This window comes from Nitrospira sp. M1 (assembly GCF_965152605.1).
The window spans coordinates 3,938,148-3,995,818 of the sequence record NZ_OZ224217.1 but is presented as its reverse complement, the minus strand read 5'-3'; the positions used below and the strand labels follow the sequence as shown (position 1 = coordinate 3,995,818).

Sequence of the window (57,671 nt, the reverse complement as noted above, 5' to 3'; positions counted from 1 at the left end):
AACGTAGTTCAGGAAACATCGAAATGAATCCTCTTTTTCGCTTCACGTTTCACGCTTCACGTTTCGCGCTTCACGACCTTCGCTTCACCCTTCACCCTTCACATTTCACGCCTTTTGTTTCCCGTCCTCTGTCTCTCGTCGTACGAATGATTCTCGTTCTCGTAATTCTCAGCCTCACTGGCTGCCTTGTGGGCCCGGAGTACCAGCAGCCGGTTGTTGATGTTCCAAAGGATTGGCAATCCCTCGCGTTTGAAGATGATGGAGTTGAGGAAATTTCGATAGCAACATCTTCTAGCATTCCCGAAGCCAATTGGTGGGAGGCGTTTCAAAGCGACGAACTGTCCAGGCTGATCGATCTTGCATTGACAAGTAATCATAATATTCAAGAGGCGAGCTTTCGTGTCATGGAAGGTCGTGCATTGACGACTGCCGCTGGAGCTGGACTCTATCCGCAAGTGAATGTCAATGGCGCCTACAGTCGAAACCGTCGTTCTGAAACGATTTTAGTGAATCCCACCAGTGGGGCGCCCGAAGGTTTTGCGCCGCCTGGTGCCAACTTTGATGTGTGGAATGCCCTGCTCGATCTGCGTTGGGAATTAGATTTATGGGGGAGGATTCGCCGAGGTCTCGAGGCCGTCGAAGCCGATGCCGAAGCCTTGGAGATGGAACGCCGAGGGATTGTGCTTTCGCTCATTAGTGATGTGGGTGAATCGTATTTTCGACTGTGCGAGTTGGATGAACAAATTGACATTGCGCAAAAAAATCTTCTCCTTCGCCAAGATTCCTTGAATTTACTGAGAACTCGAGCCGATGCGGGATTGATTTCGGATCTTGATGTGAAGCGGGCGGAAATTCTTGTAGCTGAGAGTGCCGCGCAAATTCCTGAACTTCATCGACTGCGAGCCGTTCAAGCCCATCACCTTGAAGTTCTCACTGGTTCTCAGCCGAATTCACTTGATCTTGAAAACAATCCACTTCGGAATGTCTTGACGCAACCTCGGATTCCGGTGGGACTGCCTTCTGATCTCTTAAAACGTCGTCCCGATATTGTCCAAGTTGAACAGTCACTCATTGCGGCAAATGCAAGAATTGGTGAAGCCCGGGCGTATTTTTTCCCTTCCTTGAGTATCACGGGTAATGGGGGTTTTCAAACTAGCGAGTTTGATCAATGGTTTAACTGGGCTAGTCGATCGATGAGCATTGGGCCTTCTGTCACGCTTCCTATTTTTTTAGGAAAAACCAACGTGGCGCGTTTAGAAATCGCGGAAGTTCGCTACGAGCGAATGTTACAGCAGTATCATCAAACGATTCTTAATGCCTTTCGCGAAGTAGCCGATCTTCTTGTCGCTCTGCAAACCCGTGGCGAACAATTGAAGTATCAAGGCATCCAAGTTGCTGCGGCCAATGAAGCGCGTGAGCTTGCTGAGATTCGGTATCGAAAAGGGCTGGTGACGTTTCTGGATGTCTTGGATGCACAACGAAGTGTGTTGAGTGCCGAACAGTCATTAGTCGCAACGGAACGCGCTCGTCTCACCGAGATGGTTGCTCTTTACAAGGCCGTCGGGGGAGGATGGGAGAGTGTGGATACATTGAACGTGACGAGTGCAAAGCGATGAGTTCTACATGATTCGATACACAACCACGCTCTTCCGTGCAATCACGATGTTGCTGATCTTTTCTTTCGTGTCGTTGCATCTCTTCCTGACAACGTCTGAGGCCTCAGCAGCGCAAGGGAGCCAAGGCCTCTCTTTGCAACATGTGACTCCCCCCAATATGGTGTTGATTCCGGCGGGGGTGTTTGAGATGGGATCTCCAAATGCACAAGGGAGTGCCGATGAATATCCTCAGCATAGGGTATCTTTGGATGCGTTTTTTTTAGATACCTATGAAGTGACGAATCGGCAGTTTCGAAAATTTGCGAAATTGCATAGGTATAAGACCACCGCAGAGAAGCAAGGAAAGGCTTGGGCCTATGTCGAAGGGCATCGATGGACGGAAGTGCCTGAAGCCTGGTGGCGAAAGCCGGAAGGCCAGGACAGCGTCTTTGCATCTCGACGGGGAAGTCATCCTGTTGTGACTGTCTCCTGGTTAGATGCCAAGCAGTATTGTGAGAGCGTTGGTAAACGCTTACCCACCGAGGCGGAATGGGAGTATGCCGCTCGTGCTGGTTCGAACAAGAACGTCTGGTGGGGGACACCGCAATCTGCATTGCATGGTGTTGGAAATGTGGCTGATACCACGCACAAACGTGAATTTCCAGAGCGACCATGGCCGATTCTTGAGTCGTACGATGATCAGTATGTCCGAACAGCACCTGTGGGGAAATTTAGCCCGAATGCCTGGGGTCTGTATGACATGATTGGGAATGCCTGGGAGTGGGTAAGCGACTGGTATGCTGAAGGATATTATGCTCAGAGTCCAGAGAAGAACCCTCAAGGACCCTCAAGCGGACATTTTAAAGTTCTTCGCGGTGGTTCATGGTCCACGTCTCCTGAATTTCTTGGTACGGGAGTACGAATTTTCAATCACTCAACATCACGAAATGCCGCACATGGCATTCGCTGTGCGAAAGATGTAGAGCAACATGATAAAGAAGGAGGAAGTCGTGGTGGAGTTTCATGATTTTAGTTTTATCGCTTTGCGCTCCACACTTTTAGTCCTTCAAGAACAGCGATTTCGACAAGTTGCTGATCAAAGGCCACGAGCTCAAGGGTGTCGTGTAAGTGTTTCTGTAGATACAGGGTAGAAGCAAGTTGAATGGCATCTGGCCCGCGTAAGCGATATTGTGTGAGTAACTCGATAGCCTGGGCCGTCACGTCAGAACTCATTTCGACAACATAGAATGCTGCTATATCTTGTTGTAATGCACCGAGTGCGCGATCTCGTTCTCGAATGGTTAATGTGCCTTCTCGTGTGCGTCGAGCTAAGGCTGAAGCCACTTCGACTTCTGTACAACGGCTAGTGGCACAGTGACTTTCTGATAGCAAGCGACCCATCTGTTGACTTCTTGTTTCATGGACATATCGTTTTGCCAATGCGCTGGCATCAAAATACCGAGTCACAGTCGATCCTGTCGATCTTCGAGAATCGTCTTAGATAGAGGGCCTCCTTTTATCCGAATGGGTTTAAATGTTTGTAATGAGTTGAAAGATGCTCGAGAAATCTTTCCTGTCGCAACCAATTCGCTCAATCGCACTTCTTCTTTTGTACCTTTCAACGTCAATGGACGCAATCCGGCCACTGGTTGTCCTCGTTTGGAGGTGCAAAAGGGATTGTGAAATATATTGCTGATGATTTTGATGCTCCACTTCCTCTGAACTGGAAGGTCGATACGCCAATCAACTGGGTGTAAATTCAGCCCTTTCCACTCACCTCCCTGCTTTAATCCTTGGTTTTTTGAAATTCATCATTCAGCACTCCGTACTCATCACTTACTCTTTTCAATAGTCCTCTGTACCGGTACGTCTCATTCTGCGTTTTTTGCTTCCGTATCGCCGATAGTTCTACCGAATCGATAGAATGCCACGTTGCCATATTTTAGAATCCACTACGTGAGATGTCTCAGTTGGTGCTGGCCTTTAGTACGATCATATGCAAGCGTGGGGTCAACTAGAAAACCCTCTGGATTCATTTGTGAATACGCGGTAGACTGCGTTTATGCTGGCACATTGAAGCGAACACCTACCGTTCTTGTAAGAATTTTGAGGAAGTTGTATTGGTGGATGCTATGGGTACCGTAATTCGTTCTCGTCAATATTTGAAAAAAGGTGTTCTTGTGGTAAGCGCAATGAGGAGTGGGGCCGCGTGTCATGCACGCAACATCAGCAACTATCGGTTCTTAGGAATAGGGCTGCTGAGCAGTATTCTTATTTTCTTTGGATTCAGCACCCTGTTTGCTCAGGTCGAGTTGCAATATCAAAACCGTGGGAGCTGGTATGAAGGGATTAAACCCAAGCCGGTTTCCGGGTATGACATCGAATTGATTTCCGTGCTTGTTGACTATCAGGAGATGAGCGATACGTTTCCTGCAAAAGTGAAACTCCGATTTTATACCCCGCAAGCAGCAGATGTCTTTCTCACCGTGCGAGAGTTGGATTACCGATATTACTACTGGCTGGATCGTGTGAACCTTGAAATGGCTTCTTGGAAAGCTGGAACATACAATAGTTTTGAATGGGAGACTGGGACCGTGTTGCGGCAACTCAGCGACTCATTCAGATTGTATGACCTTGGTGTTGTGGCTCGTCTTAACAGAGAGACGCCCTCAGCAACGGAACGGATCCTTCCTGCCATACTTTTCCATTCTCAACTTCCTAACATTATCAATGGCTACCGTTTCACGTTGAAAACCGGAGGGGATGCGAGACTCTTTTGCAAGATCTTCAAGGAGGGTGATGACGAACCCATCGATACGCAAGTGTTTCGCCGAAAACGTGGAGGGCGTCCGTTTACCATTACGTGGGATGCGACGCAGGCAGCGCCAGGGGACTATCGGTTAGTCATTACGGGATTTTTCCTGAACACAAACGAAGGTATTAAGGCTCAGACCATTCGATTTTATCATCAGCCCACGCCGCCTGTTCGATAACGTTACGCCTATGTTCATTGATGAGTGACATTTTCCTCAGTTACTCAAGTCAGGATCGCTCACGAGTCGAAACTCTTGCCCACGCGCTTGAGGCGCAAGGGTTTTCTGTCTGGTGGGATCACCATATTCCTCCAGGGACGACGTGGGATAAAGTCATTGAGGGCGCATTGAACGATGCAAAATGTGTCATCGTCGTGTGGACGAAAACGTCGGCGGATTCCGATTGGGTGCGGAACGAGGCTGCTGAAGGTCGAAAACGGCAAAACTTGATTCCGGTCCTATTCGAATCCGTTGAAATCCCATTGGCCTTTCGTCGTGTCCAGACGGTATCGCTCATTGATTGGGATGTGACGGAACCTCATGATGGCTTTGCGCGTTTGGTGCAGGGGATTGCGAGGATGTTGGGCCAGCCGGAGAAAGCGCATGCGGCGGCGGCTCTTGCACCTCCCAAGAAATGGAGTGTGGGAGTCTTCTGGCTGCTGTTTCCGACTATTGTCGTTGTTGCGGTTGCTGCGGCAAGCATGAGTTGGCGTATTCCAACGTCTGTCCATGTCGACCTTACGACCAATCGCCTGATGTTCACGACCAGTGATATGAAGGGCGCTCAGTACCTTACTGATGATCTTAAGCCCAAGTGGATGACGCTGCAGCAGTTTTCTTCTATTCGTTTTGGTCCAACAATGTTCACAGTTGCTGATCCGTCTGAATATGATTTTGAAACAGATCGATTTCTGGAAAGCGCTTGGCGCGATCTGACGGGACTTGAGAGCATGGTTGCGTTAGTAAACAGTCAGTCGTCTGATAGTGACGTGACATTCGAAGATATTGCGCGGACATCCACGACTATTGGCACGATTGATGCTGTGCGTGTTCCTTCTGATTCCATGCTGGAAATGGCTGTTGGTACTGGGCAGGATGCGTCATTGGCTATCCGTATCACAAGTCCCACAACCCAATTGACGTTCACTCCTGACGGTACGACGCAGCTTATCTTAGATCATGTAGCGATTGGAGGGGCACAACTTCCTGCGTTTGCCGAGACAGAAGATTCCCTGACGGCACGAGTGACATTACGAGCGAATGCGCCATCATTTGAAATTCAGGGTATTGAGACCGGCGTCCTGCTTATTTTGGGATTTCCAGCAGACCGTGACGTGAAACTCTTTTCCACCGGAACCTTGTTGATTCGTGGAATGGATTTTCTGGAACAAGGGAAAAACGGAAATCCAGTGAGCCCTGAAAGTCTACGTGGGACGATCAACTATGATAGGCAAGGCGATGAATTTGAGCCGATTGAGTTTGCTGCTCCAGATTACTTGTCGTTTGATGACGAAGATGTATTTGAAATAAAATCGCTGACGTTTGATGGAGCCTCGCAGACCATGCATGTACGTTTTGATGGATTGGCGCATAAACTGAAAACCGGGACGGCAACACGGAATGTTGATCATCGAATCACGGCATTCGACTATATCACCGGGCAGCCGTACGTCTTGGCATTACTCGGTGTCGTTGTCTGGATGGTGCCGACGACATTCGCTGGGTGGCGGTTGTTGAAAGGTGGTACGTTATGAAACGTGCAAGTTCGTGGAGAAAGTGCGGGGCGTGGTATCTCGTTGGTGTGATGGGGTTGTTGTTCGTTGTTCCTGGAATGGGGGAGGTATTGGCTGATGACTTAAATGGATTGAAAGATGGCGTCGTGAAAATAACGTCGACACTGGAGGGCCGGAGTCGCGTAGGATCGGGAATTATTGTGAAGACGGACGGAAAGGTTGCGTATATCGTTACGGTATCGCATGTGATTGAGGGAGATCCGGCTCCGCAGATATCGTTTCATGGCAAACCGAATCGAAAATTTCCTGGTGAAATTATTGGGTTGGATTCCCGGAATCCAAAGGGGTTAGCCGTGTTAATGGTTCAGGCCCCGGCTTTGCCGACTGGAGTGCAACCGTTGTTATTTGATCAGGCAATTGGGTCTCACGCCGGAGAAGATGTGACCTTAATCGGTTTTCCTCGTCTTCCTCCTGTGCCCTGGGCCGTGACGCGTGGAGTGGTGACCGGGCAAGTGGGGCAGGACTTAATACTTTCAGGAAAGGCTAGTGAAGGCAATTCCGGAGGGCCGGTGATTCAAGATGATCGTGTAATCGGTGTCGTGACCGAAGTGACGGATGGGTATGTGTATGCGGTGCCTGTCGTCATTGCAAAAGTGGCATTGCGTGGTTGGGGAATTTCACTAGAAGAAGGGTCGGGGATGCCCCTTGCAAAACTTCCGAAAGAGGAACCGTCGTCGGATATTGCAACAGAATCGTCCACTCGTAGAATAGAACCAGAAAAGGATGTGATTCTCAATCTTCCGCCTGGCGAATCGGTCACGGATGTTCCAGGCACGATTGACGGAAAGGATGGGGGCTCAATGGTGTTAATCCCAGAGGGGACATTTTTTATGGGCACACGTCCCGATGACGTATGCGAATGGGATTCCATCGTGAAAGTTGAGTTTTGTGTTCAGGCGAGGAATGCCGACTATGCGCCTCAGCATACTGTTACCCTCGACACATTTTATTTAGACATCTATGAAGTCACGGTTGAACGGTTTAAAAAGTTTATCAAGGATACGGGATATAGTAGTACGGTCGAAACCAAAGGACGGCAAACAGCTGTTATCGAAGCCGCAACATTTTTTTTCGGAAAGTCGTGGGAAGCAGAGACGGTAGAGGAAGCAGACTGGCAGCGACCGTTAGGGAAATCCCAGGACGGGACAGACGTCTTGCCTCATCATCCGGTCGTGCAAGTTTCGTGGTTTGATGCCAATGCATATTGCGAATGGGCTGGCAAACGGCTACCAAGTGAAGCTGAATGGGAGTATGCCGCACGGGCTGGAACCGTGACGAAACACTGGTGGGGCGATCAAGTCCCTCGTGAACAGGTTGGGAATCTTCCTGATACAGTCTATCAAGCAACTTTTGAGAAAGAGACTGAATTTGAATCGTTTGATGATGGGGTTGCCCGGTTGGCGTTGGTTGGCGCCGGCAAGGCAAATCCTTGGGGACTCTTCGATATGGCTGGCAATGCCTGGGAGTGGACGAATGATTGGTATGCCCCCAGCTATTATCAGGAAAGCCCTCAACGCAATCCTCCTGGTCCTGCCACGGGAGCTGAAAGGGTGAAGCGCGGCGGGTCTTGGTATGCGTATCAGGAATTAAAAGTTCGAGCGCATCAAGCTCCCGAAGATTCCGATGATCAAACCGGATTTCGTTGTGCTCAGGGTGTAGAGAAGCCATGAGGAGTGGAGAGGTCATCTTAGGGCAGAGCCTGTGGTGTTTCGTGCAGTTCGTGAGGTGAGTGATGTGGATGCGATTCCATCATGCGCTATTGTGTCTGATCGTTGGACTTCCTGCGACAGTGGGTGCCGTCGCCTTTGAACCGCTGAAGGCGGGTGTGGTGAATATTACGTCGGAGTTCGAAAATGGAAAGCGAAAAATTGGTACGGGTTTTATTATCCGCCATGCCGACAGCGAAGCCTATATCATTACGGCCTCGCATGTGATTGAGGATGCGGAGGCCCCTCGTCCCAAGATGAATGTGCTCTTCTATCCTGATAAATTACGGACCTTTTCCGCTGAAATTACGGCTATGCAGTCAATCGTTGAGAATCCACGTGGCTTAGCGGTGTTGCGGGTGACTGGACGTCTGCCGGAAGGCATTGCGACATTGAAGTGGGGGACAAGTGATGCGCTCAATGGGGGAGAATCTGTTGACTTTATCGGATTTCCTCGATTTGTCGAGACTCCGTGGGCCGTCACAAGCGGGCGGGTTTCTGGATGGAAGGGTGAGTATCTGACGTTATCGGGAACGATTGATGAAGGTAATTCTGGAGGTCCCATTTTTTTAGATGGACATGTGGTTGGTGTGGTCATGGAGAATCAAGGGGCTTTTAGTTATGGCGTTCCTGCGTCCCGCGTTGGCCGGTTGGCCAAAAATTGGGGCATTCTCTCGCGTTGGCCGCCCGTGAGTCAGGATGTTGATGGACCGGTGACGCCGCCATCATCTTCAACGCACGCCAAGAACGCGTCACTCACAATCCATAGCGTTCCTGATAATGCTGATGTTCTGATTGATGATGTCATCGTAGGAACAACGACACAAGGCTCGTTGACGCTGAAGGATCTGGATCCCGATGAGTATGAGATTGTTGTGCGAAAAGATGGATTTACGCCATGGGCCAAGAATATCGAAGTTTATCCTGGGGAGTCTCGTTCGCTCCACGCTACGCTGAAACAGGGGCGTATGTTGAATATTTCAGGTACGTGGCGTACACCGGAGGAGCCAACCCTCTCGTATGTGTTTGAGCAAACCGGTGAACATGTGGTGATGAAAGAAATGACAACGAGCCTGTATGGATCATCGGTGACGGCGCAAGGTGAAGGGCAGCTTACTGGCAACGTCCTGAATCTTTTTTACTCCACGATTTTAGGGACGACTGGAAGATCTCAGGGTGTTGTGTCTGACGATGGAAGTTCCATTCAAGGCGCCTATCAGGATTTTTCAACTGGCCAGACAGTCCCTTTAACATTACATAAATGTCCCCTTGACGAAGGTTGTCCCTAGCCAGGATTAACGCATTAGGCTGTTCCAGCAGTTCGTTCTTCTGCTTCTCCTAAGACTTTCGAAAATCGAGTTCCCACAATCGTCGTCACCTTTCCCATGATTTCCGTGAGCTCTTTCCACTCTTCGGGTTTGAGCTCATCTTTCAAGTTGGGGTGGAGACCCCATTTCGTACTGACTTTTTGTCCGTCTCGTTGCACGACCACATTTAATATTTCCGTTTCCGCTGCTGGATCATTGGATTGAGGTGTAGATTGCCCAGGACTTGTTCCGCTCGTCGCCATAATCAGTTCCCTTCTTCATACAGTAAATCAATACCATGTGCGTGTCTTGCGTGTGCATTGTATCGCATCACTTCCCTTCCTGTAACCTCTGAAGAGTGATGCTTGAAAAGAGCCTGTCATGTGGCTTGTATCGGTTTGATGCGTTCGTTAGAGTCTACGAAGGTGAGGTGTATTCCCCTGGTCAGTGGAGGGATTCATCATCGGTTTTACGAATAATTGCAGATTTATCATCTATGTGTGGAGGGTGAAGACTCATGAAATGGGATAGACCAGCATTTTGGAAAAATATCACGATGAACGATTTAGCGAGAAACTTTTTTGAAGGTCTTCTCATTCTCGTTCCCTTAGTGGTCACGACGTCAGTCGTCTACTTTGTTTTCGAGACCATTGATGGGTGGTTGAATATCCCTGTTCCAGGAGTCGGATTCTTAGTCACGATTGGCTTGATAGCCTTAACCGGTCGATTTGCCTCGAATGTGTTTGTGCAAAAGATTTTTGATTTTGTGGAACAAATGCTCACCAAAGCTCCATTTGTGAAACTTCTCTATACGTCTATTAAAGATCTTATTGCCGCGTTCATGGGGGAGAAGCGCCGGTTCGATCAGCCGGTGATCGTGACCCTCACGCCGGATGGCCATGCGGAGGCCGTGGGTTTCGTCACGCGGAGCAATATGGAGTTTCTGGGTCTCTTTGATCATGTGGCCGTGTATTTTCCGCAGTCCTATAACTTTGCGGGAAACCTGTTGGTGTTTCCCAAAGATCAAGTTCGGCCTTTAGAAGCCGACAGTTCCGATGTCATGGCGTTTATTGTTTCCGGCGGCGTTTCCGGAGGTCCCCAAATGGAAGGTTCCCCATCCGTGTAAATTCTTGTTGCGAGGCCTCAGTAAGGTGAGTTGAAGCGGCCACATGCCAATTCTTGGCTTTGCGAGGTCGTCGTGTTTGGTTTCCCTCCCCAGGTATAGAGTCATCCTCATTCGTCTGAATGCAGATTGTCCCATTATCTCCACAAGTTTCTGATACATGAATAGCCTCATGCCCTACCATATATAGTGGGTCTTTAGTTTATCCTCAAGTTAGGTCGTTGTGTTCACCGATCAGATTCATGTGAATACCTATTCTATATTGTAGAATAGGCACTCATATAATAGAATTATGATTCTGGTATATTGTTATGGATCAACGTTCACAACGAAAACAACGTGAAGTTGAGGCACGAAGGGGAGAAATCCTGTGTGCCGCGGAACATCTGTTTTCTAAGCATGGCTTTTTTAAAACGAGTATGGCAGAAATTGCCAGTGCGGCTCAGTTTGCGATGGGGACGGTGTATCGAATTTTTAAGAGCAAAGAAGAAATTTATATCTCACTTATGGAAGCCAAGAGTGAGGAGTTGCTTCGGTTGCTAGAAACGCAGATGGTTCAAGCAGACACGGCTCTTGAGAAAATTCGTGCTGTGATTCAGGTGAAATTGGCCTTTGCCGACCGGAATAGAGACTTTTTCCGTATTTATGTGTCTGAATGGAGCGGGTTTGAGTGGACGGTGAAAAGCGCGTTTGGCAATCGTATTTGGAAGTGCTATCTCGCGCAAATTACGTTGGTTGCTGATCTCGTGCGCCAAGGAATACGCCAAGGAGAGTTGCAGCAAGTTGATCCTGAAGCTGTTTCATTAGCCTTTCATGGCATGCTGAATTCAACCATGTATGTATGGGTTTTACAATCGAATCCAAAGGAGTCACTTGAGAGTAAAGGGAAACTCCTTGGGAATTTATTTCTCAATGGTATTGAGAAGCCTTCTAAAAAAAAGTGAGCTGACTATCTTGAGCATACGCATACGACCACTCATATTTTCCGTGTTCGCATTGGCCATGCTGACGGGCTGTAGCGAACAGCAAGCCGCCCAACCGCCTCAGGGGCGTCCACCATCTCCGGTTCGCGTGGCGACAGTCGTGATGCAAGAAGTCCAGCGTTCCGTGTCGCTGGTGGGGTCTGCGAAGCCGTGGCGTCGTAGTTTGGTGGCAAGTGAAGTTGCCGGGTTGGTGCATGCGTTCCCTGTTGAAGAAGGTATGGTGGTGAAGCGAGGTCAGGTGTTGGCTCGGCTTCGTACTGATACGTTGACGATTCGACTTCATTCTGCCGAAGCGTCTCATCATGAAGCTCGCACACGCTATCAACAGGCGAAAAAAGATCTTCGACGTGTGAATGTATTATTTGAAAAAGAACTGGTGACCCAGAAAGAATACGATGATGCGATTACTGAGGAAAGTGCACTGGGACAACGGGTTATCCAGTTGAAGTCGGAGATTCAGCAAGTTCGTGATCAATTACAGAAGTCGCGTATTGTTGCCCCTTTTGACGGATGGATCACTCAAGAGTTCACGGAAGTGGGGCAGTGGGTGTCTGCAGGAGGACAAGTCGTCGAGATCGTCGATATGTCTCGTGTGCAACTCGAAGTGCCACTCCCTGAGCGATATATCAAAGATGTGAAGGTCAATGACCCTGTTTCGGCGGTGTTTGATGGCCTGCCAGATCTTCAAGCCAAAGGACGAGTCTTTTCGGTCGTTGCGCAAGCCGACCAAGCATCACGAACCTTTCCGATTAACGTGGAGCTACCCAACGCAGACTTGTCTGTCAAAAGTGGAATGGTTGCTCGTGTAACCTTACAGGTGGGGGCGGCCTATGATGCGCTCGTCATCCCGAAAGATGCGTTAGTATTACGAGGTGGCCGAGAGTTTATTTATCTCGTCAACGATGGACAAGTCTCACAGATTCCTGTGAATCCCATACTTCATTTGGATGAGGTTGTCCAAGTGGCTGGCGATCTTGAACCTGGAATGACGGTGGTCGTGGAAGGGAATGAACGTCTGCTTCCCGGGCAAGCCGTTCGTATATTGGAAGCCGAAGGGTAATCCATGCCGTTAGTGCAATTTGCTATCCGTAATCCTGTGACCACGACTGTGGGTGTGCTGCTCATTGTCCTGTTTGGCGTGGTGGCTCTCTATCAGTTGCCGGTGCAATTGACTCCCGATGTCAGTAAGACGGAAATCACGATCGATACCACCTGGCAAGGTGCAAGTCCCAATGAAGTCGAACGCGAAATTATTGATGAGCAAGAGGAACAGCTGAAGGGAGTTGAAGGATTAGAGAAAATGTTTTCGGAGAGTTCTAACGGAAGCGGCAAGGTGATCTTGCGGTTTCCAGCAGGAACCAACATTGATAGCTCGCTTCTACGTGCCTCGAATCGATTGAACCAGGTCAAAGAATATCCGTTTGAAGTTGATGAGCCTGTGATTAGCAGTGCCGATACGGCTGGGGCTGCGATTGGGTGGTTTATCTTTCAGACGCGAGAGGGAAACCCGGTCAATATTGATACGATGCGGGATTTTGCAGAAGATATCATTAAGGCTCGCTTAGAACGAATTCCAGGGGTGGCTTCTTCAAATGTCTTTGGAGGACGAGAACGCGAAGTTCAAGTACGTGTTGACCCGCATAAGCTGGCGGCCCGCTCCTTAACCATGATGGATTTGTCCGAAGCGTTAGATGCCGAAAATCGTGATTTTAGTGCAGGTGACTTTGATGAAGGCAAACGGAGATACGTGGTTCGAACCGTGGGTGAATATCAGAGTCCGGAAGATATTGAAGATGTTCTTATCACCAGAAGAAACGGGAAGCCGGTCTATGTGCGAGATGTTGCGACCGCTCGAGTCGATTATAAGAATGCGACTCATGTTGTTCGTCAGTCAGGAAAGCCGTGTATTGCGGTCAATGTTATAGCCGAAACCGGAGCGAATGTTCTTGACACCATGGTTGGGCTTCGTCAAGCCGTCAAGGACCTGAATGAAGGCTTATTAAAGCCGCGCGGCCTGAAGCTTTATCAGGTCTATGATGAAACGGACTATATCTACAGTTCACTTGATCTCGTTAAGCAAAACTTGGTGGTTGGCAGTCTCCTGGCCATTACCATTTTATTCTTGTTCCTCCGCACCGGCAGTACCACGTTAGTGATTGGGCTGGCCATTCCCATCAGCATTATGGGGACTTTTATCACGCTGTGGTTGCTAGACCGGAATCTGAATGTGATTAGCTTAGCGGGGATGACGTTTGCGGCAGGCATGTTGGTTGATAATTCTATTGTGGTACTTGAGAATATCTATCGTCATCGAGAAAAGGGAAAGGCGCTAATTCGTGCAGCCTATGACGGGACGGTTGAAGTATGGGGGGCGGTCCTGGCGAGTACGTTGACGACCATTGCCGTGTTTATTCCTATCGTGTTTGTCCAAGAGCAAGCCGGTGAACTGTTTCAGGATATTGCGATTGCCATTAGTGCAGGGGTCGGGTTGAGTTTGTTGGTTTCCATCAGTGTTATCCCCAGTCTTTCGGCACGAATTCTGACAACAACGAGAGAGAGGGACTCAAGCGTCTCGGGATCACGATCATCTGTTCGACGGGGAGTGGACGGGGTATTAGAGAAAAGCGATCAATTTGTCGAACGACTGGGGTTCAGTTCTGAACGGGTGGCCAACTTTGTCTATTGGCTGTGCAGTGATCGCCGCCGGCGGTTGGTGACGGTTGTGGGGTTGATGATGTTCGCAATAGGGATAACGATGGTGTTTCTTCCGAAAGCAGAGTACCTCCCGAATGGAAATCGAAATTTGATCCTTGGAATTCTCTTGCCGCCGCCGGGGTACAACACGGAAGAGTTTTTAAACATGGGTGAGACCATTGAAGCCGTGTTGCGTCCGTATTGGGATGTGACCCCTGGTACACCGGCCGATGCCGCACTTGATGGTCCCAGCATTCGAAATTTTTTCTATGTGGCGACAGGTCGGTCCGTGTTTATGGGAGGGCGAACGAATCAAGATGAACGGGTGACCGAGCTCATTCCGCTTTTTCGTCGAGCAACCGCTGACTTGCCGGGAGTTATCAGCATTGTCACGCAACGAAATCTTTTTCAGCGGGGATTAGGGGAAGGGCGGAATATCGATATTGAAATTACCGGACCGGAAATGGAAACCCTGCTGGCCCTAGGGGGACAGGTTTTCGGTCAGGCGAAACAATTGCTTCCGAGTGCGCAAATTCGTCCTATCCCGAGTCTGGATTTAGGTAGCCCTGAAGTCCATGTTCGAGTAAAGCGTGAGCGTGCAGCAGATGTTCAAATGACGAATCGAGAGTTAGGGTTTACCGTCAATGCCTTGGTTGATGGAGCGAAGTCAAGTGATTATCAATTTGAAGGTGATGAGATTGATCTGACAGTGCGTGGAGAAGATCAATATGCGAATCGTACACAAAACCTTGAATCGATTCCCATCTATACGCGAGGGGGAAAGCTCACGACGTTGGGGGCGATTGCACATATCGATTTTGTAGCCGGCCCTGAACAGATTAATCACATTGAGCGAGAACGGTCGATCGTCATTCAAGTCATTCCACCCTCAGAAATGCCTCTGGAAACGGCCATGTCTCTGATTCGTAATAAAATACTTCTGCCATTGAATGACAGCGGGCAATTGGGGCGGCTCTATAACATTCATTTGTCGGGAACGGCCGATGATTTGACCAAAACCTATAATGCCTTGAAGTGGAACTTTTTGTTAGCTCTTTTGATTACCTATCTGCTCATGGCAGCATTGTTTGAAAGTTTTCTGTATCCCTTTGTGATAATTTTCAGTGTCCCGTTGGCGGCAGCCGGCGGGTTTGTTGGGTTGTTTCTGGTGAACCTGTTTGTGGCGCATCAACCGCTTGATGTGCTGACGATGCTTGGCTTTATTATTTTGATTGGCGTGGTGGTCAATAATGCTATTCTCGTTGTTCACCAAACGTTGAATTTCATGAATCCCCGTGATGCGGAAGACCATGAACAGTTTGAGTCTGAAACGATCTCTGCGTTGCCGCTGCATGAAGCCATTCGGGAATCCGTTCGATCCCGTGTTCGTCCCATCATGATGAGCATGTTAACAACGACGTTTGGGTTACTTCCTCTGGTATTATCTTCAGGTGCTGGCTCAGAACTGTATAGAGGTATTGGGAGTGTGGTCTTAGGCGGTCTGGTCATGTCTACGATGTTTACGCTGTTGGTTGTGCCGGCGTTATTTAGTATCGTGATGGAATGGAAGCAGAAGCGGGAGCAGCAAGTCGCGACGACACTTGTTCCAGAAGCGAGCAAGATGTAAGCATGTTGCGTATATTCAATCGATTGCAAATAACAAGAGAATTTTCTATGAATTGGAATGGGTGCGGTCGACGTCAGCGAAAATGTGGTACGTGGGGATGTTGGAGCATAGTCTTTGCGTTGGGACTTCTAGGGGGAGGTATGCATGGCGCATTCGCGGCTTCGGAGAAGCCCTCTAAAGATCTTTCCAATAATAGTGGCCCGACGCTTCGGTTGAGCTTACGGGAAGCGATGAACGCCGCCGTCGATAAAAATCCAACGGTTCAATTAATTAAAGAACAAATCACGCAAGCCGAGCATGTGGCTGATACACGATTGGGCGCGTTGCTTCCCAATATTTCCGGTCGTCTCAGTGGCGCGCGGCGACGATTTTTCTTTGGATCGTTCGGTGGAAGCCCGTCAGTTTCCAAACCGACGGATTTCTACGAAGCTCGGGCTGCGCTGACGCAGAACATTTTTAGTCTAAGCTTAATTCAACGTTGGCGTGCCGCTCGTACGGGGATTGAAGTCGCGAATTTAGATTCTGAGGTGAGTGAACGTGATACAATGGCGACGGCAGGCCTCGTGTATCTTGAGGCCCTTCGCGCACAGAAAGCTGTGCAGGCGAGGCAGGCCGATGTCAAATTAAATATCGAGCTTCTCCGTCTAGCGACAGAGCGAAAATCTGCAGGGATGGCCACAAGTTTAGACGTCACCCGAGCGCGTGTCCAATTGGAAAACGAACGTCAACGGCTTCTTGTCGCGCGCAATGACTATAATCGAGCACGACTCAATCTCATTCGTGCGATTGGGCTCTCGTTCGATGTGCAACTTGTGCTGACGGATGAATTGGAATTAGTGCCAGTGCCAAAACAAAATGCCCAAGATGCGTTACGTGTTGCACATGAAAACCGAATTGAACTTGTGGCGCAAAAACGTCGAGAGCGGTTGGCGTCACTGACGTTGAGTTCAGTGGTGAGCGAGAGGATTCCGAGCTTAGAGGCTTCTGGCGATGTGGGCTTAATTGGCAATCAAGTTCCGAATGCGCTGACTACGGATAATGTTCAGGTCTTAATGACCGTGCCGATTTTTGACGGTGGCCAGCGAGAAGGACGTATCTCTGAAAATCGAAGCCTCGTTCGTCAGGAGTCAATCCGAACGCAAGATCTAAACTACCAAGTTACATTGGAGGTTCGTGATGCCTTGCTCACAATAGAGTCTGCAGAAAAACAAGTCGAAGTAGCGCAGCTTGGCTTGAAGTTGTCGTTGAAAGAACTTGAACTTGCCAGCGAACGTTTTGCTGTAGGCGTGGCGACGAATATTGAAGTGACCAATGCTCAGACGTCTGTGGCGCAAGCTCGAGACAATCTCATTGAAGGGTTGTTTACGTTCAATGCGGCTCGTGTCAATTTGGCTCGAGCACAAGGCCGTTTACACGCCTTGTAGTCCAGGGCACCTCTAGAAACGATCCTTTTTCGCGATTGCGGCGTCAGCTGCGTGCTCAAATCCTCATGTCTTGGCTACCTACGATCAAAATATCAAGAGCTCGCTTCCCTCACGTAATGGAGGGTTCATAAGTGTCGTGAGGGGTGTTCCACTATCGTAGCCAATACTCAGGGCCGTGGCCTTGGGCACGGTGGGCCAGAGGGCAGACGGTACGGCCATCTTTCCGTTGTTGGGATGGATTTTCCTTGCCGCGAGAACGATCGCAGGTGCCCAAGTGCCGAGCGCGGCTTCCTTGCACTCACGAAAAAAAACTGGTTTTTAGAGGTACCCACTATTCTATCTATCGATTTCCATAAGGTATTCAACATGTCGACTCCTCAAATGAAACAAGAAATTCGTGTGGCCGCGAGCAAACGACGAACCTTTGCCATTATTAGCCACCCTGATGCCGGAAAGACGACGCTTACCGAAAAGCTCTTGCTCTATTCCGGAATGCTTCGAACCGCCGGCATGGTCGGTGCGAGGAAAAACGGTAAGTTAGCAGCTTCGGATTGGATGGAAATGGAGCAAGAACGTGGTATTTCCATCACCGCGTCAGCCATGCAGTTCCCGTATAAAAATACGATCATTAATGTGCTTGATACGCCTGGTCATCAGGATTTTTGCGAAGACACCTATCGCACACTCACGGCTGCCGACAGTGCCATTATGGTGATTGATGCGGCCAAAGGTGTGGAAACCCAAACACGAAAGTTATTTGAAGTCTGTCGACTGCGCAAAATTCCGGTATTGACATTTATTAATAAAATGGACTTGCCCGGTCGCCCTCCCTTGGATCTCTTGTCTGAAGTTGAAGAGGTGTTAGGCATTCACGCCAGTGCCATGAATTGGCCGGTCGGATCGGGAAGCGAATTCTTGGGAGTCGTGGAACGTGAAAAACGACGAATGTTGCGATATACCAAAATGGCGTCGGCAGGTGCGGCGAAGCCAATGGTCACGGAAATCGGATTAGATGACTCTGGGTATGTTGAGCAGATTCCCCAACATCTTCGTGAAGAGCTTGAACATGATCTTGAGCTGTTGGATGTTGCAGGAAATCCATTTTCTCGTGAAGAGTTTCAAGCAGGGAATGTGACTCCCGCGTTTTTTGGGTCAGCATTAACCAACTTTGGCGTCGAAGTGTTTTTTGATGCGTTTATCGACTTTGCTCCTTCAGCTGAAGCCCGTTCGGCAGATGCCAATGATGGGACCGAAATCAGCATCGATCCGGTTGAGATGCCGTTCAGTGCCTATGTGTTTAAATTGCAAGCCAATATGAATCCCCGCCATCGTGATAGTACAGCATTTCTTCGAGTCTGCTCGGGACGATTTGAGCGTGATATGGTGGTGAAACATCATCGTGTCAAAAGTGAAGTGAGACTCTCTCGTCCACACAGTATGGTTGCGAAAGACCGGAATACCTTAGACGTTGCGTATCCGGGTGATGTGATTGGTATTATTAATCCAGGCGTCTTTCAAATTGGTGACACGATTTCATTAACGGATGGGTTTAACTATAAACCGCTTCCGCAATTTCAATCGGAAGTCTTTGCCCGTGTTCGACCGACGGATACTACAAAACGAAAAGCCTTTGATAAAGGCATCGAGCAATTGGCGTTGGAAGGCGCGATTCAGATTTTTAAAAGTTTAGATGGACTCGAGTTTTTTGTGGGTGCTGTTGGAAAACTACAGTTTGATGTGTTGGTGTTCCGGTTACGGAGTGAATATCGCGTTGAGACACAACTAGATATCTTGGCGTACGAATCCAGCGCATGGCTTGAAGGCGATGTGAAAACCTTTAAGGCACCGTCGGATGCCTTAGTGGTGACAGATCAACGTGAACGCCCCGTCGTGCTGTTTCGCTCACCTTGGTCAAAAAACTTTGCTAGCGAGCGTAATCCAGACCATCGTCTGCTTGAAATGGGGTGAGCACATTGATAGGGAGTATGCGAATATGATGCGCCGTGTGTTGGTACTCATCGTTTGTTTGTGGTGTTTTTTAGGAGCTGGATGCTATGGAGATTATGTTGGGGAATCGATGAATGAAAATGGGAATCCGTGTGAGACCTATGAATATCGGAATGGTCCCCAAGTTACTCGATGTGACCAGAGTAATCAAAATCCCCCTTTTCGTCGCTAGGGTATCTGTCTAGAAGCAAGATATTCAAAACGAATAGATTTCCAGGTTGAGTGCCTATTCAACCTGTTCGTGACATCCTTCGTTCTTTCACTTTGGTTCTTCTCAAATCCACCCGTTCTATAACTGAGGGCTTATTCAAGGCAGGTATTAGATTTAATGAGTTATTGGACAGTTGAATGTCCAGTAATCCTTGGAGTCTCTTGGAGATAAGAAATTCCGTGATAATCTAAAAAGTTTTTTCAGCTTCTTGGTGCTTTTGAGTCGGCCTTTTGGTGCATCATTACCGAATAATAATTTCAACTCGACGATTCAAGGGTTCGCTGACTCCGTCAGGGGTCTTGACGATAGGGTTATTTTCTCCGTGGCTGGTGACTTCGATGCGTTGCGGGTTGATGCCTGTCGCAACAAAGGTATCAAAAACGCTGGTTGCTCGACGTAACGATAGTTGGTAATTGTATTTGTCGGAGCCGGCGCGATCAGAATGACCGATAATGCTGATGTCAGGAGATGTGCGTTCTGCGATGACCGAAAATATTTCCGGTAGGAGTAGTTGTGATGCTTGGGAAAGTTTTGTGTCATTTTCAAAGTGAAGTGTGTAGGAGACCGGGTCTTCTGGCTTGGCTTGCAACGCATCTTTAAACGCGTCGAGAATATCTTCTTCGCTCAAGATGAATGGTTCGGGGAGAACCTGGTCGGCATTTCCAATGCTGATCGCTTCTCCGACTTTGTCAAGTTTTTGGCTTCCTTGCTCATTGGAAACTTGAATGCTGCCGACTGTGCCATCTGGGCTTTCAAGCAACGCGACCAAACTTTTGGGTAACGTGATGTTGAGTGTGATCGTCTCCTGCTGCGAGGAATTTCCGTCACTGACTAAAAAGGTCAGTGAGGATTTTCCAACTTGATCTACTGTTGGGGTGAAGATAAAGAGTCCAGCCTTTTCGTCCATACGGCTGTTCTCTGGTAACGGTCGTTTAATGACCTCAAATGTTAACGTATCCCCTTCTGGATCTATGGCGCGAAGGGTAATATGTAATGTTTCTCCTACCGCAACCGTACGATCTCCAACAGGCGTGAGTTTCGGCGGCTGGTTTGGTAAGACATTGATGGCTGTTGCCGGTTTGCTTTGTGCGCTATTGACGATCTGGATACTTGAGATCTGATCGTTTTCGTGAAGCGGGGAGAGGTTGCTGGCTTGCCATTGCCCCTGCTCGTCAGCCTGGATTTGCGTATCGAGGGGGATGCCATTTTTTAGCAGTTGAATACTTGCTGAGGAATCGGCTGACCCAGCGACAATTGTATCGCCAGCCTTAAGTGGAGAGATGACGATGGGGGGGCGAGGCTTTACCGTGACTTGCACGGGAGCCGACTGAATATCGTACCGGCGAGCGTAAATCGTTGCCGTCCCAGACTCTATCCCTGTGACGACTCCATCAGCGTCAATCGTGGCTACGGTGGGAGGGGTACTCTCCCACGTGACTTTTGGCATGGGTGTTTCCGTTCTGCCGTTAGAGAAAAGGCCGGATGCCGTGAAGTGTTGTGACTGGCCTAACTCCAAGGTGGTCGCAGTTTCGGGGTCGGGGGTGAGCGCGATTTGCGTGAGTATCGCCGGTGCGACGAGGGCTGACGGTGAGGCGTCACTCTGGATGTGTTTCACGAGCTGTGAGCTGCTGACGTGATCATGTTCGTTGAGAGGAGAGAGCGTATCAGCTTGCCACTGGCCTTCGGCGTCAGCGAGGACTTGCGTGTGAAGCGGAACTCCATTCACCATGATTTTGATGCTGGCTGATGGCGTGGCCATCCCGGACACGAGCGTATCCCCAGCTTTGAGTGACGACGATATGATCGGCGGGCGAGGTTTGACTCTCACGTGAACCTGAGCGGATTGGATGCCTTCGCGCATAGCTTGAACGGTTGTCGTTCCAGCTTCTAACCCGGTGACGATTCCGTCGGCATCGATGGTCGCTATCCCTGGAGGGTCTGTCTCCCAGGTGAGCATCGACATAGGGGACACGGTTCTGCCATTAGAAAAAATTCCGGATGCCGTGAAGCGTTGTGATTGACCGAGTTCCAAGGTCGTTACGGTTGTGGAACCGGGATCGAGGGTGATGTGAGTGAGGACAGCAGGGGCAACAACGACTGATGTCGAGGAGGCACTTTCGATATGCTTCACGACTTGAGAGCTGGTGACGCGATCATCTTCGTTGAGAGGAGAGAGGGTAGGAGCTTGCCACTGCCCCTCGGCGTCAGCAAGGACTTGCGTATGAAGTGGGACTCCATTCACCATGACTTTGATGTGAGCTGAAGGTTCGGCTATCCCAAGCACGAGCGTGTCACCGGTGTTGAGTGAAGCCGATATGACGGGTGGGCGGGGTTTGACCGTCACGTGAACCTGAGCGGATTGGATGCCTTCGTGCGTCGCTTGAATGGTTGTGGTTCCGACTCCTCGTCCATTAACGACTCCGTTAGGGGCGATTGTGGCGACTGTTGGTTGGGTCGTTGTCCAGGTAACTTCAGGTAGCGTGTCTTTCGTCTTGCCATTTGAGAACATCCCTGTTACGGAAAATGGGAATGTTTGCCCCTGTTCAATTGTTGTCGATAGGACAGGGTGAATTGTCATTTCTGACAGTCTAACTTTTTGTACGCTGATTGGTGCAGATCTCACGCTTATTCGTCTATTGACGGTTTGGGTAGCGGTGAGTACCTGTTCTTTTTCTAATGCTGGAATGGTCAGTTCATACGTTCCTTCAGGTGAAACGATCCCCTTGGCGATTGGAAGTCCTTTATGCCAAATGTTGACGTGTGCATATGGGATCCCTGTCCCTGAGACCGTTGTTCCATGCTCCCATATCGTTGGGTTCACCCATGGAGCTGGAAGAGGTTTGGGGGGAGCTGCACAGCTTGACACAAGAAACAGAAGAATCAGCATTCTTCCCATACACTGACGAAACCCACGTATCTTTGTTGTTGAACGAATAGCCATATTGTGAAAACGAGTTGAGATGCTGGTTAGCCCAACAGACCTACCCTTCCTGGTTTGCATGGTCTTCTTCATGGTCTATGCGAATGACGAGTCGTGTTCCTCTAATTCCGACTGTTGCCGTTGGTGTTTTGATCGAAACAGATTCAGGCGAGAGCTTGGCTATAATTCCGGAGAGGTACACCAGTGTGCCTCTGATCATTTCGGTCACAAGCGAGTATTCTTCTTGTTGCGGATTAAAGATGAATTCCCTGACCGTAAGGTGGCTCTTGGGGCCAAGAGAAAGTCTGGTATTGTCTTTCAATGTGACGCCTAATGATCCGGTCTCGTCTGTTTCAAGGGCATCGTGTTGGAAGATGGTATCGCCAACCTGGCATGGAATTCTGGCGTCTCCTCTGATGATGAACGCGTGGTCATTCACCGTCTTCACGGTGCCAATCGCGTTCGGTTCTGCCCAGGTTTTTGAGGGGTGAATGAACAATCCAACAAGCAGAATGCCCGTGAGGATGTATATTCGATTACGTGTCGTGTTGGCAATCACTACGGTTCCCCTTTCTATGCCAGACAAAGAAAAGGATGAGGTGTATGCTCACTGAAAGTACGGACACATCATGCCGTCTTCATGTTCCTTTTTTTATGAATCGTGACTGGGTGATTATGATACAACATTTTATCGAAAACAACACGCATGCTCATTTTTTGATGTGGCCCGCGAATTTGCCTATGTTCTTGCTTCGCGGCGGCATCCGTTTACTTAAGCGCTGATATGAAATTACCCGTCCAGTCTTTGGGTGGTGGGTTTTGTTGGTAGTGGAGAAGCCGTTCGCTATACAGCGTGTGGAGTGGCAGAGGCATATGAGGATTATGTTCAAGATCCAATAAAATCCGATGAACTCGGCTCCATTCTTGGTTTCGAAAGGCCGCTAACATCTCTGTATGTAAGTGGAGCAAGGCTTGAAACCGAGGATCTATGTGCAGCAGATCGTCTCCGATCACGGTATAGGTCCTGGCAGCTTCTTTTTTCCCTTTTAATGTCAAGACGTCAATCTCAAGGATCGCCATACGTGTTCGAACGAGTTCGGCCGTGTCTGGGCCAACCACAATTCCAAGATCATAGGATTTTGACAGTCCTTCTAGGCGAGAGGCGATATTCACGGTATCGCCAAGAACCGAGTAGTCGAATCGTTGTTCGGAGCCGACATTGCCAACGACGCACGGGCCAGTGTTAATGCCGATTCCGACTTTGATTGGTGAAAATGAATAGCCGACATGTGCCGATTCATTGATTCGTGTTTGATTGAATATCTCTAATTGATGAAGGATGTCCAATGCGGCTTTGCACGCATGTACGGCATGGTGGGGATCATCAAGCGGGGCATTCCAAAACGCCATGATGCCATCACCCAGGTACTTGTCGATTGTGCCATGGTGAGAAAGAATCGACTCCGTCAGCGGGGTGAGCAGTTGGTTGATCAGTTGAGTTAATCCTTGTGGGTCTGATTGATATTGTTCGGAAATGCTCGTGAAGTCACGGACATCACAGAACAACACGGTCATGGTTTTGGTTTCGCCTCCAAGTTGAACCTGTCCTGCATTGTGTGACAACTGTTCCACCAGCGCAGGTGAGACATACCGGCTGAATGTGTTTCGAATTTGTCGACGGGAATATTCTTCGCGGACATAGTTGAGGTAGCTTAAAAGACTATAGAGTCCGAGGATTCCCACAGCTCCATAGGACACATCAAGCAACATGCCATACGTCACATACCAATACCATGAGGTGGCAATCATTCCAACGGTGATGCAGGTTCCCAATAGCAGTGTTTGCAGCGCACCGAAGAACGGAACGAGAAAAATGATGAACAGCCCCAATAGGAGGATGATAATCAGTTCTTGTGTCAACGCGGTATTTGAGCGGGTTAAGAATGATTGCGTGAGCAACATATCGAGAATTTGAGCGTGGATTTCGACTCCAGGTAATGTGCCTTCGATTGGTGTCACCTTGTTATCGCCTAACCCAGCTGCGGATGAGCCGATCAGTACCAATTGCCCGGCCAATTTTTCAGGAGGTATGGCGTTGGTCAAGATGTCCATAGCCGAGATATAGCGTCCTGGATTGCGTGTAGAAAAATGAATCCACATTCGGCCGATGTTGTCAGTCGGGATTTGAGTCTGTGCCACTGCCACGTTTCGAATGCCAGCAACATCAGTACTGACTGAGATTGTGGATTCGTGTGTGGCCACCCGAAGGAGTTCAAGGCTGAGGGTGGGAAGAATGTTTGGTCCCAGGCGTAGCAACATTGGCACTCTTCGTACGACACCATCGGGTTCTGGGTTGAGCGTAATGACTCCATGCCCTGCTGCTGCGGACTCTAATTCAGGGATGTTGCGAAGCAATCCTGCATACGAGAAAAGATAAGGCTTGGGATCCATGCCGATCTCGACTAATGTGGGTGTTCTGGGTGGGAAATCATGATTGACTGGACTTTCCTTGGATAATGCTGTTTGTGAAAGGACAATCTGCTTCTGCCTGATGGCCTGAGCGAGGATGGAATCGTTGTCTGGTAAATTCAATACATGTTCTCTTGCTTGATTATTGAGACCGTCAAGCGTCGCGACAATTCCCTTTGGCGATAATCGGTCTGGTTCGGCAAAGATGATATCAAAGCCGACAGCTTTGACTTCGGCACGGAAGAGGTTCGTGATTAATTGAGCGATCATCGTCCGTGGCCATGGCCACTGACCGTATTTCGCCAGGCTTTTCTCATCCAGGTCGATGATCAATACCTGATCGTCTGTTGAAAGTCGAGGTTGAATTTTTTGAAAATAATCAAATACTTGAAGGCGGAGAGCTTTGACGGGAATCGGGTCCCATATCCGTATAATCAGTAAGATTGTAAGAATCACAAGTCCCATAGAGCGGGGTCGCATGAGAAAACTCGCAAATGAATTCATGGCTCTATTCCTGCTGTCGCTCGTTGGCGGTTCGTCTCTTTTTGGGAAACGAGGTGCTGGTGAATAACCTAGATGGCATAGAACGAGAATGCGAAAAGCCTGAAGAGTCACTTCAGGCTTTTGTATGCATGTATTCCCTCAAGATGTTGGTCAAATTCCAAGAATCTAACGGGGAGGGCACCTGAACACGTCGTTGTAGCCTGTCTAAGGGTTGTTATAGGCATTATTGACGTTTTCATGTCTACTGACAAGTACAAGAGTTCCCATATTTTTACATGACTTTTTTGTTTCCGTGATCTTGACCGACCCTGTGTGTCCTGCGTGTACATCTTGAATTGACTTTTTCTGACTCAGGAGCCATTCGGCTCTGTTTGGAACGATGTGGAGTTGAACCGTCACGGTATAATCTCTAGCAAAAACACTTTAGGGGTGCTACGATCCTTTAAATACACAGGATGTACAGGTAGAGAAGGAATGGCTATGAGTGATTGTGGTCAGAATTCGGACGAACTGTCCAAGAGTGCCAGTCTACATATTCAATTACGACTGGACCGTCGAGATCGTGAGTTAGATGCTGCCCGTCGGATTAGCGAAGCGCTCTTTCAACGTCTTCGTCTCGAAGACGTCTTAGAGCAAGCTCTGCGTATTGCCTTGGATGTCGTTGAGGCAGAAGCTGGGTGTATTCTTTTTGCGAATCCAGAAGCACAAGAATTGGAGTTTATTCATGCCATTGGCGAAAAATCTCCACCGATTGGCACGACGTTTTCTTGGGATGAGGGGATTGCTGGGGTTGCGTTCCAGCGTGCCGAAGCCATTGTGGTTGACGATGTACAACAGGATCAACGTCATTTTATGAGGATTGATCAAACGTTTGGACAAGTCACTCAGGATTTAATCGCGTTGCCGTTAAAGCGCTGGGAAGGTCCCCCTATTGGCGTACTTGAAGTCATGAATAAACAGGTCGGACGACTTGATCGTGATGATGTGGCGATCTTGACCATCATTTCTGCGTTTACGGCGATTTCGATTGAGGAAGCACGTTTATTTGAACAAGTGAAATTGAGTGAGGTGGCGCATGTGTTGGGAGACATCAGTCATGATATCAAAAATATGATGATGCCCATTACCTATGGCGCGTGGATTCTCGAAAAGAAGCTCGATGATCTCTTGAGTCATGTTGCACCACATGAGGTAGAGCATGTGAAGGTCAGTCAGGAGTCGAGCGAAAAAGTTCTTTCGATGATTAAGAGTAATGCGCGCCTTATTCAAGATCGTGTCAAAGAAATAGCGGATACAGTAAAAGGACTAAGCTGTCCTCCTCAATTCAACACGTGTCGGATTCTCGATATTGTGACCACAGTACTAGAGACCTTGCGCCCCCTGGCTGAGGACCGTGGCATTTTGATTCAGCAGGAAAATTTGAGTACGTTACCAGTCATTCAGGCTGATGAACGTCGCTTGTTTAATGCGTTCTACAATCTGATTAATAATGCGCTTGATGAAGTTCCGGAGGGGGGAGCTATTACCATCGCGGGTTCGTGTGAGTCAGATGCGCAAACCCTGTGTCTTTCAGTTGCCGATACTGGCCCTGGCATGTCCCCAGAAGTTCGTGAGAGTCTCTTTACCAATCGAACGATCAGTCGAAAGGTCGGAGGGACTGGTCTCGGAACAAAAATCATAAAAGATGTTGTTGATGCACATGGAGGTCAGATTCGCGTTGATAGTCATATTGGTCTGGGTACCACATTTTACATCCGTCTCCCGCTCATTCAGCCGACGACTCGACCCCGCTAACTATCCTGCCAATCATTATCCCAGTACTCGATGAATTGTCTGAGCCAATTCATGGCTCAAGATCGGCTTCATCAAAAATGCTCGAATTCCCAATGCTGTCGCCTTTTCAGGAGTCATGGTGTAGCTGAAGCCAGTACACAGAATGATGGGAAGTTCTGGACGGATGCTGAGTAATTCGCGAGCCAACGCATCGCCAGTTAAATGTGGCATGGTTTGATCCGTAATCACGACATCAAAATGAAATGGATCATGGCGAAAGACGCGTAAGGCTTCAAGGCTATTTGTCCGAACCACAGCTTCATACCCCAGTTGCTGTAACATTTTTTGTCCGAGTTGGGTGAGTGGTTCTTCATCGTCCACGAACAGAATGCATCCCTGTTTGTGATACGTTGGCAGACTCTCTTGAGTTTCACATTCGATGACGGCATCGGTGCGAGGTAAAAAGATATCAAATCTCGTTCCCATGCCAAGTGTACTGTCTACCGTGATGGCGCCTTCATGATTGGCGATAATGCCATGAACGACAGAGAGTCCCATTCCCGTTCCTTCGCCTAAACGCTTTGTGGTGAAGAATGGCTCAAAAATTCGATTTTGAATGTTTGGAGGAATACCGTTTCCCGTATCACTGATGGAGAGGCGGACGTACGAACCTGGTTTAAGCTCAGGGGGGATGGATTCCTGTGGTCTTGAGACTTCCACCTGATCAAGTGAGACCTTCAGCATGCCGCCGTTCTCACGCATCGCATGTTCTGCATTCGTACAAAGATTCATTAAGACTTGATGGATTTGTGTTGGATCGGCCAGAACAACACCTGATGTTGGTGAAAGGTTTTGTTGAATGGTGATTGTTGAGGGAAGGGTCGCTCGTAAAAGGTCAAGAGCTTCTTTGACGACTAAATGTAGTTCAGTTGGAATCCGTTCCTGGTCAACTTGGCGACTGAAGGTCAAGATATGGGCCACTAATTCCTTGGCTCGATTGCCAGCTTTTAAGACTTGTTGTAAATTTTGATACACATCTCCGTTTGGGAAAATCTTGATCAGTGCGAGTTCTGTGTACCCGAGGATAGCTCCAAGAATATTATTGAAATCGTGGGCAATGCCAGCTGATAAGGTGCCGAGAGCTTCCATTTTCTGCAGTTGGTGAAGTTTTTGCTCCGTCTGTCGAAACGCGTCTTCCGCACGCTTGCGGTCAGTAATGTCGAGGACAATGGCCATGAAGACTGGACGGGACGCTGACGTTGAACGTTCGAGGTACACTTCGACTGGGTACAATGTCCCGTTTTTCCGGCGATGAATTGTGGTGAACTGAATGCGTTTTTCTTCACCGGTTCGGATTGGGGTCAGGAGTTTTTCAAACGAATCGAGCGAAAATTCAACCATAAGATCTAAGGGCGTGAGGCAAGACAATTCTTCACTTGCATACCCAAGGTTTTTTCGTGCACCGGAATTTACTTCGATAAACTCCAACGTGTCGAAGTGAAAGACGTAGAGTTCATTGAGCGAAGCTTCCAGCATTCTCAATAACTCTGATTGCCGTGTTTCCCCTTTCTTCCGCTCACTCGTTTCTCGTTCTAATTCGACAAGTTTTTTTTCGAGACGATTGACCAGGCGTTCATTGTAGAGTTGTAGCACCTCTGTTTCTTCCAGTGTAGATGTCCTCCGATCCGCACTCTGTTGTGAGCCGGTATGCATACTATCTGTGACTTCTTTGACGTGGCGTAAGAACTCTTCCGGTTCTGAAGGTTTTCTGATGAAGCGATCTGCGCCTAATGACAGTGCGAACTTTTCGTCTTTCTCGTCAGTATAGGTCGCGGTATAGAAAATGAATGGAATGGATCGTTGGCGAGGGTCTTCTTTAATTTTTCGGCAAAATTGAAACCCATCCATCACTGGCATGAGAATATCTGAAATGATTAACCCACATTCTTGAGCGGAAAGTTTTTCAAGCGCTTCAGCGCCATTGGTCGCGGTTGTTACGTCGTAACCGCTTGTCGTCAACATTTGTTCCAAGAGATAGAGGGACTCTCTCTTGTCATCGACGATGAGAGTTTTCATGGCAATGTGGTTGTCCTTACAAACACCATGTATGCATGTCTATGTTCTGACATCCAAGGTGTATTTACCCAGTCGATGACTGAACACACGGGAAGACTGTATGAATATGTTGATGATGAATGAACGATATGTCTTGCGTGACAGGACCGTGGATAGTAAATGAACGCGAGTTCTCAGGTTGGTTAAATTTTGGTAGAGAACGCGTACGCGTGTGAAGTCGTGTGATGAAAAAAGCAGATGAATTTTTGGGAAATAGAGGGGAATGCATATGGGATTCATGTTTCAATAGATCAAAGAAACGATTGTGAGCAGACAGTCGTATTGCCAGCTATCTATCAACATGTTCACATAAATATGATAATGAAAGACTCACCATACCCCTTTACGCATGATCTCGCAAGGGGTGATGTTCAGCTTTGTGAGAATTTGAATGAACCGCAGGCAGGGTGAAAATTTACGATGGACCGAATAGTTTTCGACTTCTGAATGTGTATGTCGTCTCAATCAGCTCTCATATCCTCTAGCACGCGCACCATCTCATGATGAATCATGCCATTGCTGGCAATGAGGTCTTGTCCATAGATGGAGAAGGGGGCACCTTTGTAGTTGGTGACTTTTCCACCGGCTTCTTCGACGATGAGTTTGCCTGCTGCGGTATCCCATGGGTTGAGTTTCAATTCCCAAAACCCATCGAAGCGACCGCAGGCCACGTAACACAGGTCGAGAGCTGCGGTTCCCGTTCGCCGCATTCCACGCGCACGTAATGAGAATGCGCAAAACTCTTTGAGATTGTTGTCAGCAACCGTATGGACATCATATGCGAAGCCTGTGACAAGCAGCGCATCCCCGAGTTGAGGTGTGGCGGATACGTGGATTGGCGTCTTGTTGAGCCATGCGCCTTTTCCTTTTTGCGCGACGAACAGTTCGTTTCTGGTTGGGTCAAGGACCACGCCTATGTGAACATGTCCTTCGTATTCAACGCCAATCGACACATTGTACATCGGAAAGCCATGCGCGAAATTCGTGGTCCCATCAAGTGGATCGATAATCCACTTGTAAGGACTCTGGTCTTGTGCGTGGAGTCCTTCTTCTTCGGCTAAAATTTGGTGCGATGGAAAGGCGCGATTGATGATCCCAATAATGGCTGTTTCTGATGCGAGATCAGCTTCGGTGACAAGATTAATCTGTGACTTTTTGTGAATCTCAAATCCTTTTTGCGTATAGTCTGTCAAGATGGAGCCACCGAGTTGAGCGGCTTCTATGGCGATCTTAGTGAGGTCTTGGAGTTCACTGTCCGAAATGTGCATATGTGTGTTCCCAGCGGTGATTCACAATACAGGAAGAGAGCATGAATCTAAAGGATTGACGGTATTGATAGAGGACAAGACGTTGTTTGGTAGGAGAAAAAACACGCCGGGAGCAGGGGGCCCCGCCCCCGGCGGTACTACGGAGGGAGGCTGGGTTACTTCTTCTTGGTTTTGGCTTTCGCCTTTGGCTTCGCAGTCGCAGCCTTCTTTTTCGGAGCGGCTTTCTTCTTTGTGGCCAAGGTACTCACCTCCTTTCACTTTCGTTGGCTACGCACGTGACTGCGCGCCGAACCTCACACGGCTTGTGTAAGGGGTTTGGTCTCGCCATCTTGGCGAATGATTGCAAATGTATTTGGTGCAACCTTATGAAAGCGCCGATCTCGTTTGAGCGAGGTGGCTACAGATGTCACGGGTGTTTTTCCACGAATGTGCATGCCGCCTTCGATGAGGCGTTGGCAAATGTCCTTGGCATGCATGGATCGCCTGGCTTCCTTTAAAATCATATGCACCGCATCGGGTACGCTCATCCCTACGTATTTACTACGGCCTAAAAGAATCTCTCGCGATTGGTTCGTGACATCCGTGTCCTGTGGGGGCAATGCTCCCGTTTCATCTGTAATAATCTGGCTCGAGAGGCTCGCCAGTTTCGCCTTGTCCGCTTCGACACGATAGAGAGTTTTCGCCAACTCGATGTATTTCTCAATCGTTGCGATTTCTTCATTGAGCTGCTCCCGTTTTTTTCGTAAGTCCTTAAGCTTAGATTCGTAGGCGCCTATCCGTTGTTCTAATCCGACAGTAATATCCTCAAGTTCGCTCTTTTCCTTACTGCCATCCATCTTAAGGTCCTCTCCATAGTGTATGATTGCTTTTTATCATTGAGTCTAAGCAATGTCAACAAGAATTATTGCAACTAAAATATCAAACTTATTTTACTATGTGAATTAGGAGTGGTGTCTATGAAAGCCTAATAGTTGTGGATGTACTATGATGTTCATTCTGCATTTAGTGTGTCGAGAGATCACTCTAGAACCTTCCAGTAGAGGAACGCCTGGATAATGGGTGCGAAGTCTGTTGAACAAGGGGTGGTCCCTATTAATCGTCGTTGATTGTTCACAGGGTGTGTCTAAATCGTCAAGGTCGTGTTCGCAGGCGAGAAGGCTTTTGCTGTCAGGTAGATCTCGTAGTAAGATGCAGGGGGAATTGCCTTTGCATTCTGTCTGATGTTCTTCTAAGTGATTTTCCTTATTATGTTGCGTAATCCTGTGCAAATTTCACCTGCAAGGAAGCCGATAAATTTACTGGCGATGGACAGGGATGCCATGCGTGCTTGGGTTGCAACGTTAGGTTGGCCATCTTATCGAGCCAAGCAAATTCTTTGCTGGTTGTATCAACAGCGTGTGGCTCATATTACAGACATGACGAATCTTTCGTTGTCAGATCGATCTCGACTCCAGTCGGTGGCGACAATCACACGGGCGACGAATGTGACGATTCGGCAGGCGACAGATGGGACCAAAAAATTTCTTCTGGAATTAGCCGATGGGCTTGAGGTTGAAAGCGTCTTGATTCCTGATAGCGATCGGCTCACCTTATGTGTGTCGACTCAAGTTGGGTGTACCTTAGATTGTGATTTTTGTTTAACGGGAAAAATGGGGCTTAAGCGAAATCTCAAAGCGCATGAAATTGTCAATCAAGTTCTGACGGTTCAAGATCATATCCCACCTGATTCTCGTCTAACATCGTTAGTGTTTATGGGTATGGGCGAGCCGTTGGCCAATATGGAAGAGCTGTCTGATGCGATTAAGCGATTGACCAATGAGGACTGGGGGGTGGGAATGTCTCCTCGGCGTATGACTGTGTCGACTGCGGGGTTAGTGCCTCGGTTACAAGAGGTTGCACCGTTAAAGGTTAATCTTGCTATTTCTTTGAATGCCACGACCAATGTGCAGCGTGATGCGTTAATGCCTGCTATTAACAAGCTTCATCCGCTGTCTCAACTGCTAAAGGCCTGTCGTGAGTACCCATTACAAACCGGTCGGCGCTTAACCTTTGAATATGTTCTGCTTGGAGGCATCAATGATTCGATTGCAGATGCGAAGCGTTTTCCCAAGCTCTTGAATGGGATTCGGTGTAAAATTAATTTGATCCCATTCAATGAATTTCATGGCAGTCCGTATACACGGCCAAGTGATCGTGTCATCGAAGAGTTTCAAATGGTGTTGCGTCGAGCGGGCTTTGATGTTTTTATTCGTAAGAGCCGTGGTCGCGATGTGCTGGGAGCCTGTGGGCAGCTTGGGGATCTACAAGTCTGAAGCCTAATGACGAGTTAACGATAGATCAAGGAGTACAGTGCATGATCAGTCTAGAGTCAGATTTACGTCTGAAGTACGTGGCCTTAAAGCAGGTATTGCGCGATATGGATTCTGCCATCGTGGCATTTTCTGGTGGGATAGACAGTACACTTGTTCTCAAAGTGGCCTATGAGGTCTTGGGAGTTCGTGTGACGGCGGTGACGGCGGTATCACCCACGTTTCCAGCTATTGAACTGGAAGCTGTGCATCGGCTGAGTTCGGAGATTGGCGTCGCTCTTCAAGTGGTTGAAACAGATCAGTTGGAGATCGATGCTTTTGTTCAAAATGACGAAATGCGCTGTTATCACTGCAAAACGGATCTGTATCAATTGCTGGGACAGATCAAGAAGGAGACTGCCCAAGCCATCATTGTTGATGGAACCAATGTCGATGATTTGCAGGATGATCGTCCTGGAATCAAAGCGGCACGAGCTCTTGGTGTGCGTAGTCCACTTGTTGAAGCAGAATTGGGAAAGGCAGATATTCGAGCGTTGGCACACGCGTTAGGATTGTCGAATTGGGATAAGCCTGCAGCAGCCTGTCTTTCTTCGCGTATTCCTCGTGGGACTTTGATTACGCGTGTGGAGCTCTCGCGTGTGGAGCAGGCTGAAGCGCTATTGTTTCGAGAAGGCTTCAGGCATGTGCGCGTACGTGTTCATGAAGGAATGGCAAGAATTGAAACCTCAGAGTCAGAAATGACATTGTTTCAAGATTCAGCACGACGCAATCGAATTGTCGCGGAATGTAAACGATTAGGGTTTCGGTTTGTGACGGTCGACTTGGAAGGATATCGGTCCGGGAGCACCAATGTACTGCAAACGTAAAAATGAAAAGTTTAAAATGTCTAGCTTTCTGAGTTAAAACTCATTGTTCATTTTTAATTTTGCAATTTGAAATGTGTTATGTCCTCTCTGTATGTCAATGAGTTTGATTGTTGGCCACGGCATCCATGGCTTCCTGGGCGAATCGACGATGATCATCATCTGAAAGGTTTCGAGTCAGTATTTTTTCTGCAACTTGTAGTGCCAAATCAGCCGTTTCTTTTCGTATATCCTGCAACGCTTTTCGTCGTTCCCGATCGATTTCTTGTGACGCCTCGGTTTTGAGTCGATCGGTTTCTGTACGAATTCGTTGTTGGTTTTCGTCCAGAAGGCGTTGGGCTTGATCGCGGGCTTCATTCACGATGCCTTCAGCTTCCCGGGCGGCTTCGTGTAGCTTGGCTTCGTATGTCTGTAAGCGTTGCTCAGAGTCTGCTCGATTTTTTTCTGCCTGCTCAATGCTTTCCCGAATTTTTTTCTCTCGCGCTTCAAGTGTTTCCAGAATCGGAGGGAAGGCATACTTGTACAAGATCCACAGAAGAATCCCGAAGGAAATGATTTCCCAGAAAATGAGCGATGAGAAAAAATTGCTGTCAAATTGTGGCATTGTCTCGAACCTCTGTTATCCCTTGCCCATAATAATAAACGCGATAACTAACCCGTACAGCGCAATCGCTTCGACCAACGCGAATCCGATCCACATATACTTTCCCACACGGCTTTCCGCTTCGGGTTGACGAGCCACGGCTTCGATCATTTTTCCAAAGATATACCCAATGCCGACGCCTGCTCCGGCAAATCCAGCGGCTGCGAGCCCCATTCCTAATAAAGCTGCTCCTGCAACATCCATTGTGTTCTTTCCCTCCCGTTGAATAGGGGTTGAATAGTGAGTGATACGAGTTTGCTTGACGAAACAGTCTAGAGTTCAAGGTTGAACGTTACGGGTCTCATGTTTCTGGTTCAAACTTTATACTGGCGACTTTATCTGATTATTCTCTTAATGTAGATGCATCGCGTCTCCGATATAGACGCATGTGAGCACTGTGAAAATATATGCTTGGATAAAGGCAATGCCAAACTCTAACCCATATAGGGCAATGGTAAACGAGAATGGAAGCCATCCTATAAGCAGGCCTCCTGTTATCGTCAGGCCGAATAGTACACCGAGAATGACGTGCCCCGCTGTCATATTGGCAAAGAGCCGAACTGCCAGAGAAATTGGTCTGGCTAATTGGCTAATGAGTTCAATCGGAATCATTAATGGTAAGAGCCATCCTGGAGTGCCAGGAGGGACGAGAATGCCGAAAAATTTCCCTCCATGAATTGAAAATCCAATGGCTAAGCTCAAGATATAGACAGATATCGCAAATACGCCAGTCACGACTAGTTGACTCGTCACCGTATACGAGCCAGGTATTAAACCCAGTAGATTACAAAAGAGAATGAACAAAAAGAGGGTACTGATCAGGGGGAAATACCGCATCCCATCCGTCCCCATGGTGTCTTGGATGATGCCGCGGATGAAGTCTACTAGGACTTCTGCTAGGTTTTGAAGTTTACCTGGAACTAAGGATCGACTTGATCCAGCCCGTAGTAAAAACCAGATAATCAGGGCGACAACAACCCACATCACAAGGGTTGCCTTGTTCAGGGAAATATCGAGGCCGAAAAGAGATAGCGGGAGTATCGGGTGTAACTCGAACGCGTGTAATGGGTCTTGCAAGGACGATCCTATAAGTTAAGACTTTAAGAAATTACGATTTCCAACGTTGAGCCGTCCGGTACGCATTTCGCAAACCTGCGGCAAGACCCAAAAAGAGCCCAATCACCAAAGCCCATGGCTCCGACCTTAACACATATGTGTCAATGAGCCAACCAAGAGCTCCGCCGACAATGAGAGAGGCTAGCAAATCAGTGCTTACCCTGATTGCCTGCCCCAGCCCAGAAAACATTGGGTTCTGAGATGGTGCCATGTGTTGCGCCGGTAAGCCTACCCCGGCGGAAGGAGCCGAATTCAAACAAAATTTCTGTGGATTTGTCAAGCGATGGGAAACATGTTCGATGTCTGTCGTCTTGAGCCTGTGCTGGTAATTACTCAGGTGCTATGATACCTATACAAATTATGCGTGTCCCCATAAAGATATTTCAGTCGTGTGTCTGTGCGTGGAGCTTGCTGTTTGCGCTGGACTTTGCTCTGGCAGCAGAGACAGTGGATGACTTGCCGAATATCACCACTGGTGTTGTCCCGATTATTTCATACAAAGAACATGATCCTTTTGCGAATGACCAACTCACATCGGTAAGCCATGTTTCGTATGTCATTCATGTAAAAAATCAAACAGATGATCCTGTGGTTGCTGAGTCTCTTATTCTCGTCATCGATAAAATTGTTGAGATAAGTGGCGCTGATATTTCAGATCGCATTACCATAAAGGGGGCAGATGGCCACATGGAAGACGGGAGACCATTCTTTCAAATCCCCGTTGGCAAGAAGAAAGATCTTGCGCCCTATGCAGAAAGTGAGTCAATTACGCTTGAGCTAGATAATCCAGACTATCTACGATTTTATCCTCCGACCCTTCAAGTTCGAGGTGTGAAGCGAGTCTCCTCGAAGTCTGTTCAAGAACTTGTCGAGACATTATTGAACAAAGGGGTTCTTACCACTGACGAGGCGGCTCAAGCTCTCGAGTCTTCCTCTGCACCAGAATAATTCATGGGCCACATGTCTTCGTCTTGCTCCTGGTCCACCGAGCAATTTCTCCGTGCTACTTCTCCAGCGCCACTCGTCCTTTCCATGCCATTGCCAACCGAAAGTCCGTTTGAACTCTATGTTCGACTGACGGGGTGTTCGAGGTCGTCGTTTTTCTTAGAGAGTGGCGGAGGCAATCCTGAACTCGCGCGGTATTCATTTATCGGTTGTCAGCCCTATCAGGTATTTTCAGCCAAAGGTCGTTGCTATGAAATGAGAAATCACGATGGCCATGTGGCGGGAGAAGGGGACACGTTTTCAAAATTTGCAGAATTGTTTGGTCCAATTTCGTATGATCGTTTGCCAAACTTCCCTCCGTTTCTTGGAGGAGCCGTAGGGTTTTTCAGCTATGACATGGTTCGTCAGTTTGAACGGATTCCCGAGTTAGCCGTTGACGACTTGGATTTGCCGGATATGGTTTTTCTGTTTGTGGAGGTTGTCGCGGCGATTGATCATGAGTCGAACCTGTTGCATGTAATTTTTGCACCTGATCCCAAGCGGTGGGCCGGAGAATCTCGAGATCAGCTAGTGCGAGAAGGACAAGAGCGCCTCCGAGATTGGCACGCTCAATTGACGCATCCTGATAGACATCTTCGTGTGATGAACGACTTGCCTCCTGTGACACGGCCTCAGATTGAAGGTCAGCAGTCGAGAGATCATTACATCGATGGAGTGCGGAAATGTCAGGAGTTGATTGCCGCTGGAGATATTTACCAAGCAAATCTTTCGCATCGATTTACGATTGATGTCGCGAAAGCGTTTTCCGGAAACCATCATCTACAAGGCGCATATTGGTATCAACGGATTCGTCAAGTGAATCCATCGCCGTTTTCAGCCTTGTTGATCTTAGATGACTACACCATGGTGTCGAACTCCCCAGAACGATTGGTACGATTAGACGGGCAACGGGCCGATATGCGGCCCATCGCAGGCACTCGACCACGTGGCACAACTGTGAGTGACGATCGCCGACTCATTGAGGAGTTGCTGTCCAGCCCTAAGGAACGGGCTGAGCATGTCATGCTTGTTGATCTGGTGCGAAACGATCTTGGTCGAGTCTGTCGATCTGGCACGATTTCGGCTGAGCAGTTGATGATAGTGGAACGGTATTCTCATGTTTCCCATCTCGTGTCTAATATTTCCGGCCTCATTCGACATGACGTCACGGCGTTTGATGTCCTTCGAGCTGCCTTTCCTGGTGGAACCATTACGGGAGTGCCCAAAGTTCATTGCATGAAGATTATTGAGCAATTGGAACCGGTTCGTCGTGGGGTCTATACCGGATCGCTTGGCTACATGAGTTGGTCGGGTCAGATGGATATGAATATTCTCATCCGAACGTTGCTGTTGACGCCTAAGCAGGGATATCTGCAGGTAGGAGCCGGTATTGTGGCAGACTCAATCCCGAGTCAAGAGTATGATGAAACGGTCCATAAGGCCGAAGCTTTTTTTCAAGCCTTTTCGTAGGGAAGTGAAGTCACGGGCAAGCGAACATGTACGACGTCAAGAGGGATAACCGTAAAAATGTGTGGAGTGAAAAAATGATGGGAAGCTCGTCGCCGGAGTGGATCTATCTCAACGATAAATTTGTTACTCGAGATCATGCAACTATCTCCGTATTTGATCATGGCTTTTTGTACGGGGACGGGGTTTTTGAAACTCTGCGTGCCTATCGAGGAAAAATTTTTCAACTGGAACGCCATCTTGAGCGACTCAAGGTTTCCTGTGATCGTATTGGACTGTCTTTGCCCATTACAACATCCCATTGGCCTGAACTTCTCTCTGAATCTTTACGACGTAATGAACTCTTGGATGCGTCGGTTCGCATCACGATTTCTCGAGGAGTGGGAGCGATTGGCCTGGATCCTACCTTGTGTGCTCATCCGACGGTTGTCATCATGGCTAAACCCGTTACGCCCTATCCTTCAGAGTTCTTTCAAAAAGGCGTTCAGCTTGCCGTAGTGAACATTCGACGAAATCCTATTGAGGCCCAACCGCCTGAGGTGAAAGCGCTGAGTTTCCTGAACAATATTTTGGGAAAACATGAAGCCACTCAGGCCGGCTGCTTCGATGCCGTAATGTTAAATATGGATGGGTTTCTGACTGAGTGTACGACGAGTAATATATTCTTTGTTTGTCAAGGACAACTCTGCACCCCATCGGTAGACTGCGGCATTCTTTGTGGCATTACGCGAGATGTCGTGCTCATGCTCGCGAAGGAAGAAGGGCTGCCTGTTGTGGAGGGCAAGTTTATGCAAGAGCAGTTATTATCCGCCGAGGAGTGCTTTTTGACGAATACTGGCATGGAGGTCATGCCGGTCTCTCACGTGGATGGGCATCGTTTTGGCACCTCATGTCCCGGTGTTTGGACTGTGAAGCTGCACCAGCTTTTTCACGAAAACCTGAGTCGTTTTTTGGATGATTATAGCGAATCCAAATAAGCTCCAGCTGAGGTCGATCAACCCCCGCGCGAGACAAGGCTAACATAAGGAAGATTATGCCCGCCTGGATGATCTACAGGCGATTGACGGTTCACGAACGAAGGGTCAATCAGCATTCAGTTGGTCGACGTGTAACGGATTCGGCATAACTGAAACGGCTATAAATCTGAAGACCTTAGTGTGGCCCCGACCTCAAAAGTATCGAAGAAGAGGTGTTCTCCCCTTGCTTATGACAAAGGGAAGCGATCCGATTTGAGGGGACGATGCGAACGGCTATGGGTTTTCCAGCCAAGACCCTTATGGGTTGGAAAGTCTTCTCGGAAATGCGCTCCGACACTATTCTCTCTCCACAGGGCGGCTTCAGTGGTTGATCGAGCAACTTGAATCAAATTTTTGGTTTCCATATTTGTTCGTGTGAGTGAGGATTGCTCCAACAGCTTTTCCCACTGCGTGAGTTGCCTTACCGCCTTTGTGAGAATGTCTCCTCGACGAACGAGTCCGACCTTCGTCCACATCAAACGACGAAGGGAATTGCGAAGTTTTTCCGCATCCTCTAACGGTTTTGCTGCAGCCTTGCGACCCTTTTGAATCTCGCGAAGCGTGAGGCGAGTCATCGATGTGTTTGAAGCAAATCTCACAGCGGCTTGCGCTGAACGCAGTCCAAAGACCAATCCCTCCAGAAGGGAATTGCTTGCGAGACGATTGGCTCCATGCACTCCGCTACACGCCACTTCCCCTGCTGCAAAAAGTCCTGGCAGAGTCGTGGCTCCATGAAGATCCGTGGAGACGCCGCCCATCCAGTAATGAGCACTTGGAGATACCGGTATCCATTCTTCAGTGATATCAATGTCGTAGCGAAGACATGTGGCATAGATGGTTGGAAATCGTTTTTTGATAAATGTCGGACTGAGGTGTGTGATATCAAGATACACATGGCGGGCTTTGGTCGCTTGCATTTCGGCCCATATTGCCCTAGCGACGATATCACGCGACGCCAGTTCTTTATCTTTGTGATAGCGATTCATGAAAAACTCTCGTTTGTTATTGCGCAATCGCCCGCCTTCTCCTCTCATAGCCTCGGAGAGTAAAAACGGAGGACTTGAGGGGAGATACAGCGCTGTGGGGTGGAACTGCACAAACTCCATATCTTCAAGTACAGCACCTGCTCGAAAGGCCATGGCGATTCCGTCGCCAGTGGCACTGCCTGGATTGGTCGTGCGGGCATAGACCTGGCCTGCACCTCCCGTTGATAGCACGGTGGCAGAAGCGAGGATTAATTTTAATTCTCCTGTGAGTTCTTCTAGGACAATGGCTCCACGGCACTGTCCATCAAGAACAAGCAAGTCAATGCTGAATTGATTCCCGATCCACTGAATCGTGGGCTGTTGACGGGCATGGGCGGTTAAAACCCGCACCATCTCGCTTCCAATCGCGTCGCCTCCAGCCCGCAGAATTCGGCGTCGACTGTGGGCACCCTCGTGTGCAAAGGCAAGTTTGCCCTTTACTTTATCGAATTTGGCACCCCATGCCAGGAGCTCCTCGATGCGCGCTGGGCCCTCTTGAACAAGAGCTTTGGTCGCTGGTTTTCGGCAGAGTTGATGGCCAGCTTTGATGGTGTCAGTAAAGTGTAGGTCGACATGGTCTTCTTCGCTTAACGCGACGGCGACTCCGCCTTGGGCAAAGAGCGTACTGTTTTCCTGTGGGCCTCCTTTGGCGATCATGAGCACGCGTCCATGATGGCAGAGTTCCAGGGCTGCGCGAAGTCCAGCCACTCCGCTTCCAATGACAAGAAAATCAGTCTCGACAATTTGAGTAAATTTTTTATAATACGGGAACGTCATAATTGAAATGTTATGCTTTGATCATGTGAACGCGAATGAATGAGAAGAATTGGGGCAGTGAGAAAGTCTAGGATAGTGCCTGTCGATCCGCCATACCAAACGGTAAGTCGCCTTCCACGCCGGTGAGAAGAATGACATGGGTTCCGCTCCAATGGAGCGTTCCGTGGCCTCTCGCTTTTATGGCTTGTGCATCGGGAGCGTCTTTCCATTCACCAAGCCATGAAACATGCACTGAGATGAGATCTCCGTCAATAACCATTCGGTCAATTGAAAGATCGAGTACGATATCGGAGTATGTCTCAAAGTCTCGTTGGATGCCTTGTTCCCAGGCATGCAAGGAGTCTAATGGGAGTAGGAGGTCTTTGGTCGCTTCCTGATCCTGAGCCACATAGGCTTGCTCAAGCGTCTGCACGGCTTCGACGATTCGTTCGAACCGAGCATGGCTTTCAGGATAGCGTGGGGGGTCAGAGGAGCAGCCAGTCAGAATTCCGGCATGACTCAATGTGACTGCGGTGATCGCCACGTACGTCATGATGGGTCGCCAATTCACAGGTCATTATAACGAGTTCGCGAGAGAAGAGGTCAAGAACTTTCTTCGAGAAAAGGGACGGTTCTATAGCCGTTTCAAATAACTTCCGCTGATTCAAACGTTGTACCGCGCGGAGTTCGTTGTATTTTTCCGTTTGGAACGTATTTGGATTCGCTGTAGATCATGCAGGTATCCATGTTTCTGGCTATTTCTTGACACCTTTCAAGGCCCTGTGATAGTTACTCCACTCCCACTTTCACAGGTGATGTGCGAATTTCGTTGTGAGTGGAGCCTCTGGTAACATTGAACCGTTCGTCTCAAACATAAACGTGTAAGGAACTAGGTGTATGGCAAGTGTTGTCAAAAAACGGAGAAAAAAAATGCGAAAGCATAAGCATAAAAAACTCCGTCGTCGAATGAAATTCGCGCGTCGTCGTAATTAACGGCTCTATTTCTGAGCCATAGGAGCATATGACTCAGGGGAAAAAAACGCGTATTCGAATCCGTTCCTCTCTCAATACCTATGTTGGGAGTTTACTGATTCCTCCTATGCGCAACAGAATTTCTGATGTGTTTAATGACGAGTCCGTGTTGTTCATTAATTTGACAGAGGTCGTGGTGAATGACACGGAGCATGCGGATTTTGTTGCGTTGAACAAGAACATGATTGAGTCCGTCACGCAATTGGACTAGAACGCCTGAAAATAATATACGTGTGTGAAGGCTCCTGGTGTAGAACAAAAAAATGGCCTCATGAGTTTGAGGGCTTAGAGCCATCGTGTTCTAGGGTACCCATCAAATCAGTTAATACTCATTTATCGAGCCCAAACTATGTGAATGCCTCAAGAGAAAAAACATACCTGTTGACTATGTCCTAGCCTCACCCTTGCTTCTACTTCTCACGTCCCTGACTTACAGCTCTTCATCCTCGACATGTCTCAGCCGTGTATTTTATGTTCAGATTTTTTTGAAGGACGTTAACGATTGATGACGACATTTTCTCGTTTTTTCCCATTTCTTCGACCATACCTTGGTCAAATGATTCTTTCGGCGTTGCTGGTCATGGGTGTTGCCGCTTTGAATCTGCTGTTGATTCGCTATGCTGGGAACGTGTGGGATCTCATTACCGTGCAGCGCGACCTTCCGAAACTGACGACCACGATTTGGCTGTTTCTTGGATTTATGCTCGGACAGAGCGTCCTGTCCATGGGGCATAGTTATTTGACCTCACGAGTGTCTCAACAGATTATTTGTGACTTTCGCACACATCTGTTTGCTCACTTTCAACGTCTCTCGTTAGGGTTTTTTTCCAAACGGCGAACTGGAGAGATAGTCTCCCGTCTCATGAATGATGTGGGCGTCATTCAGTCAACATTAACGGATACGCCTATCGATACGGCGAAGCATTTTGTGACAGTGATTGGAGGAGTCGGCTTCTTGTTAGTGATGAACTGGCGCCTTTGCGGGCTCATCCTTCTGTTATTGCCATTGCTGGCGATTGTGGCCCGTTTGTTTGGTCGACGTCTCAAGTCATTGTCGACACAAATTCAAGATCGTACCGCAGAATTGACGACGCTTATTGAAGAGGTGGTATCGGGAATCCGTATCGTAAAATCCTATGTGCAGACCGATCGCGAAGAGAGACGATTCCGATCTGGCGTCACGAGTCTGATGGACACGACGTTACGACGTACGGCCATTCTCTCGGTCTTTATTCCCGTGATTACCTTGCTGACGCTGGCTACGGCAGTTGCCGTCCTGTGGTATGGCGGAAAGCAAGTCATCGAAGGGGCGATGTCTCCCGGAGATCTGTTTGCCTTTGTGTTATTTGCCGGCATTCTGATCGGACCCTTCGGATCCGTCGCTCGCGTGTTTGCGCAATTGAAAGAATCGCAAGGGGCAATGGCGCGAGTCTTTGAAATTCTTGATGCCCAGCCGGAAATCTATGATGTGCCTGAGGCGATCACGTTGCCAGAGGTACAGGGGAGCATACGATTTGATCAGGTTCGGTTTGCCTATGATCCACGACAGGAGGTGTTGTCCTCTGTCACGTTTGAGGTGCAACCGGGAGAGCGTGTGGCTGTTGTCGGTCCAACCGGGGCAGGGAAGACGACCATTATCAACCTGCTGCACCGATTTTATGATCCAACGGCTGGAGCGGTGTTTGTCGATGGCTATGATTTACGTGCTGTTCGATTGGATAGTTTTTATCGTCAAATTGCTTTGGTGCCGCAAGAAAGCATTCTTTTTGGGGATACGATTCTAGAAAATATTCGGTATGGACGTTCCGAGGCGAGCGAGGAAGAGGTTCATGCCGCGAGTCAGGGGGCTCATGCCCACGAGTTTATTCTGTCTCTTCCCGATGGCTATCAGACGCTTGTTGGCGAAAAAGGCGTGAATCTTTCCGGAGGGCAACGTCAGCGGATTGCCATCGCCAGGGCGTTTTTGAAAAATCCACGAATCTTAATCATGGATGAGGCCACATCGGCGTTGGACAGTCAATCGGAAACATTAGTGCAATCTGCGCTCAATAATTTGATGATTGGTCGGACAACCGTCATCATTGCGCACCGTTTGACGACCGTTCAGTCTGCTGATCGAATATTTGTGTTGAATCATGGGCACATTGTTGAGGAAGGGCGTCATGCTGCGCTCCTTGAGCAGAAAGGCCTGTATCATCATTTGTATACGCTCAGAATGGAAGAATTAAATAGTGAAGCGTGAATCGTATTTTGTGAGGCGTAGAGGAAACGTGAGAAGACTCTTAAAGCGAGATACGAACGACGATTTACAAGGTACGCCCCAAGAGTTTAGCGAATTTTTGCAAGATCAGCTTCGATATTAATCAATTTTCCGTCTGGAAAGAACACGGCCAAGGTACTGGCGGCTTCAGGGTCAAAGTCGGCATAGGCAAATCTTGCGGTGAACCTCGATCGGTAACTCGGGATATCGCCAGGATTTTTTTTGCCACGTTCAGCGGCTCCAACATCAACGGGGCGGGCCATGGCTGACCCTTGTTGTAGTGCGATATCGACACCTTCCGCAAAAAACTCTTCGTCTCCGCACAGTCGCACTTCAACTTCCAAATAGGGCATTTGTAAGATTTCCTGAATTTTACTTTCTGGCATGCGAACTGGTTTTTTCTGGCGTTTCGATTCCGCCGCCTCTCGTCGACCAAAATATTCCAACCAATAATACCGTGTGCGTAAAATGGCATGGGGTCCGCACGGATTGTCTTCTGGATTGGCTCCAACAAGAATTTTCTGCTCCGCGGTTTTCATAATAGTTGCCACATCTTCGACATTTTCCGCTTTTTCCATTGGCCCACGACCATCGGCCAAGGCTTGATTGGCCTGTTCCATGGTGAGTTGTATGTCTATGGCATTTGCGTGATTGAACGTCGCATCCCAGGAAAGGCACAACATGGTGATCATGAAGAACGCTCTAAGTTTCACTGAGAATGCGTGTTGGGGCTGCATGAGAATCCTCCTTAACACCCACCTTCTTTAGCTGAGAAAAAGGCGAATGAGAACGAATGAAAGCACGGATTGTAGAAAACCGGACCAGTCATTGCAATCCCTCGAGTGATGAGAATCTTGAGCGATGCGAAAAGGCCTTGCTATCGTGATTTTAGATGACTGGAAGCCTATCTATTTGCGAAAGAAAGAGATGACCGGTTGACTCTATGCAGAAAGTTGGGTAGATTAGGCCTACGTCATGCGGAGGTGGGCCGTCCCGACTACGGCGCCAGCATCCGGGTATCCCGCCTAACCCAAAACTTCCCCATCCACAATTCTTATTCATGTCATATCTTTAATGTAATTCATAATTAATTCATCAAATGCGTGTGAATGAATCAGTGAAAGCGTCTTTGGGAGGGTATATGGAGCTCGATAAAGTTGAGCGAGTTTATACGAATTATGCTGGAATGTACGATCAAACCTTTGGTCGTATGGTTCAGCAGTCTCGAGAGTCTGCCGTGCGTGGGTTGCCGATTCAGCCTGGGGATCGGGTCTTGGAAGTTGGCATCGGTACGGGTGAAGCCTTGCCGTTGTATCCACGGCATTGTGAAGTTCTCGGCATAGACTTTTCTGAGGGAATGTTGGAGAAAGCTCGCAAGAGAATGCAAACGCATCAGTTGGATCATGTGACCTTGCAGCGTATGGATGCTGCACAGATGGATCTTGAGAATGATTCGTTTGATATTGTCATGGCGGCCTATGTGGTGACGGCAGTTCCCGATTACCGGCAAGTCATTAGTGAAATGATCCGGGTCTGCAAACCTGGTGGCCGCATTATTATGTTGAATCATTTTAGCAATGGAAATAAAGTGATTGCGGCTGTTGAAAAAATGATCTCGCCGCTCTGTAAGCACATAGGGTTTCGAACAGACTTATCGCTCAGTACGGTGTTGGAGGGGACGACTCTTGTCGTTGAACGAAAGAAAAAGGTTAATCCTCTTCGATTTTGGCATCTGGTCGAATGCGTTAATCAGAAAAATGGCCATGCCATATCGGTTGCCTCTGCGAAGTAATCTGCCATTTATCCCGTTTCCTGACGAAAAAATCTACTTGAATCTGAATTAAGCATGAGGTGCTTCTCGTTCCGAGTTGTCACGTCAGGCCACCAATGAGGGGTGTTCGTTGAGCACTGCGCACTGTCTTATGCATGTGTCGTTTGAGGGCCCAGGTGTTTTCAAGGCATCCCTTGAGCAGCGTGGATATGAAGTTCGGCAATACCTTGTGCCTCGAGATGGGCTTCCTGCTGAAATTGGTGATTTTTTGTTAGTGATGGGCGGTCCGATGTCGGTGAACGATCCGGAGCCATGGCTTGCCGAAGAGCGTGTCTTTATTCAAGCAGCATTATCCAAGAATATTCCAATTGTTGGTGTGTGTTTGGGGTCGCAGTTGATCACGCAGGCGTTAGGAGCATCGGTCATCCCTAGTGAAAAATTTGAGATAGGCCTGGTTCCGGTGACCTTGAGTATGGAAGGGCAACGTGATCCAGTTTTTCAAACCATGCCGCCTCGGTTTGATGTGTGGCAATGGCATGGGGAAGGATTTGAGCTGCCTCCTCATACCGAGCTTCTCGCCAGTTCGGAGCACTCTCCGGTCCAAGCCTATCGCTATGGAGCACACGTCTATGCACTCTTGTTTCATCTTGAATTGGAAGAGGTGGGAGCGCAGACGTTATGTCAAGAATGTCCTGAAGATGTGATTCGTTGTGGTGTCACGCCGGAACTTTTGCTTGCCAAGGCTGGTTCGGCCTTTCCTCAACTTCAGGCATGTGCTGACCGACTCATTGCGCATCTTACGTCAAGTGCTTTGTAGAGAAGGCCTGGTCCTGCCTCCATTCTCAGCCCCTCAACCTGTTTATGTCTTGATTCCCTCCTTGTAGCTGAAGTAACGTGCACGGGCGTATGTTTCGTGAAACGTTATTCGAATCACGTACGTGAAAAAGACGTTGCTCGTCGCTTGTCTCTCGTATCTCGAATAGGAAAACACTTCTGGTCCTTTTTGACGAGCGACGAAATACGAGATACGCTTCACGTCATTTATGAGCAGAAGAAAGGAGTAAGCATTTATGGGTGGATTTCCAATCACATATGCCGATCGTATTCGAACATTACCGCCGTATTTGTTTGCGGCGATTGATGAGATGAAGCGGAAGGCAATCGAAAAAGGAATGGATATCATCAATCTTGGGATCGGAGATCCTGATTTGCCGACGCCAACCCCAATTATCGATCGACTCAAGCACGCGGCGGAAGATCCGAGGCATCATCAATATCCTTCGTATGACGGCATGCTATCCTTCCGAACGGCGGTGGCCAAGTGGTATAAGCGGCGGTTTGGCGTCGAGGCCGATCCCGCATCAGAAGTTGTCACGCTCATCGGATCAAAAGAAGGCATTGGACATGTGCCATTAGCCTTTATTAACCCTGGTGATGTGGTTCTTATCCCAAGTCCTGGGTATCCGGTGTACCCAGTTGCCACGAGCTTTGCTGGTGGAACGTCGCATTTCATGCCATTACTCAAAGAGAATGGTTTTCTTCCGGACCTTGACGCTATTCCGACAGAGATCGCGCGAAAAGCCAAACTCATGTTTTTGAATTCTCCGAACAATCCCACTTCCGTTGTCGCTGATACAGCCTTCTTTCAACGGGTTGTCGAATTTGCCCGCGAGCATCACATCATCGTCTGTCATGACGCGGCCTATACGGAGATTTATTATGATGGGAAACGCCCCGCGAGTTTCCTTGAAGCCGATGGAGCAAAAGAGGTCGGCATTGAATTCCACTCCCTGTCAAAAACCTTCAATATGACCGGCTGGCGGATTGGATTCGCCGTAGGCCATGCAGATGTCATTAGTGGGTTAGGAAAAGTCAAAACCAATATTGATTCCGGCGTCTTTCAGGCGATTCAAGAGGCTGGAATTACCGCGCTGGAGTCCGATGATCAACTGACGGATGGATTGCGAAGCATCTACCAGGAGCGACGCGATATTCTTGTTCCTGGCCTTCAGAGTCTAGGGCTTACACTTGATAATCCCATGGCGGCGTTTTATGTGTGGATTGAAGTGCCTAAAGGATTTACGTCGGCTTCATTTACTGCGCATTTAATAGAGCAAGCGGGCATTGTAACCACACCGGGAAATGGATTTGGTGATCCGGGGGAAGGATATATTCGGATGACAGTCACGACGTCGAAAGAACGGCTGGCTGAAGCGGTAGATAGAATGAAGAAGATTGGATGGTAGTAGAGCCATTCAAGGTAAATTGCAAAAGTTAATATGCAAAATGGAAGTTTGAAAAATGCCTCCTGAAACGGTTTTTATCGGGTTTGGGGGTAATGTCGGTGATCGCCAGGAATTGTGCGATCGTGCGGTGGCACTCATGGGTTTGCTTCCACAATCTCAATTGTTAGGAGTGTCTTCGTATTATGAGACCCAACCGATAGATCCGGAAGGCGTCCTGGGCCAAACGTGGTTTTACAATGGTGTTGTCAAGCTTGAAACCGCACTCCAACCTCGAAAACTGTTCGAGATCTGCCAAGAGACGGAGAGAGCTCTCGGACGCGATGAAGAGCATCGAAGCGGACCGCGGACGATGGATTTCGATATGTTGTTTTATGGGCAACAGATACTAGATGAGCCTGATCTCACGGTTCCCCATCCGCGTCTCCACCTTCGTCGATTTGTTCTTGCGCCATTAGTCGAACTTGCTCCGCACTGGAATCATCCGAAGTTTGATCAACCTGTCAGCGCATTGCTTGAGCAACTCGATGACCCAAGCGAGGTTCGCAAGTTAACGGTCATTCCTGGTTCTCGCTATGGGAATCGTCCCGCCTGCACCCCACCTCCATTCTCTGGATGATGGGTCATCATATGCTGTATGGCCGCATGAATCGTCTCGTACCCACTCATTGTTTGTTGCGTGTGCGATGAAGATTATTCGAACAATCCGTGGACTTCAACTCTGGAGAGCACGACAATCCTCTCGCAACATGCGTCTTGGTTTTGTGCCAACGATGGGAGCGTTTCATGTCGGGCATCAGTCTCTTATGCAACGCGCTCGACGATCTTGCGAGATGGTGGTGGTCAGCATCTTTGTCAACCCACTTCAATTTGGTCCAACCGAAGATTTGGATGAATATCCTCGCCCTCGTCAAACAGACCTTGCGCTCTGTCGTCAGGAGGGGATAGATGTGGTCTTTGTTCCATCGCGAAAAGAATTCTACCCTCCGGATTTTCAAACATCAGTCACGGTCGGCATGTTGACAACACGTTGGGAAGGGAAGCAGCGACGAACGCATTTTCAAGGTGTCACGACCGTTGTGACCAAACTCTTGAATCTTGTCCAGCCCCATCACGCCTTCTTTGGCCAGAAGGATTACCAGCAATGCTGTGTTATTAAGCAAATGGTGAGCGATCTTCGACAGAATGTGAAGATTGTCATGTGTCCAACCGTTCGAGAGTCTGACGGTTTGGCTTTGAGTTCACGGAACGGCTATTTATCTTCATCGGCACGTCGAGCAGCGCCCGTCCTATTTCAAGCCTTGAGTCTGGGAGCATCGTCTATTCGAGCAGGGGAACTATCGAGTAAGAGAGTCGAGGCATTGATGCAGGCTCATGTACGAAAGACTGCAAGCGTGAATATTGATTATCTTGCCGTGTGTCATGCCGAAACACTTGAACCTCTGAAACGCACTCAGGGAAAGATGGTTCTGCTCGGGGCTGTCCGTCTTAGTAAAGTCCGGTTGATTGACAATGTCGTCGTGAGCACGCCGGTTTGAGTGATAAAGAGAGCCTGAGCATGCACGCGACACCTCTGTAGACAGAGTTTGGAGAGCAATGGTTTATGAAGAAATTTTCGATTGAATTTCGAGCTGCAATATCGATTGTACGCGTAATTCTTCAGTTTCGAGTTGTGTGAGTAGCGGCAGGGTTCCTTCGGTCCTTCCTTCTCTCCCTACCTGCTCTAGGGCAAAACATGCGTCGGCTAAAGGTTTCGCTCCGACATTTCGGCAACTCCCCTTGAACGCGTGAGCGGCTTTCATAAGGCTATCGGCATCATGGTGTTCAATGGCTGTTCGGATGTCCTCAAGGTGTCGAGGTATATCTTCGAGAAATTGTTCAATGACTGAGGCCAAGAAGTTTGGGTCGTCCTCACCGCCTAATGTTCGTAGTTCATCCAATATATGCATGTCTACAGAAGACTGTTTCTCAGTATCCGAGGTGATGGGCGGGGGCGACATGGAGTGAGTCGATTCTGTTTCTTGCGCAGTGCCGGTTGAGGCGGGGCGTGGGTGTTCCTGGTTCGTCCATCGACGTAACATGTCGTCGAGGGTCTCTAGAGAAATGGGCTTTGGTAAAAAGTCATCCATTCCAGCTTCAAGGCATTGTTCCCGATCACCATTCATGGTATTGGCGGTCATCGCAATGATCGGAATGTGAGGCGTGAGACGTGAGTGGGCAGGTGAGGCTCCTTGCATTTCACGCTGTGCTTCTAATGCTTCCTGCGCACGTATCGTGCGAGTGGCATCATAGCCGTCCATCTCTGGCATCTGACAATCCATTAAGATGAGCGTATACGTCTTCGCGTTCATCGCGTGGAGAGCTTCCAGCCCATTGTGGGCTACATCGACCTGGTACCCCAACTTTTTCAACATACCAACTGCGACTTTTTGATTGACCTGATTATCTTCAGCTAGCAACACCTGTAGGGCGTTCGGGCTCTCCTCATTTGGAGAGGGGGGGGGGCGTAAGTGTTGCTGTATTGGTTCGGTCGATGGGTGGTCGTGCTGTACACGACGACCCATCGCCGTGGTCAGGCAGTAATACAGCTGAGCCTGGTGTATTGGTTTTCGCAAATATCCTATAAACCCCGCTTGTTGGACATGTGCTTCATTGCCTCGATGGCCGAGTGACGTGAGCAGAATCAATCGCGTATCAGTGAGAAGGGGGTCGGCTTTAATTGCACGCGCAAGTTCGTATCCGTCTCTATCGGGTAATTGTTGTCCAATGATGACGATATTGTAGGCATGACCATTGTGTGCAGCTGTCCGTAATGACTCGAGCGTTTCCTGTCCGCTTGAGGCGCTGGAGAAAGGCATTCCCCAGGCGGTCGAATACTGTTCAAGTATCATGTGGTTTTTTTCATAGGTATCGACGAAAAAGAGCCGAATATCATGAAGTGATGATGGTTCGATACGTGACAGTGCGACATCCGGCTGTACTGGCAATGTGACGGTAAACCAAAAGAGACTGCCTTCTCCCACTGTACTTTCCACTCCAATCTCTCCATTCATGAGTGTGATCAGATGCCGAGAAATCGCTAATCCCAAGCCTGTTCCGCCATATTGTTTCGTTGTCCCGCTGTCCACTTGCGTAAAAGCCTGAAAGAGCTTCTTTTGATCTTCTTCGCGAATGCCGATACCGGTATCTTGGACTTCAATGCGAAGGTGGGCGTGTGCGTCAACGACCTCTGTGGCTGCCACATGGACGAATACGTCGCCTTGCGTTGTAAATTTAATGGCGTTCCCAATGAGATTGAGAAGGATTTGTTGCAGTCGTGCAGGATCTCCGTGAAGTGCGGTTGGAGTTGACGTGTGGATGAGGGCTCCGAGTTCGATGTGTGCGGTTCTGGCAGTTTCAGCAAAGGTGTCCAGTACGCCTTCAACAATTGTCCGAAGATCAAAGGGCACTACTTCTAACTGCATTTTCCCGGCTTCGACCTTCGAGAAATCTAAAATATCGTTGATAATGGTGAGCAAGTTTCTTCCACTCGTCTGAATGGTCTGTGCGATTTCAAGTTGCATGTCACTCAGGTCGGCATCAAGGAGGAGTTGAGTCATGCCAAGTACGCCATTCATTGGTGTACGAATTTCGTGACTCATGGTTGCTAAGAATTCGGCTTGTGTTTGCGCGGCAACAAGTGCTTGATCTCGCGCAAAGGCCAGATCGTGATTTTGTTGTTCTAAGACCAAGGCTCCACGAGTGACTTCTGCTTCCGCTTTTTTTCGTTCAATAAATTGACCAATGGAACGTCCAACCGTTTCGAGCATAGAGAGCAACGCAGGATCGTGTTGCCTCGCATCATGAGAGAAAAACTCCATGACCCCATAGACCTTCCCTGTTATGACAATGGGGAACGCGATTGCGGTGTGGAGATGTTCTTGTGTGGCGCTAGTGGCATGAGGAAAGTGTGGAGATGTTGCGACATCATGTACCCATTCAGCCTTGCCATTCTCCCACACATATCCAATGTGCCCTTCAGCCAAAGAGACGTTGTTTTTCAGAGTTTCTGCGATAAATCGTGGGTGAGAGCCGGGAACTTCTTCCCACGTGTCTACGCAGGTTAATGCCGAGTGATCTCGAATCGGAAGCATACATATTCCGATCTGCCATTCTAGGTGTGTGCAAATCGTTGCGAGTATAGGATTCGTGACGTCGTCCAATGAAGACGATTCCGACAGGATCTTGGTCACATGATGTTGAATGGCGAGACGGCTTTCTGCGACGTGACGGTCGTGAGTATCGTTTATTGACCCCACCATGCGAATCGGGTGGTTGTCTTCGTCCCAGATTGCCTGCCCACGTGCGTGAAACCAACGATAATTCGTGTGCGTAGTGTTGAGGCGAAATTCAATATTGTAGGGAGTTCTCTGATGAAGGTGCGCCTGAAGGTTTTGGGTTGCGTGTTGGCTGTCGGCGGGATGAATGAGTGACGTCAAGGATTCGAGTGTTTGAGCTAATCCCGAATCCTGACGGCCCAGCAGTCTCAAAAGTTGAGGAGAATAATACACGGTGTTCTGTCTGACGTTCCAATCCCAGAGTCCTGCGCTCGTGGCTTCTACGGCTAACGCGTATCGTTCTTCGCTGACACGAAGCCCTGATTCGGCTTGTTGACGTTCATGAATTTCCTGCGTGAGTTGACGATTGGCCTGGGCAAGGGTTTCTGTACGTTCTTGAATTTTGTTTTCCAGATGTTCCATGGTCTGGTCGATGACATCCGCCATTTGGTTCAATGTGAGACCCAGTTGACCGATTTCATCGTGCCGCTGACCCTTCCAACGAACGGCTCGATTGCCCTTGGCGAGGTTGTGCGCAACCGTCATGAGTGAGTGGAGCGGGCCAATCAGATATCGGGAGAGCAAGGTGCCGGCGATCCCGAACAGTATCATCATAATCGTAAGGGTACCCCAGGCAGTTGATTGAAAATCTGTGAGGGGTTGGAGCATCTCTGCTTCGTCAATTTCGGCAATAACGCACCAGGACGTATCGGGAACCAAACTCCAGGCTCCGACGACCGAAACGCCCCGATAATCAGGGTAGCCAGTCATCTGAAATGCTTTCGCTTCCCTAGGGTTTTGCCTCATGTGTTGGCAATGAAGAAAGGCTTGAGTCGGAGTGTGTTGGCCGGGGACCTCGAGCCGCTGTTCAAGTTGTGTGCGTCGTGAAATGGCTCCTCTGGCTTTCAGGGAGGCTTCAAACGCCGAAGGACTCAGGAAGACTCCTTCCTTATTCACGAGATAGATATCGAGTGAGGTAATCTGAAATTGTTGGAGGAGGGGAGCGTCTTTCCAAAAATCTCTTGCGACATTTGGGGCATCGACGAAAAGTGTTAATATCCCTGTCAATTCATCAGTTTTTTGGATAGGAGTATAGATTTGGCGAATGGGCAGCTGTGTTTCAATCTGATCATGGGCATTGACAAGTGGAAATGGTGAGGTCAATACAGAGGAGGAGAACAGGTTTCCTGTGGCAAGAGATGTCAACTGCTTCACCGTTCCTTGAAACGGGATTCCGATTCGTTGGGGGGTTGTCGCGATCAAGGCGATGCCTGTGTGGGGATGATTAATGTGGGCCTCTCTGATCCATGGGTAGAGATTCATCATCTGTTCGAGCTGCTGGTGCAGGCGAAATTGAATAAGGAAATAGGCGTTGGTCGAGGGGTCGGCGGCCAGCAATCGGGTGATATCCCGCTGTAGTACCGTACTCTTAGCTAGCAATTCAGCGCGATGTATCTGATCTTTGAGTACGTGATCAACCTGTTGGGCGGTTTGCGTGGCTTGCAGTTGTAAGATGCCTTGAAAAATCTGCTGCAGATTTGACCGATGTTGAAAGTCCCAGAGTACGCCCATCATCATGATTGGACAGAACGTTGCGGCTAACACCAACCCGACGACTTTGGCTCTGAAGCTCCGTTGTATTGAGTTGAATAGCATTGGATTAACGAGACAACGGGTATGGGTTCGGGGGGAGCGGTTCATGGGATTTCCACGCTTCGGCGAATTGCCCATTATCTTGCACTCTCCCGATTCGCGTCACTTTCCACGTATGTTGATTGTCGGGATCGATACGGATGAGACCCTGGGGGGCTCCATAGATTAACCCCCTGGCCGCTTGACGTATGATTGGCGGGGACACAGATCCGGCTTTTCGTACGGCCATCGCATACAGGTGAACTTGAGAGTAGGCAGACTCAATAGGGTCGCCGGTGACTCGATCTTGGCCGTATCGCCTCTTGAAGTTCGCGACAAATCTGCGGTTACTTGGCGAATCGATACTCTGAAAGTAATTCAAAACTGAGTAATGGCCGAGGGTATGCTCTATGCCGATTCGCTGAAGTTCATCTTCTCCAATACTGGTGGAAATCACTGGAATATCATTGGCCGTGAGCTTGATGCCTCCAAGACTCTGAAAAAACCCTTGATTACTGTCTCCATTAATCGTGTTAATAATAAAATCAGGCTTGGCGAGTTTGATGGTCTGAATAATGTGCTGAAAGTCTTGTTTGCCCAACGGTTGGTAGAGTTCTCCGGTTAAGGTTCCGTGATAGTGCGGAAGGAGCGTTTTGATGAGCTGATTAGCTGCACGGGGGAAAAGATAGTCAGAGCCGATTAAGAACACTCGTTTCCCAAATTGTTGGATTCCCCATTGTATCGCAGGAATAATTTGCTGATTCGGAGCGGCTCCGCCATACATGATGGCTGGAGATTGTTCATTGCCTTCATATTGCACTGGATACCAGAGGAGTTGGTCTTCGCGTTCCACGATCGGTTTGACGGCTTTTCTATTGGCAGATGACCAACATCCGAAAATGGTATGGACATGGTCTTGTCCGATGAGAGCTGCGGCGTTTCGTTCAAATATTGTGGGATTGGAGGCTCCATCGGAGATAATCGGCTTGAGTGTCTTTCCAAGCAACCCTCCCTGTTCATTAATTTCATCAATAGCCATGAGAATGCCATCGACCACCGATTGTCCATTGCTAGCGAGTGTGCCGGTCAATGAATGAAGAATGCCGACTTTGATGATGGGGTCCGTCTCTTTGGCAAACGACCATCGTGAAGACAATCCGGATACGGCCATGGCCAGCGCCCCGAGTCTGAGGCCCGCAGAAGAGAGAAATGCTCGACGCGATTCCAGGTGAGGTGATGTTGGGTGAAATGATGGCATTATCGTATCCATTCAATAGGTCGAAGAGGAATCTGTAATCTCCAGGACGGTATTTGCATCAGGAGCATTGTGCGGTTATCTACCATGAGAGATGACGTATTTCAGGTATTGATGCAGTGCACCGTGGATGCGAGCTTCTTCTGCCTTCAGATCGTTGAGTAATATTGATGCGCCTTCGACGGTTCCCGCTCGCCCTAATTGCTCAAGACGAAGGCAAGTGTCAGCCAGCGGAATTGCTCCAATATTTCGACAGCCCCCTTTGAACGCATGTGCTGCAGTGATCAATCCGTCGAGGTTCTGGCATTGCACGGCCTCACGAATGCCATGCATATGACGCGGGATATCTTGGAGAAATTGTTCGATGACCGATATGAAGAAGTCAGGGTCTTCTTCTCCTCCTAAGGATTGCAGGTCTTTGAGTACGCGCAAGTCCAATGGAGGACGTTCGCCGAGACCTGTTGTGTTGGATATGGAAGATGGTACGACATTCAAGTCTGATTCGTCTGATGATGTCTCTCCTGTTGGTTGCCGATGTTTCTCAATTGTCCAGCGACGCAAGGTTTTTTCTAATGTTTCCAGCAAGACCGGCTTAGCAAGAAAGTCATCCATGCCGACTTCAAGGCATTTAGTGCGATCATCCTCAAATACGTTGGCCGTCAAGGCAATAATGGGCACGCGAGGAGTGAGAGGTGATAAATCAGAAAGGCTCTCGCTTTCTTGTAGTTTTTCACTGTTCACTTGTAACTGTTGCTGTTCGTGCGCGCGTATTGCACGAGTGGCTTGAAATCCATCTATTTCTGGCATGTGGCAGTCCATGAGGATAACGTCATATGTCACCTGAGTTGCAGCTTGAATAGCTTCATGCCCATTTACGACGACATCAACGCGATATCCCAATTTTGCGAGCATTTTATTGGCAACCTTTTGATTGACGATATTATCTTCTGCGAGCAGGATGCGGACTTTTGAACGGTTTTCCATTTCCTCTAAGGTGTATCGCGTAATCAAGTTATGGTCTGCCTTGATAGGTTGAGCGGGTGAGCCCATTGCCGCAGTGAGGCATCGGTACAATTGTTCCTGTCGCACAGGCTTGGTCAGATACGCCATGAATCCGTCTTCTTTGGCGCGTCGTGCTTCTCCTCGTTGACCAAGAGACGACAGCATAATTAACCGACTCTGGGCGAGCGCGGGGTCGTGTTGCACATGTTGTGCGAAGTCGGCACCACTCATGTCTGTGAGTTGCTGGTCCACGATGATCAATTCGCAAGGGTTGTTTTGTGCGGCTGCCGTGCGCAAGCGTTCCAGAGCTTCTGCTCCATTCTCGGCAACAGTGCACAACATGTTCCAACTTTGGACATAATGATGGATGAGGAAACGAACGGTTTCATGACTTTCGACAAGACACGCATGAACGCCGTATAAATTTGTGCGGGCTTGAGGATGCTGTTCGTTGGTTGGTTGCCGTTGTAATGGAATGGTAAACCAGAATTCACTGCCTTGCCCTTCCGTGCTCGTCACGCCAATGTCACCTCCCATTAACGTAATAATTTTTTTGCAGATGGCTAAGCCTAATCCGGTCCCTCCATACTTTCTGGTGGTGGAGCTATCTGCCTGCTTAAAGGATTGAAAGAGGTGACGTTGCGCCTCTTTGGATATGCCAATGCCGGTATCGGTAATGGTAAATCGAACAGAGACGCTCTGGCCTTGATTCTTGATGGCAGAGACTTGTACGACAATTTCGCCAGTCTCGGTAAATTTAATGGCATTCCCAACGAGATTCATCAGGACCTGCCGAATGCGGCCTGGGTCGCCTTGGAGTGCTGTCGGCGTGTGGGCATAGACGAGGGCGACGAGTTCGATGCCTTTCTTGGCAGCTGGTTCTGCAAGGATTTCAAGCACGTCTTCAACGGCAGTCCGAAGATCAAAATTGATCGTTTCAAGTTCAAGTTTTCCCTCTTCGACTTTCGAAAAATCAAGAATGTCGTTAATGATTTTCAAGAGGATCTCGCTGGAGTATTTGACGGTCTCCGTTAAATCGCGTTGCTCGTCGTTTAATGACGTTTCGAGTAACAGACCAGTCATGCCGATAACGCCATTCATTGGAGTCCGGATTTCATGGCTCATGGTGGCCAGGAAGTCTGTTTTGGCTTTTGCCGCGGCAAGGGCTTCATCCCGGGCCACTTCAAGTTCGTGGTTTTGTTGCTCCAGCAATTGTGTCCAGCGGGCAACCTTCGCTTCTGCGTCCTTGCGTTCAGCAAACTGTCCGATGTGCCGACCCATATTCTCCATCATCGCGAGTAAATGCGAATCGGGAATGAGCGGAGTTTGACAGAAAAACTCCATCACTCCATGAATCTGATTGTTTACACAGATCGGGAAGGCAAAGGCGGCATGAAGGTGTTCCCTGTTGGCCATGGATTGACGAGGAAAATTCTCATCTGTCGTGACATCCGGAATCCAGTAGGGCGTTCCTGATTGTGCGACTCGTCCCGGCAAGCCAGTTCCTATGGGGAACACGGTGGTGAGCGTTTTTTGAATAAACTGTGGATGCGAACCAGGCGTTTCTTCAAAAATGCAGAAACATGTCAATTCACATGATGCTGGGTGGGGTTTCCAGAATGCGCCGACTTGCCAACGAAGACTGCCAC

General features: G+C 48.7%; 46 protein-coding genes (2 of these 46 cut by a window edge). 27 read left to right on the top strand and 19 right to left on the bottom strand.

Going from position 1 to position 57,671, the window contains the following annotated elements:
• The 3 genes in view from ACWHX8_RS17895 to ACWHX8_RS17885 are tightly spaced (at most 7 nt apart) and all read left to right on the top strand, a layout consistent with a single transcriptional unit that may run on beyond the window.
• On the top strand, window positions 1-27 hold the final stretch of the coding sequence (locus ACWHX8_RS17895) for an efflux RND transporter periplasmic adaptor subunit (RefSeq protein ID WP_447971933.1). Its footprint begins 936 nt before the window's first position; only the last 27 of its 963 coding nucleotides appear in the window; the start codon falls outside the window, past its left edge; it ends in the stop codon at window positions 25-27.
• Window positions 24-1,616, top strand: coding sequence for an efflux transporter outer membrane subunit (locus ACWHX8_RS17890; RefSeq protein ID WP_447969496.1), 1,593 nt, complete (start codon window positions 24-26; stop codon window positions 1,614-1,616). The genes ACWHX8_RS17895 and ACWHX8_RS17890 overlap by 4 nt, the downstream gene beginning before the upstream one ends.
• A gap of 7 nt (window positions 1,617-1,623) precedes the next feature.
• Window positions 1,624-2,622 carry a formylglycine-generating enzyme family protein gene (locus ACWHX8_RS17885; RefSeq protein WP_447969495.1) on the top strand — a complete coding sequence of 333 codons (999 nt, stop codon included), beginning with the start codon at window positions 1,624-1,626 and terminating at the stop codon, window positions 2,620-2,622.
• An 8-nt stretch (window positions 2,623-2,630) separates the two neighbouring features.
• On the opposite strand, the gene ACWHX8_RS17880 is transcribed toward ACWHX8_RS17885, so the two are convergent.
• Together ACWHX8_RS17880 and ACWHX8_RS17875 are read right to left on the bottom strand one after the other, a co-directional pair.
• Window positions 2,631-3,062 carry a type II toxin-antitoxin system VapC family toxin gene (locus ACWHX8_RS17880; RefSeq protein ID WP_447969494.1) on the bottom strand — a complete coding sequence of 144 codons (432 nt, stop codon included), beginning with the start codon at window positions 3,060-3,062 and terminating at the stop codon, window positions 2,631-2,633.
• The gene (locus ACWHX8_RS17875) at window positions 3,059-3,241 is read right to left on the bottom strand and encodes a hypothetical protein (protein WP_447969493.1); all 183 of its coding nucleotides are present in this window, start codon (window positions 3,239-3,241) and stop codon (window positions 3,059-3,061) included. The genes ACWHX8_RS17880 and ACWHX8_RS17875 overlap by 4 nt, the downstream gene beginning before the upstream one ends.
• A 486-nt stretch (window positions 3,242-3,727) precedes the next feature.
• Between ACWHX8_RS17875 and ACWHX8_RS17870 the strand changes: the two genes are divergently transcribed.
• From ACWHX8_RS17870 to ACWHX8_RS17855, 4 genes are all read left to right on the top strand, one after another.
• A complete protein-coding gene (locus tag ACWHX8_RS17870; RefSeq protein WP_447969492.1) occupies window positions 3,728-4,588 on the top strand; it encodes a hypothetical protein in 861 nt (286 codons plus the stop codon).
• 20 nt (window positions 4,589-4,608) lie between these two features.
• Window positions 4,609-6,162: a toll/interleukin-1 receptor domain-containing protein gene (locus ACWHX8_RS17865; protein WP_447969491.1), complete on the top strand. Its 1,554-nt coding sequence runs from the start codon at window positions 4,609-4,611 to the stop codon at window positions 6,160-6,162.
• Complete coding sequence (locus ACWHX8_RS17860) at window positions 6,159-7,871, top strand: SUMF1/EgtB/PvdO family nonheme iron enzyme (protein WP_447969490.1); 1,713 nt, start codon at window positions 6,159-6,161, stop codon at window positions 7,869-7,871. The genes ACWHX8_RS17865 and ACWHX8_RS17860 overlap by 4 nt, the downstream gene beginning before the upstream one ends.
• A 62-nt stretch (window positions 7,872-7,933) precedes the next feature.
• Window positions 7,934-9,196 carry a trypsin-like peptidase domain-containing protein gene (locus ACWHX8_RS17855; protein WP_447969489.1) on the top strand — a complete coding sequence of 421 codons (1,263 nt, stop codon included), beginning with the start codon at window positions 7,934-7,936 and terminating at the stop codon, window positions 9,194-9,196.
• 14 nt (window positions 9,197-9,210) lie between these two features.
• On the opposite strand, the gene ACWHX8_RS17850 is transcribed toward ACWHX8_RS17855, so the two are convergent.
• Window positions 9,211-9,477: a hypothetical protein gene (locus tag ACWHX8_RS17850; RefSeq protein ID WP_447969488.1), complete on the bottom strand. Its 267-nt coding sequence runs from the start codon at window positions 9,475-9,477 to the stop codon at window positions 9,211-9,213.
• A 254-nt stretch (window positions 9,478-9,731) separates the two neighbouring features.
• On the opposite strand from ACWHX8_RS17850, the gene ACWHX8_RS17845 reads away from it, so the two are divergent.
• The 6 genes from ACWHX8_RS17845 (at window position 9,732) to ACWHX8_RS17820 (ending at window position 19,033) form a co-directional block, all read left to right on the top strand.
• On the top strand, window positions 9,732-10,340 hold the full coding sequence (locus tag ACWHX8_RS17845) for a DUF502 domain-containing protein (RefSeq protein ID WP_447969487.1): 609 nt from the start codon (window positions 9,732-9,734) through the stop codon (window positions 10,338-10,340).
• A gap of 308 nt (window positions 10,341-10,648) precedes the next feature.
• A complete protein-coding gene (locus ACWHX8_RS17840) occupies window positions 10,649-11,281 on the top strand; it encodes a TetR/AcrR family transcriptional regulator (protein ID WP_447969486.1) in 633 nt (210 codons plus the stop codon).
• A gap of 10 nt (window positions 11,282-11,291) precedes the next feature.
• Window positions 11,292-12,380, top strand: a complete 1,089-nt coding sequence (locus tag ACWHX8_RS17835; protein WP_447969485.1) for an efflux RND transporter periplasmic adaptor subunit — start codon at window positions 11,292-11,294, stop codon at window positions 12,378-12,380.
• A gap of 3 nt (window positions 12,381-12,383) precedes the next feature.
• Complete coding sequence (locus tag ACWHX8_RS17830) at window positions 12,384-15,641, top strand: efflux RND transporter permease subunit (RefSeq protein ID WP_447969484.1); 3,258 nt, start codon at window positions 12,384-12,386, stop codon at window positions 15,639-15,641.
• 140 nt (window positions 15,642-15,781) lie between these two features.
• Window positions 15,782-17,065, top strand: a complete 1,284-nt coding sequence (locus tag ACWHX8_RS17825; protein ID WP_447969483.1) for a TolC family protein — start codon at window positions 15,782-15,784, stop codon at window positions 17,063-17,065.
• A 366-nt stretch (window positions 17,066-17,431) separates the two neighbouring features.
• Entirely contained in the window at window positions 17,432-19,033 is a 1,602-nt protein-coding gene (locus ACWHX8_RS17820) for a peptide chain release factor 3 (protein WP_447969482.1), read from the top strand.
• A 491-nt stretch (window positions 19,034-19,524) separates the two neighbouring features.
• On the opposite strand, the gene ACWHX8_RS17815 is transcribed toward ACWHX8_RS17820, so the two are convergent.
• The 3 genes from ACWHX8_RS17815 to ACWHX8_RS17805 form a co-directional block, all read right to left on the bottom strand.
• Window positions 19,525-22,284: an Ig-like domain-containing protein gene (locus tag ACWHX8_RS17815; protein ID WP_447969481.1), complete on the bottom strand. Its 2,760-nt coding sequence runs from the start codon at window positions 22,282-22,284 to the stop codon at window positions 19,525-19,527.
• Entirely contained in the window at window positions 22,265-22,762 is a 498-nt protein-coding gene (locus tag ACWHX8_RS17810) for a FecR family protein (protein WP_447969480.1), read from the bottom strand. The genes ACWHX8_RS17815 and ACWHX8_RS17810 overlap by 20 nt, the downstream gene beginning before the upstream one ends.
• A 209-nt stretch (window positions 22,763-22,971) precedes the next feature.
• Complete coding sequence (locus ACWHX8_RS17805; RefSeq protein WP_447969479.1) at window positions 22,972-25,176, bottom strand: CHASE2 domain-containing protein; 2,205 nt, start codon at window positions 25,174-25,176, stop codon at window positions 22,972-22,974.
• A 480-nt stretch (window positions 25,177-25,656) separates the two neighbouring features.
• On the opposite strand from ACWHX8_RS17805, the gene ACWHX8_RS17800 reads away from it, so the two are divergent.
• Window positions 25,657-26,970, top strand: a complete 1,314-nt coding sequence (locus ACWHX8_RS17800) for a sensor histidine kinase (protein ID WP_447969478.1) — start codon at window positions 25,657-25,659, stop codon at window positions 26,968-26,970.
• Window positions 26,971-26,985: 15 nt separating this feature from the next.
• On the opposite strand, the gene ACWHX8_RS17795 is transcribed toward ACWHX8_RS17800, so the two are convergent.
• The 3 genes from ACWHX8_RS17795 to ACWHX8_RS17785 all read right to left on the bottom strand — a co-directional run bounded on the left by ACWHX8_RS17795 (window position 26,986) and on the right by ACWHX8_RS17785 (window position 31,168).
• On the bottom strand, window positions 26,986-29,025 hold the full coding sequence (locus ACWHX8_RS17795) for a response regulator (RefSeq protein ID WP_447969477.1): 2,040 nt from the start codon (window positions 29,023-29,025) through the stop codon (window positions 26,986-26,988).
• A 500-nt stretch (window positions 29,026-29,525) separates the two neighbouring features.
• Entirely contained in the window at window positions 29,526-30,332 is an 807-nt protein-coding gene (locus tag ACWHX8_RS17790; protein ID WP_447969476.1) for an inositol monophosphatase family protein, read from the bottom strand.
• Window positions 30,333-30,625: 293 nt separating this feature from the next.
• Window positions 30,626-31,168 carry an HTH domain-containing protein gene (locus tag ACWHX8_RS17785; protein WP_447969475.1) on the bottom strand — a complete coding sequence of 181 codons (543 nt, stop codon included), beginning with the start codon at window positions 31,166-31,168 and terminating at the stop codon, window positions 30,626-30,628.
• A gap of 411 nt (window positions 31,169-31,579) precedes the next feature.
• Between ACWHX8_RS17785 and rlmN the strand changes: the two genes are divergently transcribed.
• Window positions 31,580-32,644, top strand: coding sequence for a 23S rRNA (adenine(2503)-C(2))-methyltransferase RlmN (gene rlmN, locus ACWHX8_RS17780; protein WP_447969474.1), 1,065 nt, complete (start codon window positions 31,580-31,582; stop codon window positions 32,642-32,644).
• Between the two features lie 41 nt (window positions 32,645-32,685).
• Window positions 32,686-33,507, top strand: coding sequence for an ATP-dependent sacrificial sulfur transferase LarE (larE, locus tag ACWHX8_RS17775; protein WP_447969473.1), 822 nt, complete (start codon window positions 32,686-32,688; stop codon window positions 33,505-33,507).
• 94 nt (window positions 33,508-33,601) lie between these two features.
• Here larE and atpF read toward each other — a convergent pair whose 3' ends face one another.
• The 4 genes from atpF to ACWHX8_RS17755 form a co-directional block, all read right to left on the bottom strand.
• On the bottom strand, window positions 33,602-34,108 hold the full coding sequence (atpF, locus tag ACWHX8_RS17770; protein ID WP_447969472.1) for a F0F1 ATP synthase subunit B: 507 nt from the start codon (window positions 34,106-34,108) through the stop codon (window positions 33,602-33,604).
• Between the two features lie 15 nt (window positions 34,109-34,123).
• Complete coding sequence (gene atpE / locus ACWHX8_RS17765; RefSeq protein ID WP_447969471.1) at window positions 34,124-34,351, bottom strand: ATP synthase F0 subunit C; 228 nt, start codon at window positions 34,349-34,351, stop codon at window positions 34,124-34,126.
• A gap of 147 nt (window positions 34,352-34,498) precedes the next feature.
• On the bottom strand, window positions 34,499-35,224 hold the full coding sequence (locus ACWHX8_RS17760; protein WP_447969470.1) for a F0F1 ATP synthase subunit A: 726 nt from the start codon (window positions 35,222-35,224) through the stop codon (window positions 34,499-34,501).
• A gap of 31 nt (window positions 35,225-35,255) precedes the next feature.
• On the bottom strand, window positions 35,256-35,474 hold the full coding sequence (locus tag ACWHX8_RS17755; protein WP_447969469.1) for an AtpZ/AtpI family protein: 219 nt from the start codon (window positions 35,472-35,474) through the stop codon (window positions 35,256-35,258).
• A gap of 131 nt (window positions 35,475-35,605) precedes the next feature.
• On the opposite strand from ACWHX8_RS17755, the gene ACWHX8_RS17750 reads away from it, so the two are divergent.
• From ACWHX8_RS17750 to ACWHX8_RS17740, 3 genes are all read left to right on the top strand, one after another.
• Window positions 35,606-36,211 carry a hypothetical protein gene (locus ACWHX8_RS17750; protein ID WP_447969468.1) on the top strand — a complete coding sequence of 202 codons (606 nt, stop codon included), beginning with the start codon at window positions 35,606-35,608 and terminating at the stop codon, window positions 36,209-36,211.
• A 12-nt stretch (window positions 36,212-36,223) separates the two neighbouring features.
• Window positions 36,224-37,717: an anthranilate synthase component I family protein gene (locus tag ACWHX8_RS17745; RefSeq protein ID WP_447969467.1), complete on the top strand. Its 1,494-nt coding sequence runs from the start codon at window positions 36,224-36,226 to the stop codon at window positions 37,715-37,717.
• 74 nt (window positions 37,718-37,791) lie between these two features.
• Complete coding sequence (locus ACWHX8_RS17740) at window positions 37,792-38,691, top strand: aminotransferase class IV (protein ID WP_447969466.1); 900 nt, start codon at window positions 37,792-37,794, stop codon at window positions 38,689-38,691.
• Window positions 38,692-38,918: 227 nt separating this feature from the next.
• Here ACWHX8_RS17740 and nadB read toward each other — a convergent pair whose 3' ends face one another.
• Entirely contained in the window at window positions 38,919-40,532 is a 1,614-nt protein-coding gene (gene nadB, locus ACWHX8_RS17735; RefSeq protein WP_447969465.1) for an L-aspartate oxidase, read from the bottom strand.
• Window positions 40,533-40,599: 67 nt separating this feature from the next.
• The gene (locus ACWHX8_RS17730; RefSeq protein ID WP_447969464.1) at window positions 40,600-41,064 is read right to left on the bottom strand and encodes a hypothetical protein; all 465 of its coding nucleotides are present in this window, start codon (window positions 41,062-41,064) and stop codon (window positions 40,600-40,602) included.
• A gap of 344 nt (window positions 41,065-41,408) precedes the next feature.
• Here ACWHX8_RS17730 and ACWHX8_RS17725 point away from each other — a divergent pair, with 344 nt between their 5' ends.
• The 3 genes from ACWHX8_RS17725 (at window position 41,409) to ACWHX8_RS17715 (ending at window position 43,785) form a co-directional block, all read left to right on the top strand.
• Window positions 41,409-41,504 carry a 30S ribosomal protein bS22 gene (locus ACWHX8_RS17725; RefSeq protein WP_447969463.1) on the top strand — a complete coding sequence of 32 codons (96 nt, stop codon included), beginning with the start codon at window positions 41,409-41,411 and terminating at the stop codon, window positions 41,502-41,504.
• Window positions 41,505-41,532: 28 nt separating this feature from the next.
• A complete protein-coding gene (locus tag ACWHX8_RS17720; RefSeq protein WP_447969462.1) occupies window positions 41,533-41,754 on the top strand; it encodes a DUF6812 domain-containing protein in 222 nt (73 codons plus the stop codon).
• 294 nt (window positions 41,755-42,048) lie between these two features.
• Window positions 42,049-43,785, top strand: a complete 1,737-nt coding sequence (locus ACWHX8_RS17715) for an ABC transporter ATP-binding protein (protein ID WP_447969461.1) — start codon at window positions 42,049-42,051, stop codon at window positions 43,783-43,785.
• Between the two features lie 86 nt (window positions 43,786-43,871).
• Here ACWHX8_RS17715 and ACWHX8_RS17710 read toward each other — a convergent pair whose 3' ends face one another.
• Window positions 43,872-44,540, bottom strand: a complete 669-nt coding sequence (locus ACWHX8_RS17710) for a hypothetical protein (RefSeq protein WP_447969460.1) — start codon at window positions 44,538-44,540, stop codon at window positions 43,872-43,874.
• Between the two features lie 404 nt (window positions 44,541-44,944).
• On the opposite strand from ACWHX8_RS17710, the gene ACWHX8_RS17705 reads away from it, so the two are divergent.
• The 5 genes from ACWHX8_RS17705 (at window position 44,945) to panC (ending at window position 49,355) form a co-directional block, all read left to right on the top strand.
• Window positions 44,945-45,595: a class I SAM-dependent methyltransferase gene (locus ACWHX8_RS17705; protein WP_447969459.1), complete on the top strand. Its 651-nt coding sequence runs from the start codon at window positions 44,945-44,947 to the stop codon at window positions 45,593-45,595.
• A gap of 109 nt (window positions 45,596-45,704) precedes the next feature.
• The gene (locus ACWHX8_RS17700; protein WP_447969458.1) at window positions 45,705-46,391 is read left to right on the top strand and encodes a type 1 glutamine amidotransferase; all 687 of its coding nucleotides are present in this window, start codon (window positions 45,705-45,707) and stop codon (window positions 46,389-46,391) included.
• Between the two features lie 253 nt (window positions 46,392-46,644).
• On the top strand, window positions 46,645-47,820 hold the full coding sequence (locus ACWHX8_RS17695; RefSeq protein WP_447969457.1) for an LL-diaminopimelate aminotransferase: 1,176 nt from the start codon (window positions 46,645-46,647) through the stop codon (window positions 47,818-47,820).
• Between the two features lie 55 nt (window positions 47,821-47,875).
• Complete coding sequence (gene folK, locus ACWHX8_RS17690; protein ID WP_447969456.1) at window positions 47,876-48,436, top strand: 2-amino-4-hydroxy-6-hydroxymethyldihydropteridine diphosphokinase; 561 nt, start codon at window positions 47,876-47,878, stop codon at window positions 48,434-48,436.
• Window positions 48,437-48,503: 67 nt separating this feature from the next.
• Window positions 48,504-49,355 carry a pantoate--beta-alanine ligase gene (gene panC / locus ACWHX8_RS17685; protein ID WP_447969455.1) on the top strand — a complete coding sequence of 284 codons (852 nt, stop codon included), beginning with the start codon at window positions 48,504-48,506 and terminating at the stop codon, window positions 49,353-49,355.
• A gap of 63 nt (window positions 49,356-49,418) precedes the next feature.
• Here panC and ACWHX8_RS17680 read toward each other — a convergent pair whose 3' ends face one another.
• The 3 genes from ACWHX8_RS17680 to ACWHX8_RS17670 form a co-directional block, all read right to left on the bottom strand.
• Complete coding sequence (locus ACWHX8_RS17680) at window positions 49,419-53,834, bottom strand: response regulator (protein WP_447969454.1); 4,416 nt, start codon at window positions 53,832-53,834, stop codon at window positions 49,419-49,421.
• Window positions 53,794-55,023, bottom strand: coding sequence for an urea ABC transporter substrate-binding protein (locus ACWHX8_RS17675; protein ID WP_447969453.1), 1,230 nt, complete (start codon window positions 55,021-55,023; stop codon window positions 53,794-53,796). The genes ACWHX8_RS17680 and ACWHX8_RS17675 overlap by 41 nt, the downstream gene beginning before the upstream one ends.
• Before the next feature lie 75 nt (window positions 55,024-55,098).
• On the bottom strand, window positions 55,099-57,671 hold the 3' portion of the coding sequence (locus tag ACWHX8_RS17670; protein ID WP_447969452.1) for a response regulator. 1,834 nt of this gene lie beyond the right edge of the window; the window shows 2,573 of its 4,407 coding nt (coding positions 1,835-4,407); its start codon lies off the right edge, out of view; its stop codon occupies window positions 55,099-55,101.

What these genes read in the sequence shown, in the direction of transcription:
- ACWHX8_RS17840 (WP_447969486.1), top strand. Translation starts at nt 10,649, where the DNA reads ATGGATCAACGTTCACAACGAAAACAACGTGAAGTTGAGGCACGAAGG.
- ACWHX8_RS17680 (WP_447969454.1), bottom strand. Translation starts at nt 53,834, where the DNA reads ATGAACCGCTCCCCCCGAACCCATACCCGTTGTCTCGTTAATCCAATG.
- ACWHX8_RS17745 (WP_447969467.1), top strand. Translation starts at nt 36,224, where the DNA reads ATGTCTTCGTCTTGCTCCTGGTCCACCGAGCAATTTCTCCGTGCTACT.
- ACWHX8_RS17755 (WP_447969469.1), bottom strand. Translation starts at nt 35,474, where the DNA reads ATGGCACCATCTCAGAACCCAATGTTTTCTGGGCTGGGGCAGGCAATC.
- atpE (WP_447969471.1), bottom strand. Translation starts at nt 34,351, where the DNA reads ATGGATGTTGCAGGAGCAGCTTTATTAGGAATGGGGCTCGCAGCCGCT.
- folK (WP_447969456.1), top strand. Translation starts at nt 47,876, where the DNA reads ATGCCTCCTGAAACGGTTTTTATCGGGTTTGGGGGTAATGTCGGTGAT.
- ACWHX8_RS17850 (WP_447969488.1), bottom strand. Translation starts at nt 9,477, where the DNA reads ATGGCGACGAGCGGAACAAGTCCTGGGCAATCTACACCTCAATCCAAT.
- ACWHX8_RS17855 (WP_447969489.1), top strand. Translation starts at nt 7,934, where the DNA reads ATGTGGATGCGATTCCATCATGCGCTATTGTGTCTGATCGTTGGACTT.
- ACWHX8_RS17705 (WP_447969459.1), top strand. Translation starts at nt 44,945, where the DNA reads ATGGAGCTCGATAAAGTTGAGCGAGTTTATACGAATTATGCTGGAATG.
- ACWHX8_RS17845 (WP_447969487.1), top strand. Translation starts at nt 9,732, where the DNA reads ATGAAATGGGATAGACCAGCATTTTGGAAAAATATCACGATGAACGAT.
- ACWHX8_RS17695 (WP_447969457.1), top strand. Translation starts at nt 46,645, where the DNA reads ATGGGTGGATTTCCAATCACATATGCCGATCGTATTCGAACATTACCG.
- ACWHX8_RS17720 (WP_447969462.1), top strand. Translation starts at nt 41,533, where the DNA reads ATGACTCAGGGGAAAAAAACGCGTATTCGAATCCGTTCCTCTCTCAAT.
- ACWHX8_RS17730 (WP_447969464.1), bottom strand. Translation starts at nt 41,064, where the DNA reads ATGACGTACGTGGCGATCACCGCAGTCACATTGAGTCATGCCGGAATT.
- atpF (WP_447969472.1), bottom strand. Translation starts at nt 34,108, where the DNA reads ATGCCACAATTTGACAGCAATTTTTTCTCATCGCTCATTTTCTGGGAA.
- rlmN (WP_447969474.1), top strand. Translation starts at nt 31,580, where the DNA reads ATGTTGCGTAATCCTGTGCAAATTTCACCTGCAAGGAAGCCGATAAAT.
- panC (WP_447969455.1), top strand. Translation starts at nt 48,504, where the DNA reads ATGAAGATTATTCGAACAATCCGTGGACTTCAACTCTGGAGAGCACGA.
- ACWHX8_RS17675 (WP_447969453.1), bottom strand. Translation starts at nt 55,023, where the DNA reads ATGCCATCATTTCACCCAACATCACCTCACCTGGAATCGCGTCGAGCA.
- ACWHX8_RS17870 (WP_447969492.1), top strand. Translation starts at nt 3,728, where the DNA reads ATGGGTACCGTAATTCGTTCTCGTCAATATTTGAAAAAAGGTGTTCTT.
- ACWHX8_RS17725 (WP_447969463.1), top strand. Translation starts at nt 41,409, where the DNA reads ATGGCAAGTGTTGTCAAAAAACGGAGAAAAAAAATGCGAAAGCATAAG.
- ACWHX8_RS17790 (WP_447969476.1), bottom strand. Translation starts at nt 30,332, where the DNA reads ATGCACATTTCGGACAGTGAACTCCAAGACCTCACTAAGATCGCCATA.
- ACWHX8_RS17830 (WP_447969484.1), top strand. Translation starts at nt 12,384, where the DNA reads ATGCCGTTAGTGCAATTTGCTATCCGTAATCCTGTGACCACGACTGTG.
- ACWHX8_RS17890 (WP_447969496.1), top strand. Translation starts at nt 24, where the DNA reads ATGAATCCTCTTTTTCGCTTCACGTTTCACGCTTCACGTTTCGCGCTT.
- ACWHX8_RS17740 (WP_447969466.1), top strand. Translation starts at nt 37,792, where the DNA reads ATGATGGGAAGCTCGTCGCCGGAGTGGATCTATCTCAACGATAAATTT.
- larE (WP_447969473.1), top strand. Translation starts at nt 32,686, where the DNA reads ATGATCAGTCTAGAGTCAGATTTACGTCTGAAGTACGTGGCCTTAAAG.
- ACWHX8_RS17785 (WP_447969475.1), bottom strand. Translation starts at nt 31,168, where the DNA reads ATGGATGGCAGTAAGGAAAAGAGCGAACTTGAGGATATTACTGTCGGA.
- ACWHX8_RS17805 (WP_447969479.1), bottom strand. Translation starts at nt 25,176, where the DNA reads ATGAATTCATTTGCGAGTTTTCTCATGCGACCCCGCTCTATGGGACTT.
- ACWHX8_RS17710 (WP_447969460.1), bottom strand. Translation starts at nt 44,540, where the DNA reads ATGCAGCCCCAACACGCATTCTCAGTGAAACTTAGAGCGTTCTTCATG.
- nadB (WP_447969465.1), bottom strand. Translation starts at nt 40,532, where the DNA reads ATGACGTTCCCGTATTATAAAAAATTTACTCAAATTGTCGAGACTGAT.
- ACWHX8_RS17800 (WP_447969478.1), top strand. Translation starts at nt 25,657, where the DNA reads ATGAGTGATTGTGGTCAGAATTCGGACGAACTGTCCAAGAGTGCCAGT.
- ACWHX8_RS17820 (WP_447969482.1), top strand. Translation starts at nt 17,432, where the DNA reads ATGTCGACTCCTCAAATGAAACAAGAAATTCGTGTGGCCGCGAGCAAA.
- ACWHX8_RS17715 (WP_447969461.1), top strand. Translation starts at nt 42,049, where the DNA reads ATGACGACATTTTCTCGTTTTTTCCCATTTCTTCGACCATACCTTGGT.
- ACWHX8_RS17795 (WP_447969477.1), bottom strand. Translation starts at nt 29,025, where the DNA reads ATGAAAACTCTCATCGTCGATGACAAGAGAGAGTCCCTCTATCTCTTG.
- ACWHX8_RS17815 (WP_447969481.1), bottom strand. Translation starts at nt 22,284, where the DNA reads ATGCAAACCAGGAAGGGTAGGTCTGTTGGGCTAACCAGCATCTCAACT.
- ACWHX8_RS17750 (WP_447969468.1), top strand. Translation starts at nt 35,606, where the DNA reads ATGATACCTATACAAATTATGCGTGTCCCCATAAAGATATTTCAGTCG.
- ACWHX8_RS17865 (WP_447969491.1), top strand. Translation starts at nt 4,609, where the DNA reads ATGAGTGACATTTTCCTCAGTTACTCAAGTCAGGATCGCTCACGAGTC.
- ACWHX8_RS17825 (WP_447969483.1), top strand. Translation starts at nt 15,782, where the DNA reads ATGCATGGCGCATTCGCGGCTTCGGAGAAGCCCTCTAAAGATCTTTCC.
- ACWHX8_RS17885 (WP_447969495.1), top strand. Translation starts at nt 1,624, where the DNA reads ATGATTCGATACACAACCACGCTCTTCCGTGCAATCACGATGTTGCTG.
- ACWHX8_RS17860 (WP_447969490.1), top strand. Translation starts at nt 6,159, where the DNA reads ATGAAACGTGCAAGTTCGTGGAGAAAGTGCGGGGCGTGGTATCTCGTT.